Source organism: Actinoplanes sp. 13, from assembly GCF_056134165.1.
Window position 1 is genome coordinate 741471 of record NZ_JBVYOQ010000001.1, and the last position, 56255, is coordinate 797725.

54 protein-coding genes (2 of these 54 cut by a window edge) are annotated in these 56255 nt (G+C 71.5%); 26 read left to right on the forward strand and 28 right to left on the reverse strand.

Annotation, left to right across the window (positions count from 1 at the left end; translation table 11 throughout):
• Positions 1 to 573, reverse strand: the beginning of a protein-coding gene (locus AC0NH5_RS03315) for a capsular polysaccharide synthesis protein (protein ID WP_474399701.1). 1374 nt of this gene lie to the left of the window's left edge; 573 of the gene's 1947 nt are visible here — the first part of the coding sequence; it begins with the start codon at positions 571 to 573; the stop codon falls past the left edge of the window.
• Between the two features lie 65 nt (positions 574 to 638).
• Complete coding sequence (locus tag AC0NH5_RS03320; protein ID WP_474399704.1) at positions 639 to 2240, reverse strand: serine/threonine-protein kinase; 1602 nt, start codon at positions 2238 to 2240, stop codon at positions 639 to 641.
• 143 nt (positions 2241 to 2383) lie between these two features.
• On the opposite strand from AC0NH5_RS03320, the gene AC0NH5_RS03325 reads away from it, so the two are divergent.
• The gene (locus tag AC0NH5_RS03325; protein WP_474399707.1) at positions 2384 to 4009 is read left to right on the forward strand and encodes a CocE/NonD family hydrolase; all 1626 of its coding nucleotides are present in this window, start codon (positions 2384 to 2386) and stop codon (positions 4007 to 4009) included.
• A 9-nt stretch (positions 4010 to 4018) separates the two neighbouring features.
• Here the strand turns inward: AC0NH5_RS03325 and AC0NH5_RS03330 are convergent, their stop codons facing one another.
• Positions 4019 to 4378 (reverse strand): nuclear transport factor 2 family protein, encoded by a 360-nt coding sequence (locus AC0NH5_RS03330; protein ID WP_474399709.1) that lies wholly within the window; start codon positions 4376 to 4378, stop codon positions 4019 to 4021.
• 76 nt (positions 4379 to 4454) lie between these two features.
• Here AC0NH5_RS03330 and AC0NH5_RS03335 point away from each other — a divergent pair, with 76 nt between their 5' ends.
• From AC0NH5_RS03335 to AC0NH5_RS03345, 3 genes are all read left to right on the forward strand, one after another.
• Positions 4455 to 4913, forward strand: a complete 459-nt coding sequence (locus AC0NH5_RS03335; protein WP_474399712.1) for a hypothetical protein — start codon at positions 4455 to 4457, stop codon at positions 4911 to 4913.
• Positions 4914 to 5011: 98 nt separating this feature from the next.
• On the forward strand, positions 5012 to 5653 hold the full coding sequence (locus AC0NH5_RS03340) for an acyl-CoA-like ligand-binding transcription factor (protein ID WP_474399714.1): 642 nt from the start codon (positions 5012 to 5014) through the stop codon (positions 5651 to 5653).
• Positions 5650 to 7221, forward strand: coding sequence for an MDR family MFS transporter (locus AC0NH5_RS03345; RefSeq protein ID WP_474399717.1), 1572 nt, complete (start codon positions 5650 to 5652; stop codon positions 7219 to 7221). The genes AC0NH5_RS03340 and AC0NH5_RS03345 overlap by 4 nt, the downstream gene beginning before the upstream one ends.
• A gap of 194 nt (positions 7222 to 7415) precedes the next feature.
• On the opposite strand, the gene AC0NH5_RS03350 is transcribed toward AC0NH5_RS03345, so the two are convergent.
• On the reverse strand, positions 7416 to 7772 hold the full coding sequence (locus AC0NH5_RS03350) for an STAS domain-containing protein (protein ID WP_328461928.1): 357 nt from the start codon (positions 7770 to 7772) through the stop codon (positions 7416 to 7418).
• Positions 7773 to 8056: 284 nt separating this feature from the next.
• Between AC0NH5_RS03350 and AC0NH5_RS03355 the strand changes: the two genes are divergently transcribed.
• Positions 8057 to 9046, forward strand: a complete 990-nt coding sequence (locus tag AC0NH5_RS03355; RefSeq protein WP_474399719.1) for an AraC family transcriptional regulator — start codon at positions 8057 to 8059, stop codon at positions 9044 to 9046.
• A 100-nt stretch (positions 9047 to 9146) separates the two neighbouring features.
• Here AC0NH5_RS03355 and AC0NH5_RS03360 read toward each other — a convergent pair whose 3' ends face one another.
• Positions 9147 to 9488: a hypothetical protein gene (locus tag AC0NH5_RS03360; protein ID WP_474399722.1), complete on the reverse strand. Its 342-nt coding sequence runs from the start codon at positions 9486 to 9488 to the stop codon at positions 9147 to 9149.
• A gap of 359 nt (positions 9489 to 9847) precedes the next feature.
• Here AC0NH5_RS03360 and AC0NH5_RS03365 point away from each other — a divergent pair, with 359 nt between their 5' ends.
• Entirely contained in the window at positions 9848 to 10042 is a 195-nt protein-coding gene (locus tag AC0NH5_RS03365; RefSeq protein ID WP_474399723.1) for a hypothetical protein, read from the forward strand.
• 6 nt (positions 10043 to 10048) lie between these two features.
• Here the strand turns inward: AC0NH5_RS03365 and AC0NH5_RS03370 are convergent, their stop codons facing one another.
• Positions 10049 to 10948 (reverse strand): Gfo/Idh/MocA family protein, encoded by a 900-nt coding sequence (locus tag AC0NH5_RS03370; protein ID WP_474399724.1) that lies wholly within the window; start codon positions 10946 to 10948, stop codon positions 10049 to 10051.
• Positions 10949 to 11026: 78 nt separating this feature from the next.
• Between AC0NH5_RS03370 and AC0NH5_RS03375 the strand changes: the two genes are divergently transcribed.
• Both AC0NH5_RS03375 and AC0NH5_RS03380 read left to right on the forward strand, forming a co-directional pair.
• Positions 11027 to 11392, forward strand: coding sequence for a hypothetical protein (locus AC0NH5_RS03375; protein WP_474399726.1), 366 nt, complete (start codon positions 11027 to 11029; stop codon positions 11390 to 11392).
• Positions 11385 to 11825 (forward strand): hypothetical protein, encoded by a 441-nt coding sequence (locus tag AC0NH5_RS03380; protein ID WP_474399729.1) that lies wholly within the window; start codon positions 11385 to 11387, stop codon positions 11823 to 11825. Before AC0NH5_RS03375 ends, AC0NH5_RS03380 begins: the two co-directional genes overlap by 8 nt.
• A gap of 170 nt (positions 11826 to 11995) precedes the next feature.
• Here AC0NH5_RS03380 and AC0NH5_RS03385 read toward each other — a convergent pair whose 3' ends face one another.
• Genes AC0NH5_RS03385 through AC0NH5_RS03410 form a run of 6 tightly spaced genes read right to left on the reverse strand, consistent with a single transcriptional unit; the run spans position 11996 to position 17553 of the window.
• Complete coding sequence (locus AC0NH5_RS03385; RefSeq protein WP_474399731.1) at positions 11996 to 13459, reverse strand: glutathionylspermidine synthase family protein; 1464 nt, start codon at positions 13457 to 13459, stop codon at positions 11996 to 11998.
• 2 nt (positions 13460 to 13461) lie between these two features.
• On the reverse strand, positions 13462 to 13866 hold the full coding sequence (locus AC0NH5_RS03390) for a hypothetical protein (RefSeq protein ID WP_474399734.1): 405 nt from the start codon (positions 13864 to 13866) through the stop codon (positions 13462 to 13464).
• A 36-nt stretch (positions 13867 to 13902) separates the two neighbouring features.
• Complete coding sequence (fabG, locus tag AC0NH5_RS03395; RefSeq protein WP_474399737.1) at positions 13903 to 14667, reverse strand: 3-oxoacyl-ACP reductase FabG; 765 nt, start codon at positions 14665 to 14667, stop codon at positions 13903 to 13905.
• A gap of 45 nt (positions 14668 to 14712) precedes the next feature.
• Positions 14713 to 16359, reverse strand: coding sequence for an alpha-amylase family protein (locus tag AC0NH5_RS03400; protein WP_474399739.1), 1647 nt, complete (start codon positions 16357 to 16359; stop codon positions 14713 to 14715).
• Positions 16352 to 17212: a hypothetical protein gene (locus AC0NH5_RS03405; RefSeq protein WP_474399742.1), complete on the reverse strand. Its 861-nt coding sequence runs from the start codon at positions 17210 to 17212 to the stop codon at positions 16352 to 16354. Before AC0NH5_RS03405 ends, AC0NH5_RS03400 begins: the two co-directional genes overlap by 8 nt.
• A complete protein-coding gene (locus AC0NH5_RS03410) occupies positions 17209 to 17553 on the reverse strand; it encodes a PadR family transcriptional regulator (RefSeq protein WP_474399744.1) in 345 nt (114 codons plus the stop codon). The genes AC0NH5_RS03405 and AC0NH5_RS03410 overlap by 4 nt, the downstream gene beginning before the upstream one ends.
• Positions 17554 to 17653: 100 nt before the next feature.
• Here AC0NH5_RS03410 and AC0NH5_RS03415 point away from each other — a divergent pair, with 100 nt between their 5' ends.
• Positions 17654 to 18316 (forward strand): DedA family protein, encoded by a 663-nt coding sequence (locus AC0NH5_RS03415; protein WP_474399746.1) that lies wholly within the window; start codon positions 17654 to 17656, stop codon positions 18314 to 18316.
• Positions 18317 to 18319: 3 nt separating this feature from the next.
• On the opposite strand, the gene AC0NH5_RS03420 is transcribed toward AC0NH5_RS03415, so the two are convergent.
• The 3 genes from AC0NH5_RS03420 to AC0NH5_RS03430 all read right to left on the reverse strand — a co-directional run bounded on the left by AC0NH5_RS03420 (position 18320) and on the right by AC0NH5_RS03430 (position 22321).
• On the reverse strand, positions 18320 to 19516 hold the full coding sequence (locus tag AC0NH5_RS03420) for a chitinase (protein ID WP_474399747.1): 1197 nt from the start codon (positions 19514 to 19516) through the stop codon (positions 18320 to 18322).
• The gene (locus AC0NH5_RS03425; RefSeq protein WP_474399749.1) at positions 19513 to 20781 is read right to left on the reverse strand and encodes a chitinase; all 1269 of its coding nucleotides are present in this window, start codon (positions 20779 to 20781) and stop codon (positions 19513 to 19515) included. Before AC0NH5_RS03425 ends, AC0NH5_RS03420 begins: the two co-directional genes overlap by 4 nt.
• Positions 20782 to 20938: 157 nt before the next feature.
• Positions 20939 to 22321, reverse strand: a complete 1383-nt coding sequence (locus tag AC0NH5_RS03430) for a carbohydrate-binding protein (RefSeq protein ID WP_474399752.1) — start codon at positions 22319 to 22321, stop codon at positions 20939 to 20941.
• A gap of 160 nt (positions 22322 to 22481) precedes the next feature.
• Here AC0NH5_RS03430 and AC0NH5_RS03435 point away from each other — a divergent pair, with 160 nt between their 5' ends.
• Both AC0NH5_RS03435 and AC0NH5_RS03440 read left to right on the forward strand, forming a co-directional pair.
• A complete protein-coding gene (locus AC0NH5_RS03435; RefSeq protein ID WP_474399755.1) occupies positions 22482 to 23639 on the forward strand; it encodes a carboxylate-amine ligase in 1158 nt (385 codons plus the stop codon).
• Positions 23640 to 23891: 252 nt separating this feature from the next.
• On the forward strand, positions 23892 to 25346 hold the full coding sequence (locus AC0NH5_RS03440) for a polysaccharide deacetylase family protein (RefSeq protein WP_474399757.1): 1455 nt from the start codon (positions 23892 to 23894) through the stop codon (positions 25344 to 25346).
• On the opposite strand, the gene AC0NH5_RS03445 is transcribed toward AC0NH5_RS03440, so the two are convergent.
• Positions 25324 to 26199 (reverse strand): Fpg/Nei family DNA glycosylase, encoded by an 876-nt coding sequence (locus tag AC0NH5_RS03445; protein ID WP_474399760.1) that lies wholly within the window; start codon positions 26197 to 26199, stop codon positions 25324 to 25326. The two genes, AC0NH5_RS03440 and AC0NH5_RS03445, sit on opposite strands and share 23 nt — an antisense overlap.
• Before the next feature lie 203 nt (positions 26200 to 26402).
• Here AC0NH5_RS03445 and AC0NH5_RS03450 point away from each other — a divergent pair, with 203 nt between their 5' ends.
• From AC0NH5_RS03450 to rocD, 4 genes are all read left to right on the forward strand, one after another.
• Positions 26403 to 27008, forward strand: a complete 606-nt coding sequence (locus tag AC0NH5_RS03450; RefSeq protein WP_474399761.1) for an ATP-dependent Clp protease proteolytic subunit — start codon at positions 26403 to 26405, stop codon at positions 27006 to 27008.
• Positions 27009 to 27122: 114 nt separating this feature from the next.
• Entirely contained in the window at positions 27123 to 27716 is a 594-nt protein-coding gene (locus AC0NH5_RS03455; protein WP_474399762.1) for a hypothetical protein, read from the forward strand.
• Positions 27717 to 27976: 260 nt separating this feature from the next.
• Positions 27977 to 28783, forward strand: coding sequence for a dimethylargininase (gene ddaH / locus AC0NH5_RS03460; protein ID WP_474399764.1), 807 nt, complete (start codon positions 27977 to 27979; stop codon positions 28781 to 28783).
• A gap of 85 nt (positions 28784 to 28868) precedes the next feature.
• On the forward strand, positions 28869 to 30083 hold the full coding sequence (gene rocD, locus AC0NH5_RS03465) for an ornithine--oxo-acid transaminase (RefSeq protein WP_474399766.1): 1215 nt from the start codon (positions 28869 to 28871) through the stop codon (positions 30081 to 30083).
• A gap of 64 nt (positions 30084 to 30147) precedes the next feature.
• Here rocD and AC0NH5_RS03470 read toward each other — a convergent pair whose 3' ends face one another.
• Positions 30148 to 31296 carry an FHA domain-containing protein gene (locus AC0NH5_RS03470; protein WP_474399767.1) on the reverse strand — a complete coding sequence of 383 codons (1149 nt, stop codon included), beginning with the start codon at positions 31294 to 31296 and terminating at the stop codon, positions 30148 to 30150.
• Positions 31297 to 31462: 166 nt separating this feature from the next.
• On the opposite strand from AC0NH5_RS03470, the gene AC0NH5_RS03475 reads away from it, so the two are divergent.
• Entirely contained in the window at positions 31463 to 32260 is a 798-nt protein-coding gene (locus tag AC0NH5_RS03475; protein WP_474399769.1) for a hypothetical protein, read from the forward strand.
• Here the strand turns inward: AC0NH5_RS03475 and AC0NH5_RS03480 are convergent.
• Positions 32239 to 33294: a 1-acyl-sn-glycerol-3-phosphate acyltransferase gene (locus AC0NH5_RS03480; RefSeq protein WP_474399771.1), complete on the reverse strand. Its 1056-nt coding sequence runs from the start codon at positions 33292 to 33294 to the stop codon at positions 32239 to 32241. The genes AC0NH5_RS03475 and AC0NH5_RS03480 overlap by 22 nt on opposite strands.
• Positions 33294 to 34148 (reverse strand): patatin-like phospholipase family protein, encoded by an 855-nt coding sequence (locus AC0NH5_RS03485; protein ID WP_474399774.1) that lies wholly within the window; start codon positions 34146 to 34148, stop codon positions 33294 to 33296. The genes AC0NH5_RS03480 and AC0NH5_RS03485 overlap by 1 nt, the downstream gene beginning before the upstream one ends.
• Positions 34149 to 34275: 127 nt before the next feature.
• On the opposite strand from AC0NH5_RS03485, the gene AC0NH5_RS03490 reads away from it, so the two are divergent.
• Positions 34276 to 34656, forward strand: a complete 381-nt coding sequence (locus AC0NH5_RS03490; protein ID WP_474399776.1) for a MerR family transcriptional regulator — start codon at positions 34276 to 34278, stop codon at positions 34654 to 34656.
• Positions 34638 to 34994: a thioredoxin gene (gene trxA, locus AC0NH5_RS03495; RefSeq protein ID WP_474399779.1), complete on the forward strand. Its 357-nt coding sequence runs from the start codon at positions 34638 to 34640 to the stop codon at positions 34992 to 34994. The genes AC0NH5_RS03490 and trxA overlap by 19 nt, the downstream gene beginning before the upstream one ends.
• 356 nt (positions 34995 to 35350) lie before the next feature.
• Here the strand turns inward: trxA and AC0NH5_RS03500 are convergent, their stop codons facing one another.
• The 7 genes from AC0NH5_RS03500 to AC0NH5_RS03530 form a co-directional block, all read right to left on the reverse strand.
• Positions 35351 to 35566 carry a hypothetical protein gene (locus AC0NH5_RS03500; RefSeq protein ID WP_474399781.1) on the reverse strand — a complete coding sequence of 72 codons (216 nt, stop codon included), beginning with the start codon at positions 35564 to 35566 and terminating at the stop codon, positions 35351 to 35353.
• A gap of 31 nt (positions 35567 to 35597) precedes the next feature.
• The gene (locus AC0NH5_RS03505; RefSeq protein ID WP_474400344.1) at positions 35598 to 38777 is read right to left on the reverse strand and encodes a cyclic nucleotide-binding protein; all 3180 of its coding nucleotides are present in this window, start codon (positions 38775 to 38777) and stop codon (positions 35598 to 35600) included.
• A gap of 207 nt (positions 38778 to 38984) precedes the next feature.
• Positions 38985 to 40604 (reverse strand): S1C family serine protease, encoded by a 1620-nt coding sequence (locus tag AC0NH5_RS03510; protein WP_474399783.1) that lies wholly within the window; start codon positions 40602 to 40604, stop codon positions 38985 to 38987.
• 39 nt (positions 40605 to 40643) lie between these two features.
• Positions 40644 to 42230, reverse strand: coding sequence for a sensor histidine kinase (locus AC0NH5_RS03515; RefSeq protein ID WP_474399785.1), 1587 nt, complete (start codon positions 42228 to 42230; stop codon positions 40644 to 40646).
• 6 nt (positions 42231 to 42236) lie between these two features.
• On the reverse strand, positions 42237 to 42950 hold the full coding sequence (locus AC0NH5_RS03520; RefSeq protein ID WP_474399788.1) for a response regulator transcription factor: 714 nt from the start codon (positions 42948 to 42950) through the stop codon (positions 42237 to 42239).
• A gap of 65 nt (positions 42951 to 43015) precedes the next feature.
• Positions 43016 to 43654, reverse strand: coding sequence for a lysophospholipid acyltransferase family protein (locus AC0NH5_RS03525; protein ID WP_474399790.1), 639 nt, complete (start codon positions 43652 to 43654; stop codon positions 43016 to 43018).
• A 119-nt stretch (positions 43655 to 43773) separates the two neighbouring features.
• The gene (locus AC0NH5_RS03530) at positions 43774 to 44535 is read right to left on the reverse strand and encodes a GNAT family N-acetyltransferase (RefSeq protein WP_474399793.1); all 762 of its coding nucleotides are present in this window, start codon (positions 44533 to 44535) and stop codon (positions 43774 to 43776) included.
• A gap of 93 nt (positions 44536 to 44628) precedes the next feature.
• On the opposite strand from AC0NH5_RS03530, the gene AC0NH5_RS03535 reads away from it, so the two are divergent.
• From AC0NH5_RS03535 to AC0NH5_RS03565, 7 genes are all read left to right on the forward strand, one after another.
• A complete protein-coding gene (locus AC0NH5_RS03535) occupies positions 44629 to 45294 on the forward strand; it encodes a hypothetical protein (protein ID WP_474399795.1) in 666 nt (221 codons plus the stop codon).
• Positions 45295 to 45303: 9 nt separating this feature from the next.
• A complete protein-coding gene (locus AC0NH5_RS03540) occupies positions 45304 to 46200 on the forward strand; it encodes an ABC transporter ATP-binding protein (RefSeq protein ID WP_474399798.1) in 897 nt (298 codons plus the stop codon).
• Positions 46197 to 46967 carry an ABC transporter permease gene (locus AC0NH5_RS03545; protein WP_474399799.1) on the forward strand — a complete coding sequence of 257 codons (771 nt, stop codon included), beginning with the start codon at positions 46197 to 46199 and terminating at the stop codon, positions 46965 to 46967. Before AC0NH5_RS03540 ends, AC0NH5_RS03545 begins: the two co-directional genes overlap by 4 nt.
• Positions 46968 to 47108: 141 nt before the next feature.
• Positions 47109 to 50867 carry a multifunctional oxoglutarate decarboxylase/oxoglutarate dehydrogenase thiamine pyrophosphate-binding subunit/dihydrolipoyllysine-residue succinyltransferase subunit gene (locus tag AC0NH5_RS03550; protein ID WP_474399800.1) on the forward strand — a complete coding sequence of 1253 codons (3759 nt, stop codon included), beginning with the start codon at positions 47109 to 47111 and terminating at the stop codon, positions 50865 to 50867.
• Between the two features lie 60 nt (positions 50868 to 50927).
• Complete coding sequence (locus tag AC0NH5_RS03555; RefSeq protein WP_474399802.1) at positions 50928 to 51107, forward strand: DUF6104 family protein; 180 nt, start codon at positions 50928 to 50930, stop codon at positions 51105 to 51107.
• Between the two features lie 61 nt (positions 51108 to 51168).
• A complete protein-coding gene (pta, locus tag AC0NH5_RS03560) occupies positions 51169 to 53241 on the forward strand; it encodes a phosphate acetyltransferase (protein WP_474399804.1) in 2073 nt (690 codons plus the stop codon).
• Positions 53238 to 54344: an acetate/propionate family kinase gene (locus AC0NH5_RS03565; protein WP_474399807.1), complete on the forward strand. Its 1107-nt coding sequence runs from the start codon at positions 53238 to 53240 to the stop codon at positions 54342 to 54344. Before pta ends, AC0NH5_RS03565 begins: the two co-directional genes overlap by 4 nt.
• A 34-nt stretch (positions 54345 to 54378) precedes the next feature.
• Here the strand turns inward: AC0NH5_RS03565 and AC0NH5_RS03570 are convergent, their stop codons facing one another.
• Entirely contained in the window at positions 54379 to 54543 is a 165-nt protein-coding gene (locus AC0NH5_RS03570) for a hypothetical protein (RefSeq protein WP_474399809.1), read from the reverse strand.
• Between the two features lie 114 nt (positions 54544 to 54657).
• Between AC0NH5_RS03570 and AC0NH5_RS03575 the strand changes: the two genes are divergently transcribed.
• Complete coding sequence (locus AC0NH5_RS03575) at positions 54658 to 55497, forward strand: alpha/beta hydrolase family protein (RefSeq protein ID WP_474399811.1); 840 nt, start codon at positions 54658 to 54660, stop codon at positions 55495 to 55497.
• Here the strand turns inward: AC0NH5_RS03575 and AC0NH5_RS03580 are convergent.
• Positions 55494 to 56255: the 3' portion of a zinc-binding dehydrogenase gene (locus AC0NH5_RS03580; protein WP_474399814.1), read on the reverse strand. It continues 180 nt past the right edge of the window; 762 of the gene's 942 nt are visible here — the last part of the coding sequence; its start codon lies beyond the right edge, outside the window — the gene reads right to left on this strand; the stop codon is at positions 55494 to 55496. The two genes, AC0NH5_RS03575 and AC0NH5_RS03580, sit on opposite strands and share 4 nt — an antisense overlap.

Below are 56255 nucleotides of genomic sequence, written 5' to 3' on the forward strand. Positions count from 1 at the left end.
GGCGCCGCCGCCCTTGGCCATGCCGCTGTGCAGGCTGATCCAGGCGCTGGTGGTGTCGACCGGGACGGTGAACGTCACGCTGATCCGGTGGTGGCCGAACTCGTTGCGGGCCGGCGGCGACACGGTCAGCGCCCGGCGGGTGCCGCCGATCACGCAGCCGGGCACCAGGCGCAGGGCGGACGGGTGCAGCGCGCCGGTCAGCGGGGCGGACAGGAAGACCGAGACGCTCGCGGTGTAGGTGGCGCCCGCCCGCATCCCGAGACGCATCTCACCGGGCGCCTCGTGCCCGCCGGGCGAGACGAACGTGTCGTTGGTGCGGCCGACGGCCTCGACCCGCACGCCGGTCACGCCGGGGCGGCCGGGGATCTCGGTGAGCTCACCGGAGTTGTGCGCGTGCACGTGGACCCCGCCGGCCTCGAACGGCCGGTCCAGCGGCCCACGGAAACCCGGGTCGGGCACCAGGTTGACCACGGCGCGCGCGTTCGGGGCGGAGGGCGGCGGGACCTCGTCGTTCCGGGTCGCCGCGGCCCGGAGCCGGGCCAGTCGAGTCCGGATGCTGGTCGCCGTCGTCATCGAAATGTCCCTCTCCACCGCGTCGCCGATGCAGTCTAACGACGCAGCCGGCGGGTGGTGGCCGGCTACAGGGGCAGCACCACGGCGGACGGACGGGTGCCGACGCAGGTCACGGTCATGCGATAGCGCGACAGGTCCGTGCGGAAGACGGCCACCGGGGCCAGTGCCGGATCCCGGTCGATCCGCTCCACAGTGAACCCGTCGCGTGGCTCCGCGGCCAGCAGCTCCGCCTTGCCCTCGGCGCATCGGGCCAGCACCGAGCCGCCCGGCGACTCGAGGCGGGTGCCCGCCGGCGGCGCCGGGACGGACGGCGCACCGCTGGTGTCGCTGGGCCGGGGCGCCGGCTCCGGCGGGGACGACGGCGGCGACAGCGACGGGGCGGTGGCGGGCGCGGCGGAGGCGCTGCCGCCGGCGGCGGGCGAGCGGTCCGGGCGGACGGCGCCGGGCACGGGGCGGGTCGCGGCGGCGGGATTGCCGGCGGGGGCGGCGCGGGTCATCGAGGGGGACGCGGCGGGCGGCGCGGCCAGGCCGGACGAGGCGCCGCGCTCCTTCTCGGGGCCGGGCCAGAAGAACGGCAGGGCGACGAGCACGGCCACGATCCCGCCGCCGGCCAGGACTTTCCGACGTTTCCACCACGGGGGTACGCGCTGCGCGTGCCCCATCTCAACCGACGCCCGCCCGGCCCGGCCGGGTCGGGTCACCGCGGGCATCCGCACGGTGCGGTCCTGCAGTGCCGTGCCGCCGGCGGCGTCCTCGGCCGGTGACGGGTCCGTGGACCCGGAGAGCGGCGTCCCGGCGGAGTGCCGGCGATCGCGGTGCTCCGGCCGTACACCATCCGGGTCGTGCACGCTCGCGGCCTCCGCCGCGTCGCCCAGGATGCCCGCCACCTCGGCCGCGTCCGGACGGTGCGCCGGATCCTTGGCCAGGCAGCGCGCCACCAGATCGGCGATCTCGTCCGGCACGCCCGGCAGCGGCGGCAGCGGCGCCGGCTCCAGATAGACGTGCGCGTTGATCATCTGCGTGGTGGTCTCCACACTCCACGGCGACACCCCGGCGAGCAGCCGGTAGAGCAGCACACCGAGCGCGTAGACGTCGGAGGCCGGCTCGATCGCGTTGCCGGTGAGCCGTTCCGGCGCCAGGTAGGCCGGGGTACCGAGCAGCGCGTCCTCGGGTTTGGCCGGACCGGCCACCGCGGCGATGCCGAAGTCCACCACCTTGGCGCCGGCCGGGGTGACCATGACGTTGGCGAGTTTGATGTCGCGGTGCACCAGACCGTCCTCGTGCGCGACGGCGAGCGCGGACGCGATCTCCCCGCCGATCCGGAACACCCGGCGCGGCGGAATCCGGCCACGCGCCACGCGCTGCTGCAACGTGGGGCCATTGATCAATTCCATGACCACGTACGGAACCGGGCGACCGTTCTCCTCGGATTCGCCGAAGTCGTAGATCTGCGCGATGTTGGGATGCGAGAGGGTCGCCGCGGCCCGGGCCTCGTGCAGGATGCGGGCCCGGAAGCGTGCCTCACCGGCATAGCGGCCGGCCAGCACCTTCACCGCCACCGGCCGGTTCAGCACCTCGTCGAGGGCACGCCAGACCACGGCCATCCCGCCACGGCCCAGTTCGTTCTCCAGCCGGTACCGGCCGCCGAGCTTTCGGTCCTCGTCCACCCGTCGCAGTTTGCCGAAATGCTCGGGAAATCGCACATCCGAGAAACCTCGAATGGCATTCATCTTTCACATTCCACGGGTGCCGGATATCGTCGGGGATCTGCCATTCTCCGGGGGTTCCCGGGGCAAAGGGGGGCGAACACATGCCGATCTCCGGACCGCAACGGGTCGCCGACGCGATGCTGAGCCGAATCCTCGGGCAAGCTCCGGCATTGACCCCGTACTCGGTCGAATCGGTGCGAACCCTACTGCGGGACGGTGTCGAGCTGGCCGGCGACCATTTCATCCCGGAGAGCGACGAGCAGCGCGGCACCGTGCTGATCCGGACGCCGTACGGCCGCGGCTTCCCGACCTCGGCGATCAACGGCCGGCTGCTCGCCGCACGCGGTTATCACGTGCTGCTGCAGAGCGTGCGCGGCACCTTCGGCTCGGGCGGCCACTTCCGCCCGATGGCCCAGGAGACCGACGACGGCCTGGACACCGTCGCCTGGCTGCGGGACCAACCCTGGTTCGACGGACGGCTCGCCACCCTCGGCGCGTCCTACCTGGGCTGGGCACAGTGGACGCTGATGCAGGATCCACCGCCCGAGCTGCGCGCGGCGGTGATCTACGTGGGGCCGCACGACTTCCGCCGCGCGGTCTACGGCACCGGCGCGTTCACCCTCGGCGACTTCCTCGGCTGGTCCGACCAGATCGCCCACCAGGAGGACGGCGGCAGCGCACGCCGGCTGCTCAGCATGGCCACCGCGCAGCGCCGGATCCGGCCGGGGCTGAACGGGCTCCCGCTGCCCGCCGCCGCCGTGCCGGTGCTGCGCGGCCGCGCACCGTGGTACCGGGAGTGGCTGGCCCACCCGGACGGCGACGACCCCTGGTGGGAGCCGTACCGGGCCGGCGCCGCCCTGCAGCGCTCCACCGTGCCGACCCTGCTGATCAGCGGCTGGCAGGACCTCTTCCTGGACCAGACCCTCGAGCAGTACGCGGCGCTCAGCGACCGCGGCGTCGAGGTCGGGCTGACCGTCGGCCCATGGACCCACTTCGAGGTCGCCGGCAAGGCCGCCGGCCTGGTCGCCCGGGAGAGCGTCGCCTGGCTGGACCAGCACCTCGCCGGCGGCCCGTCGGCCCGCAAGGCCCCGGTCCGGGTGCACCGCACCGGCGAGGGCGCCTGGCACGAGATGCCGGCCTGGCCGCCACCGGCCGAGCCGGTCACCTTCCACCCGCGCTCCGACCGCACGCTGACCATCGCCGCGCCGGCCCGGCCGGAGGGGCACACCGCCTTCCGGTACGACCCCGCCGACCCGACACCGTCGGTGGGCGGCCGCACGCTGACCGGCTCGGCGGGCGTCCGCGACAACCGTCGCCTGGAGGCCCGCCCGGACGTGGTCACCTTCACCACCGACCCGCTGCCCACCGCGGTCGACGTGATCGGCGCGCCGGTCCTGGAGCTGGCGCTGGAGGTCGACAACCCGTACGCCGACGTCTTCGCCCGGCTCTGCGACGTCGACCCGCGGGGCCGGTCCCGCAACTTCACCGACCGGCATCTGCGGCTCGACCCCGCGGTCCCGGCCGGTCAGGTGCAGCGACTGACGATCACCCTGGACCAGTGCTTCCACCGGCTGCTCGCCGGGCACCGGCTGCGGTTGCAGATCTCCGGCGGGGCGTTCCCGCGGTTCGCCCGCAACCTGGGCACGCCGGGTGACCGCCATCTCGCCCCGTCGCTGCACACGCTGCACCTGAGCGGATCACGACTGGTGCTTCCGGGGGCGGACTAGGGTCTGTCCCTAGTCAGACGGTTGCTGCATGTACCACTCGGTGAACTGGCGGGCCTTTCCGGTGTGGTCGAGGCGGAGCACCCACAGGTTCCGGAAGACCCGGTCCGGATAGGTGGTGGTGGCCTCGATCACCGCGAGCTCGTCGGTGACGATCAGCGGATGCCAGCTGAAGGCGGTGGTGCCGGGCTCGTCGGGATCGGCCAGCCAGCCGGCCACGATGGCCTCCCGGCCGACCCAAGGCGTCGCGTACGGCTCGGTGAAATACGCGGCGTCGTCGGCGAAGAGGCGCCGGATGTCGTCGGGGGCGTTGGACTCCCAGGCTCTCCGGTAACCGTCCACCCACGCGGTGACCGCGTCCAGGTTCGTCATGACGTCAGCTCCTCTCCGCGCCCTGCGACAGCGCCCTCCGCACACCCTGCCAGCTCTGCGTCGTAGGGTCGCCCCTATGACGCAGAGCTGGCGGCACCTGCCTCCTCCGGCACGCCCGATCGCGGCCGCAACGGTCACCGCCGTCGAGGCGGTGCGGGCCGGTGACGAGTCCGCGCTCGACGACGCGACCGCCGTCCTGGCCGGGCTCGACGCGGCGCAGACCGGCCTGATCCTGGGCACCGCGGTGCGGCTGCTGCTGGAGGACGGCCATCCCGACGGCCTGACCGCCGACGACGTGCGGGCCGCGCTGGCCAGCTCCGTCCGTTCCTGGCCCGCCGCCGACCCGCAGGTGGTGCTCTGGCTGCTGGCCGGCGCGCTGGGCGTGCTCGACGAGGACGGCTCGCCGGCGCCGAAACCCGACGAACTGGCCCGGCACGCGGCGGTGCTGCTCGCCGACCTGTTAGCCGGGCGGCCGGTGGAGCCCTGGCTGACCGCCGCCCTCACCGAGATCGAGCAGTCGCAGCTCAACGACTGAGTCTCAAAACTTTGCAGTTTCTGCAATTTCGCGCGTAGCCTGCGCTGGTGCCCTCCTCTCCCGCGTCCAGTGATCACCTCTTGCCCGGCGATCGACCCTTGCCCGGCGATCGTCCGGCGCCCGGGCGCCGGGAGAGCAAGCGGCAGCAGACCCGCCTCGCGCTGATCACCGCCGCGCTGCGCCTGGTGGACGAGCGCGGCCTGGACCGGGTGACCGTCGACGAGATCAGCGCGGCGGCCGAGGTGTCACCGCGCACGTTCTTCAACTACTTCCCGACCAAGGAGGACGCCCTCGTCGCCGATCCGCTCGAGGGCCGCGCCGACGTGCGGGCGGGCCTGCTGGCCGTCACGCCCGGCACGCACCTGCTCGACGCCCTGCTGGAGGCGCTCGCCCCCGCCGTTCGCCACGTCCAGGAGGACCGGGCCCTCTGGCTGCTGCGGATGCGGGTGATCGAGGCGCACCCACAGCTGCTGACCCAGCTCGTCGCCGCGGCCGTCTGCGCCGAACAGGAGCTGACCGATGCCATCGCCGAGCGCACCGGGCTGCCCGCGGATCACCCGTACCCGCCGATCGCCGCCGCGGTCGTCAGCGCCGCCCTGCGGGTGGCGGTGATGCGCTGGGCCGCCGGCCCCGCCACCCGCCCGCTCTCCGACCACGCCCGGGAGGCCTTCGGCACGGTCGCCGCGGGCCTCGCCGCACCCACCACCCAAGTCACGCCCAGCGAGGAAGCCCACGGATGACCACAACGACCCCTGAAGACACGTCCGCCCAGGAATCCGGGCGGATGACGCAACGCGAGGTGATCCAGGCCCTTTCCGGCCTGATGCTCGGCATGTTCGTGAGCATCCTGGCGTCCACGATCGTGGCCAACGCCCTCCCCCGGATCATCGCCGACCTCGGCGGCAGCCAGTCCGTCTACACCTGGATCGTCACCGCCGAGCTGCTCGCGATGACCGTCACCGTCCCGCTCTGGGGCAAGATGGCCGACCTCTGGAGCAAGAAGCTGCTGATCCAGCTCTCGCTCGGCCTGTTCTTCGCCGGCTCGCTGATCGCCGGCGTCACCCCCAACGTCGAGGTGCTGCTGATCAGCCGGGTCGTCCAGGGCATCGGCGCGGGCGGCATGACCGCGCTCGCCCTGATCGTGATGGCCGCGATGATCCCGCCCCGCGAGCTGGGCCGGTACTCCGGCATCTTCGGCGCGATCTTCGGCGTCGCGACCATCGCCGGCCCGCTGATCGGCGGCGTCCTGGTCGACACGTCCTGGCTGGGCTGGCGCTGGTGCTTCCTGATCGGTGTGCCGTTCACGCTGATCGCCATCGTGCTGCTGCAGAGGACACTTCACCTGCCGGTGGTACGCCGCGAGGTGAGCATCGACTGGCTGGGCGCCGTGCTGATCACCGCCGGTGTCAGCACCCTGTTGATCTGGTCCACGCTGGCCGGCGAGCACTTCGACTGGGCTTCCTGGCAGACCGGGGCGATGGTGTCCGGCGGCCTGGTGCTGCTGGCGCTGGCGGTGCTGGTGGAGGGCAGGGCCAAGGAGCCGATCATCCCGCTCGGCATCTTCCGGCACCGCACCGTCACCCTGACGATCATCGCCAGCGTGCTGGTCGGCATCGCGATGTTCGGTGGCACGGTCTTCCTGTCCCAGTACTTCCAGGTGTCGCTCGGCAAGTCACCGACCGTGGCCGGCCTGATGGGCCTGCCGATGGTCTTCGGCCTGCTGATCTCCTCCACCGTCGCCGGCGCGCTCATCACGAAGTACGGCAGGTGGAAGGCGTACCTGGTCGCCGGGGCGGTCGTGATGACCGCCGGGATGCTGCTGCTGAGCACCATCGGCGCGGACACCGGCGTGCCGGAGCTCTCCGCCTACATGGCGGTGCTCGGCATCGGCGTCGGCCTGCTCATGCAGAACCTGGTGCTGGCCGCGCAGAACGACGTGCCGGCCGCGGAGCTGGGCGCCACCACCTCGGCGCTGACCTTCTTCCGCAGCATGGGCGGCTCGATCGGGGTGAGCGTCCTGGGCGCGGTCCTGGCCAACCGGGTCACCTCGCTCTTCAGCGAGCGGCTCGGCGCCGCGGCCGGCGACGGCCCGGCCCAGGTTCCCGACCTGGAGACGCTGCCGCCGGAGGCGCTGGCAGTGATCAAGGACGTGTACGGAACGGCCACCGCCGACCTGTTCCTGATCGGCGCGCCGATCGCGTTCCTGGCGATCCTGGCGGTGGTCTTCATCAAGGAGAAGCCGCTCTCCACCCTCACCGGCGACGAGCGCCTGGCCCGGGAAGAGGCGGCCGCCGCGGCGATGCACTGACGGCGTCGAGCTCGGCCCATCGGTCGGCCAAGGTGCCGGCCGATAGGCCGGCGGATGGGCCGGCCAAGGTGCCGAACATTCGGACGACTCTGGTGCCGGACGGTCGGAATCGGTCGTCCGGCACACCCCTGAAGCGTGAATTCGGCCCGGCAAGGCCAGCTCCACGAGCGCCGCGGGAGCGTTGCCGCGAGGCCTCAGGACGGCCGCAGCCCCACCGAGGTCCGCGGTGACGGGGGCTCGGCGCAGCCGAGGAGGCCGACCAGCCCGGACACCCAGAGCTGCCGGTAGACGGTGGCGCTGGGGTGGCTCACCACAAGCTTGACGCCGCTCGCCGCGGCGGTGTGGAAGCAGGCCACCAGGATGCCGATCCCGATGCTGTCGATCAGCATGACCCGTTGCAGGTCCAGGCAGATCTTGCTCGGCGTCATGCTGGTCAGGACGTCGTTCACGGCGTCCCGCATGACGTGAGCGTTGTCCAGATCGATCTCACCGCTGGGTGCGATCTCGACGGTGCCGTCGGCCAGCTGGCGGGTCGTGATCGGCAGATACACAGCTGCCCTCTTCCTGGCATCGAGCCGGGGCTGACGCCGACTTTCCGCGGGACACGAGCGCCGGCCGGAAGAGGCCGTGCGCGATGCGGCGTCCAACCGGACACCGACCGGAACCCGGGTTCCTACAACAATCCGCTGGTCTGCAAGTTACGCCACGTAGGCGCGGAACGCCAGAGTAGTTCATATGGCCGGAATGTGCTGGAACGGTCACTGCGTGGCGCCGACGTTGACTGTCCACTGACTTGGACCGAATACTCACCGTATGCGATGGAGCGCTGCCCGCAATGGTTGACGCCTTACCGCGCGCCGCACCGGCGCTCGGAACCGTCTACTTCGACAGCATCGATGCAGAACAGGCCCGAGACGCTCTGAATCGTTTTTACCACCCGGTCTCGCTCGGCGCACCGGACGGCGGCGCCCTCTCGGTGGACGTCGAGATGATCCAACTCGGACCGCTCACCGTCGGCCATCTCACGTTCGGCGCCCGGGCCACGCTCATCGCCCCGGAGGTGGACGCGTACCACGTGACCCTGCCGACGGCGGGGCGGGTGCGTGCCCGGCAGGACGGCCGGGAGGTCACCGCCACGCCCGACACCGCGCTCGCGTTCCGCCCCGGCGACCCGGTTCACCTGCGGCACGAGGCGAACACCACCGAGGTCGAGGTGCGCATCGAGCGGTGGGCGCTGGAGTCGGAACTGGCCGCGCTGCTGGGTCACCCGGTCGAGGGACCGATCGATCTGCCGGCCACCTTCGATCTCACCGAGGGCCCGGCGCAGAGCTGGAGCCGGCTGATCCGTCTGCTCCGCGACGAGCTCGATCACGAGAGCAGCCTGATCTACCAGCCGCTGATCGCCGAGCAGTTGTGCAGCAGTGTGCTGAGCGGCCTGCTGCTGAGCGTTCCGCACCGCTATCTGGAGGAGCTGACCGGCCCGGTCACGCCGGGGCCCCCACGGGCCATCCGGCGCGCGGTGGAAGTGATCAACGAGGAGCCGGAGCGCGCCTTCACCGTCGCTGACCTGGCGGTGGTCGCCGGGATGAGCGTCCGGTCGCTGCAGGAGGGATTCCGCCGGCATCTCGGGTCCGCACCGATGGCCTACCTCCAGCGGGTACGCCTGACGCGTGCCCGGGAGACTCTGCTCCGGGGTGATCCGGCCCGGATCACGGTCGCCACCGTGGCGCACCGGTGGGGGTTCGCGCACCTGGGCCGGTTCGCGTCGGCCTATCGGAAGCGCTTCGGGGAGTCGCCGTCGGAGACGCTGCGGACAACGTCCTGATCCGGCCGCGTTGATCCCGACTGCGACTGTTCACGGCGCCGGTGGATTGCGGCTTTCCCTGCCAACCACTGAAGTCCGACTTTTCGCCGCCGGCGGGCTCCTATTCGCCCGGATCGCATCGCCGGGGCTGGGGCACCTCGTTCGCCCGGCGGGGTGACGTGGCCGCACCGAACAGATGCCCCCGGGTCGGCACCCAGTCCCGCCACGGCGCCAGCCGCGGCGGCACCGACGCCAGCTCTCCGTCGCCGGCGCCGCGCTGGTCGCGCAGATGAGCGACGACACGCCGGGCCGCGAGCTCGCCGTTCTGCGCGAGGCTCAACAGCATCCGGTGATCGGAATCGTCGCCGGCCGGCTGGTTCGCCGCGCGCAGCAGTGCGGCCAGGCCGGCCAGGGCCTGCGCCGCCTCGTGCGCATCCCGCTCGGCTTCCCACGAGCCCGTCACGCCTGTGCTCCCCCGCGCGTGGTCCCGTATCGTCCTTGCGGCCCGAGATCCGCCGCGATGCAGTCGGTCATACGGTGCATCCCCTCACCCCCCACACCCACCCCCGGGGTTACGTCGCGAGGCTGCCGGGCCCCGCCCGGACGCCCGACCCGGTGTGCGTGACAAGCCGAAAATGTATTCGGCTCGCTACTTTGCGTCCATCCGTAACGCGCAGGTTCTGTCCAGTTAGCGCTCAGTTCGGACAACCGAGATCGGATCTTTCATCGAGCCGTGTCCTGCCGGACACCGATCGCGACGTCCTCGAACGCAGCGGTGGGGACCGGGCAACCGGGCGCAATGACTCCAGACATGGCAGGACCATGACCGACCAGAACGAGACGACTCCGTCCGGGGACGCCGCACCGCCGGTGTGGCGGACGGGCGCGGAACAGGCGTGGAATCAGGTGGACCCGGCCGCCGCCCGGAGCCAGGACCGGACACCCGAGAACATCGCCCGAACCCGCGCTGAGCTGGAACGGGACGGCGCCGCAGCGATCGAGCGGACGGTTCCCTGAGGGCCGTCAGCCGGCCAGGGAAACCGTCACACCGTCGCGTACGGCCCGGTCCGCGGCATCCAGGATCGCGGTCACCCGGGCACCGAAACGCACGTCCAGTTCCGGCCTGGCACCGCCCTCGGCGGCCGTGATCAACTGGTCCAGGGCACGGCCCAGGGCGACCTCCGGACGCCACTGCGCCCGGGGCGGGGAAAGCAGCCCGGCCTCGCCGGCGAAGACCGCCTCCTCACGGGCCGCAGCCGCCGGAGCGTCCACCGAAAGGGTGAGCCGGCTGACCGCGCCACCCTCGTGCCGGAGCAGCAGGTGCGTCATGTCCCGCTCGCCGGCCATCCCGGTCACCGCGGTGACCGGGCCGAGCACCGGCAGCACGAGCGCCAGCGCGTGCGGGCCGACGTCCCAGAGCCCGCCGCGCTCGCGGCGCCACGGCGAGGCGCCGAACGGGTTGCCGTCGGTGAAGATCGAGCCGAGGTGGTCGACCCGGGCCTCGGTCCAGCCGCCGGCGGCCACGGCCTCGGCCAGGAACGTCTCGGTCTCCGGCGTGAAGCGGCGGGTGAAGAACACCACCGAGGCCAGATCGCGGGACTCGACCGCGGCGGCGATCGCCTCGGCCTGCTCGGGACGCAGCGCGACCGGCTTGTCCAGGAGCAGGTGCCGGCCGGCCTCCGCCGCGCGCAGGGCGAGCGGCGCCTGCACGTCCGGCGGGAGCGCGATCGCGACCGCGTCCACCTCGGCGATCAACTCGTCGGCGTCGTCGTACGCCCGGACCTCGTACTGATCGGCGAGGGCCGCCGCCTTGGCGGGGTCACGGCCCCACACCCCGGCGAACTCCACTCCGGCGTGAGCCGACAGAGCCGGCGCGTGGGCGAGGTGCGCCCAGGGTCCCGTACCGAAAAGTCCGAAGCGCACTGTGCCAGCCCATCCGTTGTCATGAAGATCGCCAGGCCGGAAGTTACCAGCCCGCCGGCACATCAGTAACCTGGCCGGGTGAACGGTCCCCTGTCAGTGACGACGATCGTCGTCGCGCTCGTGCTGGCGGCGTGGTTCCTGCTGCGCGCGGCGCTCGACCGCGCCCCGAGCCGCTTCGACCTGCTGGCCGCCGGAGCGCTGAGCGCCCTGGTCCTGGTCCTGGTCGCGATCGCGGTGGTGGGTCTCTTCGACGGCGACCGGCCGGTGGACGTGGCCACCTTCGCCGGCTATCTGATCACCACGCTCGGCTTCGTGCCGACCGCGCTGGTCCTGGCCAAGATGGAGCCGACCCGCTGGGGCAGCGTGATCCTCGGGATCGGCTGTCTGATCCTGCCCGTCCTCGTGCTGCGGCTGCAGCAGATCGCGTCGGTGACCGGTGCCTGAGTCCTCGCCCACCACCGCCCGGCCCGCCGACGCCGCGCTCAACACCGGGATCGGCCGGGTCCTGCTGCTGGTCTACGGCATCTTCGCACTCTCCGCGAGCGCGCGGGCCCTGGTCCAGATCAGCACCCACTTCGCCGAGGCGCCGGTCGCCTATCTGCTCTCCGCGCTCGCCGGCCTGGTCTATCTCGCCGCAACCGTGGGCCTGGCCCGGGGCGGCCCCCGCGGGCGGATGATCGCGTTGGTCAGCTGCAGCGTCGAGCTCGCCGGCGTGCTGATCATCGGGACGCTCAGCGTCGTCGACGCGGTCGCCTTCCCGGACGACACCGTCTGGTCACGCTTCGGCAGCGGGTACGGCTACGTCCCGCTCGTCCTGCCCTTCATCGGCCTCTGGTGGATCTACCGCCACCGCCCCACCCCGAACCCCACCGTGTGAAGTTGCGGCGCGAATCCGACCCGGACTTCACACACAACCCGCCGCTGCAACCAGCGTGTGAAGTTACGGCGCGAATCCGACCCGGACTTCACACACAACCCGCCGCTGCAACCAGCGTGTGAAGTTGCGGCGCGGAACTGACCCGAACTTCACACGCGGGAGGGGGTGGGTCAGCGGGTGGCTTCGATCACGTGCGGGACGAAGTTACACGTGTTGCCGGTGACCAGGCCCTCGGTGCCGACGCCCTCGCGGATGCCCATCCCGGCCGGCTCCCCGTCGATCAGCCAGGATCCGATCACCGGGTGCAACGTGCCCTCCAGCCCTTCGAAGGACGGCAGCTCGCAGAGCTCCTGCACGACGTAGCGGCCGTCCGACCCGTACTCCGAGGGGTTGGTGGTGATCGGGACGCCGTCGCGGACGAGGGTGACCGACCCGCCTTCGCGGCCCCAGACCGGCTTCTTGGCGTACGACTTCAGGGTCGCCGCGCCGGAGGAGTCGGCGAAGTAGGCGGGCAGCAGGTATTTCCCGCGCTCCGGGTCGTCACCGAACAGCTTCCACAGCACCGGGAGCAGCGCCTTGTTGCCGAGCAGGGCGGCCTTGTACGGCGGCTCGATCCAGACGGTGCCGCGCTTCTCCGGGTCGGCCATGTTCCGGAAGAACGCCTTGCCGCCCTCCTCGTGCCAGAACCACTCCCACGGATAGAGCATGAAGATCACGTCGATCGGCTCGGCCTTGTGCTCCTGGCCGGGCGCCGGGACGAACACCACCCGGTCGCCGGCCACGTCCCAGCCGATCTGGCTCATCGCGATCAGCTCGACCGGGTACCCGGCCTCCTCCGCGGTGGCCATCAGGTACGCGACGTTCATCCGGTCCTCGCCCGAGGTCTCCGACGTCTCGTACGCGAAGAAGATCTTGGGCTTCTCCGGCAGCCAGGTCCGGGCCTCGCGCAGCTTGTTGATGTTGCGCCGCCACGCGCCCGGATCGCCCGGTTCGCCGGGTGTCGCCTCCCAGCCGACGAGCCGCTCGTGGATCGAGTTCCACTGCCGCCAGGGGTGCTGGGTTACGCCGGTCTGGTCCATCCAGTGCCACTGGATGACCGCGGCCTCGACCAGCGACGTCGGGGTCTGCGCGTTGAACTCCAGCAGGCGCGGGGTGCTGCCGGCGCCGTCGTACCACAGGTCGAAGCGGCCGTAGACGCTCGGCGAGTAGTCCGGCGTCTGCATCGGCAGCCGCATGTCCGGGTCCTTGTCGTAGTGCGTCCACGTCTCCGCGTCGCCGTCGAACCAGGTCCGGATGATCTGCTCGTGGGTGTACTCCGGGATGCCGATCCGGGCCAGGAAGCACGTCTCGTCGGTGCAGATCGACGAGAAGAAGCCCTGTTTACGACCTTCGACGGTACGCCGTGGGCACTGCTCGACCATCCAGTCGCCGGCTTCCAGGCACATCGCGTGCAGGGTCGCCGTGGCGGTCTCCAGCTCCTCGATCTCGGCCTGGGTGAAGTCGTAGTACGGCCCCTCCCGCCAGTACGACGTCATCGTGCCGTCCGGCAGCTCGGTGTCGTTGTACGTCAGGCCGAGGCTGAAGTTGGTGAGCTGCCAGCCGTCACGGACCGGCCCGTACGCCACACGCCGCATCGTCAGCCCCCGGACGAGCCGGACTTGCTGCCCGAGCCGCCGCCACCCTTGCCGACGACGCTGGTCTTCACGGTGCCGTTGCTGATCTTGCCGCTGGTCGGCAGGCCGAACCGGGAGCGGGCGGCCGCGTCGTTGTACGCGAACCTGCTCCCGCCGGCCGGCAGCCGGTAGCCCACCGGGTAACCGGACCGGTATCCCGACGAGTGCCAGATGAAGAAGCCGCCGACCCCACCGCCACCGTTGTCGTCGTCGCAGTAGTCCTCGTCGACGACGACGCCGTTCTCGTCGGCGCAGTAGAAGCCCTCGTCCACGTATTCATCGTTGTCACAGGCCGCCACACCACCCGCCGCCAGCAAGAGGAACGTGCTGGTGAGCGACACGCTGCGGGAACTCATGCGTCGGTTCATGATTTCTTTGTAACTCTTCTCAGCAAGTTGCCAGCCTCAGTCCCTGGGTCCGCCGGCGACGTAGACGACCTGTCCCGAGACGAAGCCCGCACCGTCACTGACCAGGAAGGATACGGTGTTCGCGACGTCTTCGGGACGGCCGGCCCGCCCGACCGGGATCTGGCTCACCGCGGCCTTGGAGAAATCGTCGAAATCCACCCCGACCCGGGCGGCCGTGGCACGTGTCATATCGGTCACGATGAAACCGGGCGCCACCGCGTTCGCGGTGATGCCGAACTTGCCCAGCTCGATCGCGAGGGTCTTGGTGAAGCCCTGGATGCCGGCCTTGGCCGCCGCGTAGTTGGCCTGCCCCCGGTTGCCCAGCGCCGACGTGCTGGACAGGCTCACGATGCGGCCGAAACCGGCGTCGACCATGTGTTTCTGCAGTGCCCGGGTGAACAGGAAGGCGCCGCGCAGGTGCACCGCCATCACGGTGTCCCAGTCGTCCTCGGTCATCCGGAACAGCAGGTTGTCCCGAAGCACACCGGCGTTGTTGACCAGCACCGTCGGCGGACCGAGTTCGGTCACGATCCGCTCGACGGCCGCGGTCACCTGAGCCGGGTCGGAGACGTCGGCGCCGATCGCGGCCGCCGTGCCACCGGCGTCGTGGATCGCGGTGACCGTGTTCGCGCAGGCGCCCTCGTCCAGGTCGACGACCGCGACGGCCATCCCGTCGGCGGCGAGCTTGAGGGCGATCGCCTCACCGATGCCGCGGGCGGCACCGGTTACGACGGCCACCCGGCTTGTTGCGGACTGCGACATCACGGCCTCCGGTGATCTCCGTTACTCCGGCGATGCTAGCTCCGACTATGCCCCTCTGCGCATCCGGATCCAGCGATAGCCGTATCCCTCGACCTTGATCGCGTCGAACTTGCCGGGTTCCGGGTACTTCTGGTCCGCCAGCACGTCGTTGGGGAAGTCGGCCTCGCCGGCCAGGCTGCTCAGGTCGACCACGCCCGCCTCGGGGCCCAGGTTGTGCACGAAGAGCATCGTGCCGGTGGTGTCGTCCGCCCGGTGGACCAGGATCGTGCGCGGCGCGGGCACGTCGACGTGGGTGCAGCTTCCGCTGCCGATCTCCGGCGCCTCCTTCAGCGTCCGGATCATCCGCTCGAACCAGGAGAGCAGCGAGTCCGGGTCGTGCCGCTGGAGGGTCGCGTTGATCGTCTCGTACCCGTACTCCCCGCCGGAGATCACCGGACGGCCCAGCGAGCCCGGTCGGGCGGCGGAGAAACCGCCGTTGGGCTGCAGCGACCACTGCATCGGCGTCCGGATCGCGTCCCGGCCCTTCAGCGAGAGGTCGTCGCCCATCCCGAGCTCCTCGCCGTACCGCAGCACGGGGGTACCGCGCAGGCTGAACTGCAGCGAGTACGCCAGCTCGATCCGCCGCCGGTCGTTGTCCAGCATGGGTGCCAGCCGGCGCCGGATGCCACGGCCGTAGAGCTGCATGTCCTCGTCCGGCCCGAACCGGTCGAAGACGTCCTTGCGCTGCTCCGCGGTGAGCCGGGAGAGGTCGATCTCGTCGTGGTTGCGCAGGAACGTGGCCCACTGGCCGCCGGAGGGCAGCTTCGGCGAGTCGCGCAGCGCGTCGATGATCGGCTCCGGATCCTCCCGGGCCAGGCCGAGGATCACCCGCGCGTTGAGCATGAAATCGAAGAGCATGTGGATGCGGTTGCTGGAACCGCCCTCGTCGCCGAAGAACTTGAGCAGTTCCTCGGGCTCCACATTGGCCTCGGCCAGCAGGACCGCGTCACCGCGACGCCACTGGACGTGCTGCCGCAGCTCGGTGAGGAAGTCGAGGTCCTTCGGCGAGTTCGGGTTGCCCGGCTCGGTCTGCTCGATGATGAACGGCACCGCGTCCATCCGGAAACCGGCGACGCCGAGCTGGAGCCAGAACGAGCAGATCTTCTTGATCTCCTCGCGGACCAGCGGATTGTTGATGTTGAGGTCCGGCTGGAACTTGTAGAACCGGTGGTAGTACCAGAGTTTCGCGGTCCGGTCGTACGTCCAGGTCTCCGCCTGCTCACCCGGGAAGACCATGCCCTGGTTGCGGTCGGCCGGTTCGGTTTCGCTCCAGACGAACCAGTCGCGGTACGGCGAGTCGGGTGACGACCTGGCGGACTGGAACCAGGGGTGCTGGTCGGAGGTGTGGTTGACCACCAGGTCGATGATCACCTTGATGCCCCGGTTGGACGCCTGGTGCAGCAGTTCGGCGAAGTCACCGAGATTGCCGAAGCGAGGGTCCACGTTGTAGAAGTCCGACACGTCGTAACCGTCGTCCCGGCCCGGCGACGGATGGATCGGGTTCAGCCACAGGCAGTTGACGCCGAGCCGGGACAGATAGTCCAGCCTTCCGATCAGTCCCTGGAGGTCCCCGACGCCGTCACCGTTCGAGTCGGCGAAGGAGTCGATGTCCAAGCAGTAGACGACCGCTTTCGAGTACCACCGGTCACTCATGCGCCCTTACATGTCCGCGCCCGCGAACGGCGAAACGTTCGCCCGTCTCCAGGGCCACCAGGGCGACGGCGAAGACCACGACCGGGGTCAGTACCAGGAGGAGCACCCGCTGCGCGACGATGCCGGCACTGAGGTGTACGGCCGAGGACAGGCCCGTCCATTCCCATGACTCGAGGAAGAGAACCGGAACGGCGAGCAGAGCCAGGGTCAGCGCGGCGGCCCGGCGGGCGATCGCCGGCCGGGCGCCCCGAGAACCGAGAATCGCGCGCGCCGGTCGGGCCGGCCGGGCCACCACCAGGACCGCGAGCACCAGCATTGCCAGGGTGGGCGCCCAGGCCAGGCGGAGGGACTGCCACGGGGCGAGGCCGGCCCACCAGGCCACCGCGCCGAGCTCGACGAGCACCCCGAACCCGGCCAGCCCGACGGCGGTGCGGCGCAGTCCGGCCAGGGCGGCGACGGAGACGAGGAGCCAGGCGAGCGTCCGGATCGCCGGGTCGAGCAGCAGGGCGCCGTCCAGACCGTAGGCATGCATCGGGTCGTCGTCGACGGTGAACATCCGGAGGCCGGTGGCTAGCCGTCCGGCGGTGACGCCGGCCATGGCAAGAGCGACGAGCAGACCGGTCACCGCGGCGGCGTCGCGCCAGCCCGTACCCCGCTGGGCCTGCCGAGATCGACCAAGACGGGCCGTGAGGCCCGCACGCAGCAGGTCCAGCACGTCGGCCGGGGCCGGGAACCGCCGGCCGGGCTCGGCATCCGCCATCAGCACGCCGATCATCTCCTCCTCGTAGGCGTCGCGGTGGCCGGCCGGATAGACCCGCAACAGCCGGCGATAGCGCATCTCCAGCGCGGTCATGTGGTCGCTCCTCCCAGCCGGGTGCGCGCCCGCAGGCGACGCTCGGCGATGGTGGCCTGCTGACGCAGGCGGGCGGTCTCGGCGGCCAGGCTCCGCTCGCCGGCGCCGGTGAGGCGGTAGTAGCGGCGCAGCCGGGACTGGACGATCTCCTCGCGGTCGACCTCGATCAGGCCCTCGGCGCGCAGCCGGTCGAGCGCGGCGTAAAGCGTGCCGGCCCGCAGCCGGACACGTCCCCCGGTCATGGTGGCCACGTCCTCGATCACGGCATAGCCGTGCCGCGGCTCCTCGGCCAGCGCGGTCAGCACGAGGAAGGTCGGCTCCCGCATCGGTACGTCGGTCATGTCCGCAGCATATGCCGATCAGCGGTATATACGCACACCGGTTCAAGCGGTCCTGCCCGGGTAAGGGACTTCATCACCGAGCTTTCGAGGAGGAACGCTCATGGCTGAAGGCGATCTCAGCAACGTCGGCGGGCTCACCGGCTGGGTCGCCTCGGTGATCGAGTCGATGGGCGAGATCGGCGTCGGCCTGCTGGTCGCGCTGGAGAACATCGTCCCACCGATCCCGAGCGAGATCGTCCTCTCGATGGCCGGATATCTGGCCAGTCAGGGCCGGGTCAACCTGGTGCTGGTCTGGCTCGCGGCGACCCTGGGCGCCCTCGGCGGTGCGCTGCTGCTCTACTGGCTGGGCCGCGGGCTCGGTGAGGAGCGGCTGCGCCGCTGGCTGGACAATATTCCGCTGGTCGACCTGGACGACCTCGACAAGGCCGACCGGTGGTTCGAGAAACACGCGAAGAGCGCGGTGCTGTTCGGGCGGTGCATGCCGGTGGTGCGCAGCCTGGTCTCCGTCCCGGCCGGCGCCAACCGCATGCCGCTGGGCCTGTTCGTGCTCTTCACGACCCTCGGCAGTGGAGTGTGGAACGCGATCTTCGTGGGTGGTGGCTATGCGCTCGGGTCCCGCTGGCAGGACCTGGAGAAGTACAGCCAGTGGTTCGACTACGCGATCTGGGCCTTCTTCGCCGTCATGATCGCCTCCTGGGTGGTCAAGAAGGCCCGCAAACGGCGGCGCGCGGCCGCCCGGGAGGACGACCGCGCGCAGCGGTGACTTCTAGAAGCCGGCGCTCACCCTGGTGAACTCCCAGTCGGCCTGCGCGATGCCGGAGCAGTTGCTGACCACACCGCCGCCGGCGCAGCCGCGGTCGCGGTTGACCGCCCAGAACGAGAACCGGGCCAGGTTCTTGCTCCTGGCGTAGTCCCGGATCCGGGTCCAGGTCTCCACCGAGGTCAGCTCCTGCTGGTCGGAGAGGCCGTTCATCCCGGAGATGCCGATCCGCGAGTACGCCTGCGCGTCGGTGTAGCCGAACACGCTCTTCAGCTGGTTCTTCAGGCCCTCGGTGGCGCCCACGGTGGCCGCGTACATGTCGGCGTGGCCGCTGAAGTCGAACGGCATCTGCGTGAAGATGTCGATGTTCGCGTTCTTGGCCCTGGCCTGCTGGATCAGCCGGACACCGTGCGCGTTCGGGCCGTTCGGCGTGGTGCCGAAGGTGAGGATCGTCTTCACGCCCGGGTTGCGCTGCTTGACGATCCGCAGCGCGTCGACGATCCGGTCCGCCACCACGTAGTTCTCGAACTCGTCGGTGTTCTCGATGTCGATGTCGATCGCCTTGAGCTGGAAGGTGTCGATCACCTTCTGGTACGCGCCGGCGAGCGCCTCGGGCGTCGAGCAGTTCGGGCCGAGCTTGTTGCCGCTCCAGCCACCGATCGACGGCACCACGTCGGCGCCGGCCGCCCGGATCGCCGCGATGGTGCCGGCGTGCGCGCCTCCGGTCAGTCCGGGTGAGCCGTCCCAGGCCGGGTTGCAGCCGTTGCTCGCCAGCACGAACGCGACGGTGAAGGCCTTGATCCCGGTCGCGCCGACCACAGTCGACGGTGCGGGCGGGTTGCCCCAGCCGGGGTAGATGTACGGCGCGGCCGCCATCTTGGTCCCGGTCGGCGGCGGGGTCGGGCCGGTGGTGGGCGGTGCCGTGGGCGGCGTGGTGGGCGTCATGGTGCCACAGGTGCCGTTGTCCGCCCAGACGGCCCACTGGCTGCTGTTGGTGGCCGGCGACTCGTTCTGCGTCCACCACCTGGCGGTGTAGTTGCGGCCGTTCTGCGAGGCCACGTTGTCCTTGACGTAGACGGCCGACGCGCTCCAGGCGGGCGCGCAGGCCACGGCCGCGTTCGAGGTGGCCATCGGCAGGACCGCGGCCGCGGTGGCGGCCGTCGCGACCGCCGCTACCAGGGCGAGCTTCCTGATCGGCTTCACGGGAGGGTCGCCAGGTGCGGGTCGACCGTGTTGGCCCACTGGTTGCCGTTCGTCACGTCCCAGTTGATCGACCAGGTCATCGCGCCGCGGATGCCGGGGTACGTGGCCGGCGGCTTGAAGGTGCCGCAGTTGGTGCCCTTGGCCAGGCAGTCGAGCGCGGCGTTGACCACCGACGGCGCGACGTAACCGCCACCGGCCGCGCGGGTGCTCGACGGCAGGCCGAGGGCGACCTGGTCGGGGCGCAGTCCGGCCTGCAGCGGGATGCACGCGAGCGCGGTCAGGAAGTTGATGCTGCCCTGGCCGTACGCGGCGTTGTTGTCGCAGCCCAGCATCGCGCCGGAGTTGTAGTACTGGGTGAAGACGACGGTCAGGATGTCCTTGATGTCGAGCGCGAGCTTGAAGTACGAGGACTGCGGGTTCTGCATGTCGATGGTCTGCGGGGCCATCGTGATGATCAGGCTGCTGCCGACCTTGGCCCGCAGGCTGCGCAGCGCGCTCGCCATGTACGTCGGGTTGAGCCCGTTCTCCAGGTCGATGTCGACGCCGTCGAAGCCGTAGGTCTGGATCAGCCGGTGGACCGAGTCGGCGAAGGCGGTGGCGGCGGCCGTGCTGTTGACGGCGACCGTGCCCTTCTCGCCGCCGACCGAGATGATCACCTTCTTGCCGCGCGAGTGCAGCGTGGCGATGTCCGCCTTGAACTGCGCGTCGGTATATCCGCCGACCGCGGTGGCCAGGCCCGGGTCGAGGTTGAAGGTGACCGCGCCGGGGGTCGCCGTGGCGTCCGCGAAGGCGACCGCGATCAGGTCGTAAGTGGCCGGCACCTGGGCGAGCTTGAGCGCGGCGGCGCCGTTGTCGAAGTTCTGCCAGTACCCGGTGAGGAAGTGCTTCGGCAGCTGCCCGTTGCTGGGCGGCGTCGTCGGCGGAGTCGTCGGCGGAGTCGTCGGCGGGGTCGTCGGCGGCGTGGTCGGCGGGGTCGTCGGCGGCGTGGTGGGCGGGGTGGTCGGCCCGCTGCCACAGACGCCGTTGTCGGCCCACACGTCCCACTGTCCGCTGCGGACGGCCGGCGACTCGTTCTGCGTCCACCACTTGGCGGTGTAGTTGCGGCCGTTCTGCGAGGCCACGTTGTCCTTGACGTAGACGGCCGACGCGCTCCACGCGGGGGCGCAGGCCACCGCCGCCGACGCGTTCCCCGCGAAGTACGTCGCCGCGCCACCGGCGACCAGCGCCGTGACCGTTGCGAGGATGACTGATCTGGAGCGCTTCATCGCCGTCCCTCCATGCACACCCAGTGAGATGCCTTAATCTTTAGGACTGTTAACAGAAGATGTAAAGAGGGTTGACCTTAAACTTCCTTAAATTGGCTGATGGGCCGCAGCCGCTGGTCAGCGGCCACGACCCATCACCATCGGTCGATAAAAATTGTTACCGGCGGAACTGGATCCAGTTCACGTTGGCGAAGTCGGACGGCTGGCCACTGGTGAACGTCAGATAGACGGTGTGCCGGCCGGTGACCCCGGAGACGTTGCCGGGGATCGACCGCCAGGTCTGCCAGCCACCGGTGCCGCCAAGGGCGAAGCTGCCGATCGGCGGGTTGCTCCGACTGTCCAGACGCACCTCGACCAGACCACTGACACCACCGCCCGCCCCGGACGCGACCCGGGCCACGAAGTCCCGCACCCCGCCGTTGCCGAAGTCCACATCGGAGAACTGGAGCCAGTCGCCGTTGCCGATCCAGCCGACATTCTGACCACCCTCGGCGCACGCCTCGACCTGCACCGCGGAGGCGGCGTTGTACGACTCCGCCTCGATCCGCGCGAACGCGTCCCGGCCGGTGCCGCCGGTCGGCGGGGGCGTGGTGGGGCTGCCACCGCCGGACGACTGCCAGACGGCCACGTAATCGATCAGCATCGGGACGCCCGGCTGGGTCTGCGCGGTCGGCCCGCCGCCGAACGCGGCCGGGAAGCCGCCGCCGATCGCCACGTTGAGGATCATGAACATCCCGTGGTGGGTGGCGTTGTTCCAGGTCGTCGCGTCAACCACGGTGGAGTTCAGCGTGAAGTAGTTGACGCCGTCGAGGTACCAGCGCATCTGCTCGGGGGAGGTGCTGCGGTCGTACTCCACGGCATAGGTGTGGAAGCTGCTGAGACAACCGTTGCACGGGCGCTCGCCACTGCCCAGGCCGGTCGACTCGTTGCACGGGCCACCCGGGTTGCTGCCGCAGTGCAGCGCGGCGAAGACGCTGGGGCGCCCGTTGATGTTCTCCAGGATGTCCCACTCGCCGATGCTCGGCCAGTTCGTCGCGCCGACCGGGCGGGCCGCCGCGCCGAGCGCCCAGAAGGCGGGCCAGTAACCCGCGGCCGCCGCCCCGGTGACGTTGGGCTGCTGGATCCGGGCCTCCATCCGCACCTTGCCGCCGACCGGTGCGGCGAAGTCGGTGCGCTGGGTCTCGATCCGGCCGGAGGTCCAGCGGCCGGCGGAGTCACGCAGCGGCCGGATCGCCAGGTTGCCGCCGCCGTCGTGATAGACGTTCGCGGTCGAGTCGGTCATCGTCTCGATCTCGCCGGTGCCCCAGTTCGGCGCCCCGCCGGGATAGCCGGTGCCGGTGGAGTAGAGCCAGTTCGCGCGGTTCACCCCGGTGCCCGCCGCACCGGTGAAGTCGTCGCTGAACACCAGGGTCATGCCGGACGGCGGCGGCGGGACGGCCGCGTCGGCGGTGGCCACGAACGTCATGGACGCGCCGGCCGTGAGCATCGCGGCGGCGACGGTGATCAGCCGTCGCCGCACTCGTCGGGAGAGCTTCGTCATGGGGATCGCCTTTCCTGGGGGAGGGAGGCACGAGCGGCAGACATCCGTGAGAGCGCTCTCACAAAGTTTCCCGCTTGTTTCGTAAACCTGTCAATATGGACGGCCGCCGATAAGTTCGGCGCCGGTTTCCGCGGAAAACTCCTCGGGTACTTCGGCGCCCATGGAGACCGCGATCGAGGGTGCCGAACTTCCCGACGACATCGCCGCCGAGGCCGAGCGAAAAGATCTGCTGACCCTCGGCATCGAGGAGGAATACCTGCTCGTCGACGCGGTCGAGCCGCGTGCCGTCGAGGCCGTCGAGGAGGTGTTCGCCGAGATCCCCGACGAGCTGCGGGCGAGCGTGCAGCACGAGTACTACCGCAGCCAGATCGAGGTGGCCAGCCCACCCCGGCTGCACCTGGGAGACCTGCGGGACGCGATGTCCCAGCTGCGCTCCGGACTGGCGGCGGCCACCGGACGAGCCGGCGCCCGGCTGGTCGCGGTCGGCACCGGGCCGGCGCCCGGCCCCAACATGCGGGTCGTCGACAAGCCTCGGTACCACCAGATGCGGGAGCACTTCGGCGACCTCTCCCCCGGCCAGGGCATGTGCGGCACCCACGTGCACGTCAGCGTCCCGGACCCGGAGACCGGCGTGCGCGTTCTCAACCACCTGCGGCCGTGGCTGCCGGTGCTGCAGGCGGCGACCGCCAACTCGCCGCTGTTCTCCGGCCGGGAGACCGGATATGCCAGCTGGCGCTCGATGATGTGGGAGCGCTGGCCGACGGTCGGCCCCACGCCGTACCTGCACTCGTACGAGCACTACCTGCAGCTCATCTCCGACCTGGAGGCGAGCGGCGCGATGCTCGACGAGGGGATGCTCTACTGGTACGCCCGGCTCTCCGCCCGGTACCCCACGGTCGAGATCCGGATGGGCGACGTCACGCCGACCCTGGACGACGCGATGCTGCTCGCCGCGCTGACCCGGGCGCTGGTCGCCACGATCCTGCGCGACGTCCGGGACGGGGCCGAGGGGCCCGACGTCCCGCACCCGCTGCTGATGGCCGCACACTGGCGGGCGGCCCACGACGGGCTCGAAGGCCTCAACATCGACATGGCCACCCGGGAGCCGCGCCCGGCCTGGCGCCTGATGCGGCAGCTCTTCGACTACGCGCGGCCCGAGCTGGAACGGCACGGCGATCTGGAGACGGCCACGGTCCTGATGGGGCGGCTGCGGTCCCGGGGCACCGGCGCGGCTCGCCAGCGCGCGATCCTGGCCGCCGGCGGGTCGGTCGCGGAGGTCGTCGACTGGCTGGCCCGGACCACCCGCGGCGAGGAATGAGCGGCGACCGCGACCCTTGAAAGCGAGTCCCACGGCCGGCGGAACCTTCCGTTCGGCCGTGGGAGCGATTCCAGAACGCGCTATCGTTCAGCGCCCACAGACGCATGTCAATGCCTCTCATAATTCGGTAGGCGGAATCACAGAAAGCACTCAGCTTTCTCACCCGTAGTGAGCAGCGAACATATCTCTCAGTGATATTCCGGTGACCAATCCGGTATCGCGCTCGATCTTGCAACACGGTACTCATGACGGATGCCGCCGCAGACCACCAGCAGCACAGCGCCGACCTCCGGCGCGCAGACGACGGCGGCCGGGCGGCACCGGCGGCCGGAGTCACTGGCCGACACGGTGCGGGAACAGCCCCTCACCCCCCGTCAGTACCGGCCTCGGGTGGCCTTCACCGACGTCACGGCGGGCCGGCACCACGCGACCCCGGAGTCGCCCGGCTCCGCTCGGCACCGCGCCGGGGCGTACCAGACGGTCAGCTCTTCCCGGACGACCTCGCGCGCGGCGGGCGGCCGCCGGGCCAGGCACTCCCGGCAGCCGGCCGGCCGGTCCGCGAAGGACCGCGTCACCACCGGCGCACATCGCGCGCCCGGCACCCTCCCCCTGGAAACCTGGCTGGACGCCGCGAAGAACCGGCCCCAGATCCTGCTGGGCACGCTGGTCGCCGCCGGGCTGCTGCTGACCGCGGTGCCGATCCCCCAGTCCGGCGGCGAGAACACCAGCGTGATGACCGCCGCGGCCGAGGCCGTCGCCTCCCGGATCAGCAGCAGCACCACCGAGCAGGCCCCGGTGAAGAAGAAGGAGAAGCCGGTCGAGGAGGCGCCGCCGGTCACGGCGCGCCCGGCAGGCAGGCCGACCCTGAAGCCACCCGCGCCGGAGGCCACCCGGCCGGCGGAGAAGGACGGCGGCGAGGTCGAGCAGGTGCGGGTGCCGAAGGGCGACGGCCCGTTCAACTCGCTGCGCACCACCGGCTCCCGGGCGGTGGCACTGACCTTCGACGACGGCCCGGACCCGGTGCAGACCCCGCGAATCCTGGACCTCCTCGACAAATACCAGGTGAAGGCCGTCTTCTGCCTGGTCGGCACGCAGGCGCAGGCGCACCCGGACCTGGTCCGCCGGATCGTCGACTCCGGGCACGCGCTCTGCAACCACACGTGGAGCCACGACCTGGCCATCGGCAAGAAGAAGGCCAACCAGATTCGGGATGATCTGGACCGGACAGATGCGGCGATCCGGGCGGCTGTCCCGGACGCCCCGATCCCCTATTTCCGGGCACCCGGCGGCAACTTCACCGACCGGCTGGTGCGGGTGGCCTACGCGGAGCAGATGAGCTCGCTCTACTGGGAGGTCGACCCGCGCGACTGGGAGCACGCCGAGGACGAGACCCCGGCGCAGCACGTCCAGCGGATCATCGCGGACGTCCGGAAGCAGACCCGGCCGGGCGCGATCGTGCTCTCGCACGACTTCAACCAGCCCACCACGATCGAGGCGTACGAGAAGTTGCTGCCCTGGCTGGTGGAGAACTTCACGATCGGCCTCCCCGGCGAGCCGGCACCCGAAGCGCCGACGCCCACGAAGCCCGCGCCGTCGCCGAGCACCACGCCGACGACGCCGGCACCGGACCCGTCGGCCACGCCGGACGACGACGCCGCCGCCGCCGGCGTGCCGGCACCGGGCGTCACGCCTCCCGCGGCTCCCTGAGCTTCGGCCTCCGGGCGGCCGGCCGCTTGACCTGCGGCCGGCCGGTGGGCGGCTGACAGGTCGGGCACCAGTACAGGTTGCGCCCGGCCATCGGCCCCCGGGCGATCTCCGTGCCGCAGATCAGGCACGGCTGCCCGGGACGGCGATAGACGTAGACCTCGCCCCCGTGCCGGTCCACCCGCGGCGCACGCCGCATCGCCTCGGGCGTGTGCTCGGTGTGCACGGTGTCGATCCGGCCGCGCGCGACACCCTCCTTCATCAGCGCCCGCAGGTCGTCCCAGATCGCCGTCCAGCGGGCCGGGTCGACGGTGCTGCCCGGTGTCTCCGGCGACAGGCCGGCCCGGAACAGCACCTCGTTGGCGTAGATCAGGCCGCAGCCGGCCACCACGGACTGGTCCAGCAGCAACGCGAAGAGCGGCTTGGTGCTGGCGCGGACCCGGGCGTACGCGCCGGCCGGATCCGCGTCGTCGCGGAGCGGGTCGGCGCCGAGCCGGGACCGCAGCAGGTCCACCCGGGCGGGATCCAGCACCTCGCACGCGGTCGGCCCGCGCAGGTCCAGCCAGTGACCAGAACCGGTCATGCGCATCCGGATCTGCCCCACTGGCGCGGGCACCGGCAGCCTCCCGTCGGTGAACTTGCCGTACAGCCCGAGATGGACGTGCACGACCCGGTCGTCCTCGTAGTGGTGCAGCAGATGCTTGCCGTACGCCTCGGTGTCGCGCAGCACCCGCCCGTCGATCAGCGCGGCCCCGGCGGTGAAGCGGCCCTGCGGACTGCTCGCCTCGACGGGGCCCCCGGCGAAAAGCTCGCGGTGGCGGATCGCGAGGCGGTGAATCGTATGTCCCTCCGGCACGCGACCAACGTATCCGCCGTGAACCGGTGCTCCGTCCCGGGCGTGAGCGATGCCACTGACGCGGTCCGAACCTGCATCTCGCGACCTCGGCAGACGCTCATTCTGCCGACAGCGGATTCGCCCTGAGGGGAATCACTGGGATCGGACGGCATGGCTGGGAGAGGGTGTGAGACGTAGAAGAGCGGATGCGAGAAGGTGAGCACATGAGCATTGACACGACCATGCGCGGTGGCGGCGGATCCTTCGACGACCAGGTGTTCGAGCGGCTGCTCCGGGAACGGATCATCTTCCTCGGCAGCGAGGTCAACGACGAGGTGACGAACCGGATCTGCGCGCAGATGCTGCTGCTCGCCTCCGAGGACTCCGAGCGGGACATCGCTCTGTACATCAACTCGCCGGGCGGCTCGATCAGCGCCGGCATGGCGGTCTACGACACCATGCAGTACATCAAGAACGACGTGGCCACGATCGCGATGGGCATGGCCGCCTCGATGGGCCAGTTCCTGCTCTGCGCCGGCACCCCCGGCAAGCGGTACGCGCTGCCCCACGCCCGGGTCATGATGCACCAGCTCTCCGGCGGCATCGGCGGCACCGCCGCGGACATCGCCATCCAGGCCGAGAGCATGCTGCACATCAAGCAGGTGATGAACGAGCGGATCGCGTTCCACTCCGGGCACACCCCCGAGGAGATCGAGCGCGACTCGGACCGGGACCGCTGGTTCACCGCCGAGCAGGCCAAGGAGTACGGCCTGGTCGACCACGTGATCCGGCAGGCGGCCGACGTGCACACCGGAGCGCCGCTGCGCTGATCACGGTGCACCCGGGACCACCGGAGGAGTACGCGTTCGCGTGCTCCTCCGTGTCGTTTCCGGACAGTACGGGTATAGAGCCGTCAACCCCGTATCTGTCAAGGAGGTGCTGACGTGAGGATCCCGACGTTCTCCCGCCAGACCACGGTCGATAACACTGCTGACGACCGCACCACCACGACGGTGGCGTCCCGCCGGGACGAACGGCCGCCGATCAGCACGCGCCGCGACGACACGACCGCGACGCTTCCTCGTGCCGAGACCGCGCGTACCGACTTCCCGCGGACCGAGACCGAGCGCGCCGCCGCGGTGACCGCCGACCGGCCGGTCATGGAGCGGCACGGCGGCCGCGCCGCTGTGCCCGAGCCCACCGTCACCGGCCCGAAGGCAAGGACCAGCTTCATCGCCACCCTCGGCCTGATCCTCGGCGTGACCGGCGCCCTGCTGGTGCTCTCCGGTCCCCTGCTGGGTTACGGCATGGGCGTCGCCGGGCTGGCGCTGATCCTCTCCCTGGCCGGGGTGTTCGCCACCCGCAAGCGCCACGTCGCCGGCAAGGCCCACGCGCTGATCGGCCTGGCCCTGTCGATCGCCGCCCTGGTCGTCGGCGTGCTGGCGCTGACCGGGCAGCTCAGCTGGCTCGGCACCGACATGCAGCCGGTGACCAATCTGCGGGAGTGGCTCGACGCACAGTTTACGACCCGCTTCTGACGGGTATCTGACATCTACCGAAGGCGATGCGCCGACGGTCCTACCCCTCGGAACCGGGACGACACGGTGGTCGGCCCGCCCCGAATGACACCGGCGGTTCGCCGGTACTCGCAGCAGCGGCGCGGAAGTGGCGGTTCGCCTCTCCCGCGCCGCTGCTGCAATGAATCGCCGCGAGGCCTGAGGATCACGCAACGATCCGTCGCGGGACGCATGGATGATCCAGGGCGTGCGAAGGCCGATGCCGCCTAGCGTTTTCTTCCATGACGTCCACCGCAACGCCGCGCCGATACCTCATGTGCCGGCCCACCCATTTCGCCGTCACGTACCGGATCAACCCGTGGATGGATCCCACGGCGCCGTACGACAACGCGCTCGCGATCAGCCAATGGGAGAACCTGCGGCAGACGTTCCTGGGCCTGGGTCACACGGTCGAGCTGATCGACCCGCTGCCCGGGCTGCCCGACATGGTCTTCGCCGCCAACGGCGGGACAGTGGTCGACGGCCGGGCGCTCGGTGTGCAGTTCCGCGACGCGGAACGGGCCGACGAGGCGCCGGCATACGCGGCCTGGTTCCGTGAGCACGGCTTCGACGTGCACGAGCCCAAGCACACCAACGAGGGCGAGGGCGACATCCTGCTGGCCGGCGACATCCTGCTGGCCGGCACCGGGTTCCGCACCGCGCACGCGTCACACGCCGAGACCCAGGAGTTCCTGCGCCGCCCGGTGATCACGCTGCAGCTGGTGGACCCGGCGTACTACCACCTGGACACCGCGCTGTGCGTGCTGGACGACGTCAACATCGCGTACCTGCCGCAGGCGTTCTCGCCGGGTTCGCAATCCGTGCTCCGGCAGCTCTTCCCGAATGCGATCATCGCAACGCCGGAGGATGCGGCCGTGCTCGGCCTCAACGCGGTCAGCGACGGGCGGACCGTGGTTCTCCCGGAGCAGGCCGTCCAGCTGGCCGCCGCCCTGCGGACGGCCGGTTACCAGACCGTCGGCGTCGACCTGTCCGAGCTGCGCAAGGCCGGCGGCGGACCGAAGTGCTGCACGTTGGAGGTACGGCCATGATCGCCTGCACCGAGCGGCACCCGGTCGCACCGGACAACGGCCTCGCAGGCGAGGGCCGGAAGAGCATGGCAATGGAGGCTCAGTCATGACGACTGTTGAGTTCCGCACGCCGGGGGCGCTGGCCGAGGCCGAGCGCTGGACCGCGCACAACTACCACCCGCTGCCGGTGGTCGTGGCCGAGGCCGACGGCGCCTGGGTCACCGACGTCGACGGCCGGCGCTACCTGGATTTCCTGGCCGGATATTCCGCCCTCAACTTCGGGCACCGGCACCCCGGCCTCATCGCCGCGGCGCACGCCCAGCTGGACCGCGTCACGCTGACCAGCCGCGCGTTCGTGCACGACCAGTTCGCCACGTTCTGCCGGGGCCTGGCCGAGCTGTGCGGCAAGGACCTGGTGCTGCCGATGAACACCGGCGCGGAGGCGGTGGAGACCGCGATCAAGGTGGCCCGCAAGTGGGGTTACCGGGTCAAGGGCGTCGCCGACGAGCAGGCCGAGATCATCGTGGCGGACGGCAACTTCCACGGGCGTACGACCACGATCGTCAGCTTCTCCACCGACCTGGAGGCGCGGGCCGACTTCGGGCCGTACACGCCGGGCTTCGTGGTGGTGCCCTACGGCGACCTGGACGCGGTGGCCGCCGCCGTCACCCCGAACACGGTGGCGGTGCTGATGGAGCCGATCCAGGGCGAGGCGGGCGTGCTGGTCCCGCCCGCCGGGTTCCTCGCCGGCGTCCGCGAGCTCTGCTCGGCGAACAACGTGCTGATGATCGCCGACGAGATCCAGTCCGGGCTGGGCCGGACCGGGAAGACGTTCGCCATCGAGCACGAGGGCGTCGTCCCCGACATGTACGTGCTGGGCAAGGCGCTCGGCGGCGGCATCGTCCCGGTCTCGGCGGTCGCCGCGAACTCCGACGTGCTCGGCGTGCTGCGGCCCGGCGAGCACGGCTCCACGTTCGGCGGCAACCCGCTGGCCTGCGCGGTCGGCGCCGAGGTGGTGCGGCTGCTGGCCACCGGCGAGTTCCAGGAACGCTCGGCTCGGCTCGGCGCCCGGCTGCACGCGGGCCTGGAGGCGCTGATCGGCAAGGGCGTGGTGGCGGTACGCGGTCGCGGGCTCTGGGCCGGGGTGGACATCGACCCGGCGCTGATGACCGGACGGCAGGCGTGCGAGCGCCTCGCCGAACGGGGTGTGCTGGCGAAGGACACCCACGGCTCGACGATCCGCCTGGCCCCGCCGCTGGTCGTCACCGAGGCGGACCTGGATCACGCGCTTGAGCAGCTCGCCCGGGTGCTGGCCGGCTGACGTGACGAGAGCGCCGCCGCCAGGATCGGCGGCGGCGCTTCACACGTACCAGATGAAGGTGTTCTTATCGGCCGACCGGCCGGAAGGCCATCGTCGGAGCCTCACCCATCACCGACTCCGGCTGCACCACCCCGCCGCTCGCCCACAGCGACGACCGGCCGACCAGCACTCCGCCGTAAAGCTCCACCACGTCGTCCGGCCCGAGTCGCCGGCTCTCCTGCCGATTCAGCGGCATCCGCGCGTCGTCGTCGAGCGAACCGCCGGGACGGATGCCGCTGCCGTTCGTGCTGATGTCCTGAACGGTCACCTCGTCGCCACGCAGCGACAGCTGCACGTGGCCGCGGCTGATCCACTTGCGGGCGTCGTCGGTGAGCCACTGCCCGAGCATGATCCCCGAACCACCCTCCGGCGCCCGGCCGATCACCACCGGCTTCTCCTCGGAGACCACGAACCGCTGGCGGACCACACCGTCGATGCGCACCGAGAAGACCTCGGCCGCCGGGCGCGCACCCACGTCCCGCAGACGTTCCCCGTGCCGCGGGCAGGTCGGCGCGCCGGCACGCAGCATGGGCGGCGGCTGAGCGACCGGGCTGGTGTAGACCCGCATGTCGGCGAACGGGCTGTCCGCGTCGCCACCGCTGCCGTAACTGGTGCAGTTCGGTGCGGGACAACTCCACACCCGGGCGAGCAACCGCTCACCGAGCGGTGACCGGGCAGCCGGCGGGGTCGCCTCGCCACGGCCCACCCGGGGCACCAGCGCCGGGCCGCCCTGGTTCGACACCAGGGCGAGCAGGCGTCCCGGCTCGGCCACCCACGGACGGCGATCCCGGAAGCGGTCCTCCCGGTCCCGGGTGAGCACCGGCAGGCCGAGCAGCTCGGCCACCTCCAGCACCCGGTCGTCGAGCTGCGGCACCACCTCGATCTTGCCGTCGTCGGCCCAGCGCCGGACCACCATGCGCTCGTTCGAGGTGAGATCGGTGTCCGAGATGAGGCCGCGCGGAGCGACCGCGTAGACCGGGACGTTCTCCTCCGCCAGGTACCGGCAGAGCGCGTCCACCAGCAGTCCGAGCCGGACGAGGCTGGCCGGACGGCCGCCGTCGAGGTCGGCGTAACGAACGACCTCGGAAAGATCAACCACGCCCCGGGCCAGAGCCGGGTCGGTGGTGAGCCGGGCCTCGATGGCGTCGAGGACCTTGCTGACCTCGAATCTCACGGGTCCTCCCCTTCAGCTGCGCGTCCACTAATCATGCCCCGGCCATGATCCGCGGAAAAAGCCGGGCTCGTTTGCCGCGCGCCGCCACCGGGAAATCGGGCATGGACCGGCGTCGAACGACATCGGCGTCGAAACGCCGGAAGCCGGCACAAAGGGAGGCACTGACATGCGCACACGACGGCTGGCCGGGCTCGGACTCGCGGCCGCCACCGCCGCCCTCGCGGTGACGGGCTGCGCCGACAACGGCGCCCCGGAACCCTCGGCGAGCGCACCCACCGCCTCGGCGTGGCCGAGCACACCCGTGCCGTCGGGTGCCGCCGCCGACCCGGCCGCGGCCGCCGAACTGGCCGACGCCACGGCCGCGCTCGGCACGACGAGCTTCAAGATGACCGTCTCCGGCGGCACCGGCTTCACCATGACCGCGCAGATCGACGCGCCGAACAGCAAGGGCACCGCCGAGCTGACCGCCAGCGGCCCGAACACCGAGCTCACGGTGAGGTCCCTGCTGCTGGGTGAGGACCTCTACGCCCAGATCCCGGGCATCACCAAGGCCGGCACGTGGACGCACCTGGACATGAGCCGGCTGCCGGACGGCGCGAACGTCGGCCTGCGACCCGGCCGGATCGACCCGGTCGGCACCGCGCAGCTGATCTCCTCGACCACCGACGTGCGGTCCACCGGCGCCCGCAGTTACGCCGGGACGGTCGACCTGACCAAGGCCACCGGCATCGCCGGTCTCGACCAGGTGACCATCGAAGGCTACGGCGCGGCGGCGCAGCGGGTGCCGTTCACCGCCGGCCTGGACGAGCAGGGCCGCCTCTCGGTGCTCACGCTGCAGCTGCCACAGGCCGCGACGCTCGAGGCGCTCTACACCGATTACGGCGCCACCGTGACCGCCGAGCAGCCGCCGGCCGCTCAGGTCATCGAGGCCCCGGAGGACGTCTACCGCGCGCTGGGCGGCTGACGCCGCGACGTCCACAGTGGTTGCGGCGCCGGCTGGTGCTCGTCGATCCAGGCGTCGATGCGGGCCCACCACTCGTAGAGCCAGTCGATCCGCTCCTGCTCGCCGGCCGGTACCTCCTCCGGAGGCACACTCCAGAACCGCATCACCAGCCGCTTGTCCATCGGCAGCTCGCGCCAGACGTCGGAGACGGTCACCATCCGGTCCAGACCGGTGTGCGCCACGAAGATCACTCCGGCGTCCGGCGCGGCGTCGATCGCGGCGAGCAACCCGCCCGGCTTCGGCGGCAGCAGATTACGCAGACCCTCGGCACGAAGCGCCATGTCGTGCAGGCCGCGCGCCCGCAGCCGGGCGATGGCGCTGGTCCGCCGGCGCGGCGTGAAGTTGCCACCCTCCGGGAAGATCACAAAGGCGTCGTTGTGGTCCAGCCCGGTGGCCAGCTGGCCGATCTGCTCCTCCAGCGTCGCCGTCCGGGTCCGCCCCGGCGAGATGAACCGGTTGGGCAGCCGGTTGAGCAGCACGTCCACCGCGGGGTCCCACTGCAGGGCAGCCTTCAGCACGATGCGCGGCTCCCGGGCGAACCAGTTGACCAGACCGTGGATCAACGTGAACGAGTCGCCGGGCCCGGCGTGCCGGCTGACCACGATCTCCGGACGGCCCGGCTGCGCGGTGTCCGGGTCGGTGCCGACCACGTCGATCTCCAGATGGAGCGACCAGCGCGCGAACCAGAACAGGACGCTCAGCATCCGCCCCGTCATCACGTAGTGCGCCCGCTGGAACCACGGCCCGCGGATCCGCCATCCGAACCCGGACGCCACCCACATGGCGGCCAGGCCGACCAGCGCGACGGCGTCCCAGACCAGATAGACGATCAGCAGGAAGACCACCCGCGGCACCCGCAGCCGGCCCGGCACCAGCGGCGAGACCGCGAGCGCCAGCAACAGCCAGATCGGCAGGGTGGTGAGCAGCACGAACGCGAGCACGACGACAGTGGGGGCGATCACCAGGCGGCGGACCCAGATCGGCGGCAACGCCATCAACGGCCACCCGGGCCCGGCAACGGATTGACGTTGGCCGCCAGGTAACGGCGGGAGACGGTGTAGGCCCGGCTGATCCGGCGGCCCACCGCCGCCATGTCACGGTAGGCCCAGGGCGAGTCGTCCCGGCCCTCGCCGCCGCCACTCGGAAGCACATGCACCCGTACATCGTCGGGCAGCGAGGCAAGCTCCCGGGCGAACCGGTGCCGCCGGGCGATCTCGAAAGCCACCTGCGCCACCTCCCACGGGCGCCGGGGCACACTCAACTGGCGCTCCACCCGGCCCACCTGCAGCACGAAGATGAGCTTCGCGCCGACCCGGACCGCCTCGCCGATCGGGATCGAGTTGACGATCCCACCGTCCACGTAATGCTCGCCGTCGATCTCGATCGGCGGCAGCAGACCGGGCACGGCCGACGAGGCGAGCACCGCCTGGACCAGCGGTCCACTGTCGAACCAGTGCTCGGCGGCACGCTCGATGCTGGCCGCACAGCACCGGAACGGCACCCGCAGGCCGGCGAACGACGCGCCCTCACCCAGCTCGCTCTCCAGCAGCCGGCGCAGCGGGCGCGGAGAATGCAGATGGGTGCGGGCGGCGAACCGGCGCATCTGCCGGCCGAGCGAGTCACCGTAGACCGCCGCCGCCTCCGGCGACGTCCAGAGCCGGACGAGCCGATCGGTCACCGCCTCCGACGGGTCCGAGGCGACCAGGGCGCCGTTCACCGCGCCGATCGAGGTGCCGACGACCACGTCCGGGCGGAATCCGGCCCGGAACAGCGCCCGCAGCATGCCGACCTCGACGGCGCCGAGGACGCCGCCGCCACCCAGCACGAACGCCACCGGACCGTCGACCATCGGCCCATCCTCCCACGATCTTGACGGGCGGCGCCTGCGTCCCGCCGCCACCCGCACCCGCGTTGCGCCTGCGTTCCGGCTCACCTGCTCTTGCCCTGACGCCGGTGTCAAGGCCTACCGTCGGCTCATGCTTATCGGAGAGCTGGCCGAGCGGGCCGGCACCAGCCCGCGCACGCTGCGCTACTACGAGGAGCACGGGCTGATCCGCCCGCGCCGCGACGCGAACGGCTACCGCCAGTACGACGACGCCGAGCTGCGCGTCGTCCACGAGATCCGCGCGCTGCTGGCCGACGGATTCGGCGTCGACGACATCAAACCGTTCGTCGACTGCCTGCGCGCCGGCAACAGCGCCGGCCACGTCTGCCCCGACTCGGTCGCGGTGCTGCGCCGCCGACTGGCCGAGGTGGACGGTTACCTCACCCAGCTCACCGACGTCCGGCACCGGCTGCAGGAGCAGCTGAGCCAGGCGATCGAACACCGGGAGATCCGATGCCTGCTGAACCCCTGACCTCCCTCGTCACCGTCACCGACGACGACTTCGCCGAGGTCGTGCTCGCCGCCCGCACCCCCGTGCTCGTCGACTTCTGGGCCGAGTGGTGCCCGCCGTGCCGCCCGATGGCCCGGGTCCTGGCCGAACTCGCCGACGAGTTCCACGGCCGGATCCTGATCGCCTCGCTCGACGTGGACGCCAACCCGGAGACCACCCGCGCCTACCGCGTGGTCTCGATGCCCACGCTGCTGTTCTTCTCCGGTGGCCAGGTGACCACGTCCCTGGTCGGCGCCCGCCCGAAGTCGCTGCTCCGGCAGGCTCTCACCAACGCGCTGACGCCTTACGCCAACGTCTGACCCGCGCCGGCCCGCACGTCCGGCCGGCATCCAGGCAGCCAAGACGGCCAAGGATCATGCGCCACCGCCGGCCCGCACGGCCCGGCTGGCAACCACGCAGCCAAACGGCCAAGGATCATGCGCCATTGCCACCCGGCAGAGACCGGCCGGGCCTGCGCCGCCGGGCGGCGGGTCAGCGGTCGGCGAGTCCGCGGGCGACCAGACCGCCGTTCGACGGGCGGTGAGCTGCGGGCGATGACGGGGCGCCGAGTGGCGACGTGGGCGCGGGTGGCGACGTGGACACGGCGGGCGCCGGGTGGCGACGCGAGCCGCGGGCGGCGCCAGGCGACGGCGTGAGCCGCGGGCGGGCGGCGGGGTCAGTCGAGTTCGGGCATGGCCACGGGTTGTGGTCGGGGACGGCAGGTGCCGCACTGCACCGCGTCCTCCACCACCAGCGCCTCGCTGCGGTCACGCTGGACCGACCGGGTGACCTCGAGCAGGTACGGCCCGAAGCGGGCATGCTCCGGGCACACCCCGCGGCCGCAGAACCGGCACGTGGCGCGTGCCCCCTCGGCACAGAACCAGCACAACATAGCGGCCTCCCTCGGTGGCAGGCGGCGGCCGCTAGCCGGCGGACGAGGGCTCGCCCGGTCGGGCCGCGCTGGCGGTCGACGCCGTCGGATCTTCGGTGGGTTCGGTCGTCGGCGGGTTCGTGGTCCCGGTCGGGTCCGGGTCCTGCGTGGGCGTGGTGGTCGTCGGCACGGTGCTCGGCCGGGTGCTGGTGCGGGTGGGCCGGATGGATGGCACCGTGATGGTGGGCGCCGGGGAGGTCGGCCGGGTGGTGGTCGGCGCCGTCGTGGGCGTCGGGTCGTCGTCGGGCTCGGTGGTCGGCGCGGTGGTGGCCGGCGTCTCCGTCGGCTGGGTGGTCGGCACCTCGGAGGGCTCGGTGGTGGCCGACTCGGCCGGCCAGGACTCCTCGGCGGCCCCGTCCGGGTCCTCGCTCGGGCCGGCCGGCGGGGTGACCGTGACGCCGTCGCCGCAGCTCAGGCCGGCGCCGGTGGCCGGGCTGGGCGCGCCGCCGGCGGTGACCCGGCCGGCGGAGACGGTGACCGTGGCCGCGTCGACGGCGAACCAGGCGTTGCCGGAGCTGGTGACCTCGCCCTGGGCGCGCAGGACGGTCAGGCCGAGCGGCGAGAACGCGCCGCTGGAGCTGGTCGTGGCGGCGAGCAGGCGGCCGTTCTCCAGGGTGAGCCGGGCGGCCGGTGCGGATTTCCGCCCGCTCCGCACGCCGACCTGATCGATCGCGGTCCGCGAGCCGGGGCAGAGCACCACACTCGCGCCGCCGGGGAAGGTCAGCCGGGCCTGGGCGCTGCCGGGCACCTCGACGCGCGCGCCGGCACTCAGATAGCGCTTCGCGTCGGCGGCCAGCTGCTCGGAGCCGGTGCCGACGGTCGTGGTGGCCGGTCCGCGCTGCACACTGAGCAGCACCCGTTCGGCGGGCATCTCCGCCCAGGCCGGGCCGGGGCGCACGTTGAGGCCGACGCTGACCAGGGCGACCACCAGCAGCAGGCTGGCGAACATCCACATCCGGCGCTCGAAGTGACCGTCCACGTCGTACTCGCCGGTGCTGTCGGGCGGGCCGGGCGGCACCGCGAGCGGCGGGTGCGCGGCGCCCGGCCGGACAGCGACCGGCGCGCTGGGCCGCACCGACGGCATCTCGGAGCCGGGGCCGTAACCGCCCACGAGCGGCGGCAGGTCCGAGGCGTCCGGGATGATCCAGAGCCGGACCGGGGTCCGGGACTGCGCCACCATGCCGGGGCTGCCGTCGCCGACCGGGCCGACCAGGGTCCCGCGGCGCAGCTCGGTGCCGTCGGCCATGGCGATGACCCCGGACTCGACGACGACCGCGTGGGTCGGGCCGTGCAGCATCACCGGGTCGCCCGGGTCGAGGTCGACGGGGTGGGCGGCGGCGATCAGGGCGAGGCGCTGGTCCTCCTCCAGCCCGGCCAGCGCCGGGGTGTCGGCGAACAGCGCCTCGGCCTCGTCGCGTTCCTGCGGCGGCGGGCCGGGCATCGGGCCGATCACGGTGGCCACGGTCGAGGTCGGCAGGGCCAGCAGCGTGGTGCCGGCGGTGTGCCAGTCGAGCTGGGAGCTGCGCCCGGTCAGCGCGTTGGCGAGTCCGACCACGCCGCCGGGGCCGACGTGGTGCCGGATGGTGCCGCCCGGGTCGCCGGGGCGGCGGCCGTGCAGGGCGCCCTCGACCACCACGTAAACGGCGGTCTGGTGCTCGCCGGCGAGGACGATCTGGCGGCCGGTCGGCGGGTGCAGCCAGCGCGCCCGGGCGGCCAGGCCCTCCAGCGCCGGGTCGGGCAGGCCGCCCAGCTCGGAGGCGTGCAGCGCGGCCATCCGGCGGGGCAGGTCGGCGTCGCGGTCACGCTCGGCGGCACGCTGCCGGAAGCGGCGCCAGCCCTTGCCGAGGCGGCCGACCAAAAAGTAGAGCGGTGGCGCGACGATGCCGAGCACGATCACCACGAGCAGCAGCTGCCCGAGCACGCCGTCGTGCCAGAGGCCGACGGCGAGGCCCCGGACCCGGTCGGTCCACAGCCGGTATCCCAGGCCGAGCGCGATGACCGCCCAGAGGACGGCGAGCAGCCCGTAGAGGGCGACCAGCCGGCCTTCCCGGTCGAGCGCGGACCAGCCCGGGCCGCGCCGGCGCAGCCGCCCGCCGATCCAGGCCAGGCCGCGGGCCCGCACGTCGGGGATCTCCAGCCAGTCCATCAGCAGGTAGTGCCCGTCGAGCGGGAGCAGCGGGCTGAGGTTGAAGAAGGCGTGCAGATAGAAGAGGAACGCCAGCTTGAAGGCGATCCCGCCGGTGGCCGGCACGGCGAGGCCGATCACCTGGGCCACGCCGGCCAGGCCGAGCGCGGTGGCCGGGCCGGCCGCGGTGACGGCCATCCGGGCCCGCCGGCCGGCCATCCAGACGTCGCTGGTGTCGACGAAGACCGAGGGGATGCCGAAGTACAGCACCAGGCCGGCCGCCGGGACCTCCCGGCCGACACGTTTGGCGGCGAGCCCGTGACCGCATTCGTGCGCCGCCTGGGCGAGCACGTTCAGTGACAGCAGAGCGATCGCACCGAGTAGGTAGGAGTCACCGGCGAGGAACAGGGAGCTGCTCCCCCGCTGCCAGGTGAGCGCGAAGAGCACCAGCCCGGCCAGCGCGAAGAGCGCGCCGACCCAGACCGCGGGCCGGGTGAACAGGAACCGGCCGGCCGTCCGGTAAAGCGTGGTGACCAGGCCGTCGACGCCGAAGGAGAGCACCTGACGGCCGCGGGCGGCCGCCTTGAGCGTCTCGCCGACCCGTTTGGGCAACGGCTCGCGGACCATCTCCCGCAGCGGGCGGAAGGCGTCCGTCGGCAGTTCCTCCAGCATCCGGTTGGCGGCCAGGTCGGCGACCACCCGGCGGACCTGGTCGGGCGCGAGCCGGCCGGCGATCCGGGCGAACTCGGCGACCAGCCGGGCCACCGTGCTGACGCCGTCCATCATCAGGGCGAGCTGGTACTCCTCCGGGGCGAGCCGCAGGTAACTGCTGCGGCCGCCCTCGTCCGGCGAGCGGAGCATGACGTAACGCCCGCCGCGGACCGAGGTGCGGTGCCGGACCTCGATCCCGGCGCGCAGGACGGGACGGGCGCTGGCCGGGTTGAGCCGCTCGGCGACCGTGTGCCAGAGCCCGGCGTCGGCCTGGCCGGAGGGAGCTCCGGGGGCCCGGCCGGACAGGGCTTCCCAGACGCTGGTCCGGGTCTCCACGTACGTCAACTCAGGGGGCCTCTCACTCCGCATCAACGCCCGACGGCGAATGGAGATTAGGCGGTCGCCTGGGCAAACGCGAGTCCCTGGTGGCGATAGCTGCCTGTTGGTCGCGAAGGTCCTGAATCACGGCATAGATAGGAATACGGCGGGTGACGCGCCCACCCCCTGGTCGCGTCACCCGCCGTAGGCGGAGGGGTGCCCGGGTTACTGGGCTTCCTGCAGCGTGACCGTTACGGTCCGCTCGTCACCGTTGCGGGTGAAGGTGAGCGTCATCTGCTGGCCGACCGTGCCCGCCTGGACGGCCGCCACCAGATCGTCCGAGTCCTCGATCGCCTTGCCGTCGACCTTGGTCACCACGTCGCCCTGCTGGAGTTCGGCCTTGGCGGCCGCGCTGTTCCCCGTCACGTTGCTGACCAGCGCCCCGCCGTTCTCCGCGTCGGTGACGCTGACGCCGAGCGCCGGGTGGCTGACCTTCTTGCCCTGCATCAGGGCGTTGGCCACCTGCTGGGCCTTGTTGCTGGGGATGGCGAAGCCGAGGCCGATGTTGCCGGAGCCCTGCCCGTTGGTGGCGATCGCCGAGTTGATCCCGATCAGCTCGCCGTTCGTGTTGACCAGCGCGCCGCCGGAGTTGCCCGGGTTGATCGGGGCGTCGGTCTGGAGCAGGCCGGTCATCGTGGTGGCGGACTGCTGCTGCTGGCCGCCGAACGGGTTCTGCTCCTCGTTGCCGCCGCCGGACTGGATGGTCCGGTCCTTGGCGCTGATGATGCCGGCGGTCACCGAGCCCTCCAGGCCGAGCGGGCTGCCCAGCGCGAGCACGGTGTCGCCGACCTGGGTCTGCGCGCTGTCGCCGAAGGTCGCGGCCTTCAGGCCGGAGACGCCGTCGGCCTTGACCACGGCCAGGTCGGTACGCGGGTCCGTGCCCACGACCTTCGCGGTGGCCTTGGTGCCGTCCGCGAAGATGATGTTCACGGCACCGCCCTGCGCGGCGGTGGAGACCACGTGGTTGTTGGTCACGATGTAGCCGTCCGCACTGATCACCACGCCGGAGCCCTCGCCGGAGCCGGTGGTGATCGAGACGACACTGTCCTGCACGGCGGCCGCGATCTGGGCCAGCGAGGAGCGGTCCACCACCCGGGTGACCGAGGAGTTGCCGGTCTGCACGCTCTGCGCGGCACCGTCGTCGGAGAGGGCCAGCGCGGTGGCGGCGCCGACCCCGCCCGCGCCGAGCGCGAGCACCACGGCGGCCGCACCGGCCACGAAGATCTTCCGGCCGCGGCCGGAAGGCCGCTGGTCGACGCCGACCGGGCGGGCCCAGGGAGCGCCGTCGGTGCCGGGCTGGCCCTGCGCGGCGTGCCAGGCGGCGTACGCGGCGTGCGGGTCCTGCGGGTAGCCGCCCGGCTGCTGGTAACCGGCCTGGCCGTACCCCTGCGCCGGCTGGTAGCCCTGATGCCCGTAGGGCACCGCGGTCACCGGCTGTTCGGGCGAGCCGGGCTGGCCGTAGGGCTGGCCGTACGCCGGCTGCGCCGAGGTCGGCTGCTGCTGACCGGCCGGCTGCTGCCAGGCCTGCGGGGACCAGGGGTTGTGCGGTGGCTGTGGGCCGGCCGGCGCCGCTCCGTAGGCGCTCTGGCCGCCGGCCTGGCTCCCCCCGGTCTCGCCCGTGGAGGCTGCGGTGGCGGAGGAGGGAGGTGCCGCGGACTGGGGAGCACCGGACTGCGGGGCAACCGGCGGCTGCACATGCGTCGGCTGCTCAGACTCCACCCGCTCCGTGCTGTTGGTGTCAGCGGCGGCGTCCGCGGGCCGCGGGTTGGACTCGTTCTCGTTCATGTCGCTAACTCTGCCCCGTCGTACTCGTACCCAACTGTGTTACTCCTGGACATTTTCTGTGAACCCTTTGTCCGGATTTATGGTCGGCAACGACACTCGGAACGTGGCACCCTTGCCCGGTTCGGTGTCCACCTCGACGGAACCTTGGTGCGCTCGCACGATCGCGGCCACGATCGCGAGCCCCAGTCCGGTCCCGGTCGCCTCCCGGTCGGTGTTGCGGGTCCGCGCACCGTCGGCCCGGTAGAACCGCTCGAAGACCCGTTCCGTCTGTTCCGGACCGAGCCCCGGCCCGGTGTCGGCGACCTCCACCACGGCCCGGTCGCCGGCCTCCGCATAGAGCCGCAGCGTGACGGAGGCGCCCGGCGGGGTGTGCACGACGGCATTGGTCATCAGGTTGCCGATCACCTGACGCAGCCGGGCGTCGTCCCCGTTCGCCACCAGCCGCTCCGGCTCGTCGCGCACCTCCAGGGTGATGTCCCGGTCCGGCGCGATGGCCTGCGCGGCCTGCACCGCGTCCATGGCCAGCACCGGCAGCTCGACCGGCGCCAGGGTCAGTGGCCGCTCCCGGTCGAGCCGGGCGAGCAGGAGCAGATCCTCGACGAGCAGGCCCATCCGGGCGGCCTCGTCCTCGATCCGCCGGACCAGCCGGGCCACCGCGTCCGGGTCGGAGACGGCGCCCTGCCGGTAGAGCTCGGCGAACCCGCGGATGGTGGTCAACGGGGTGCGCAGCTCGTGCGAGGCGTCCGCGACGAACTGCCGCATCTTCTCCTCGGACTGCAGCGCACGGGCCTCGGAGCGCTGCGCCGCGTCGGCCGCCTCCCGGGCGACCTGCTCGGCGGCCCGCGCGGCCTGCTCGGACTGCGCCCGGGCGATGAAGGCGGACTCGATCTGGGTCAGCATCGAGTTCAGCGCGATGGAGAGCCGGCCCAGCTCGGTGGTCGCCTCACCGCCGTCCTCCTCCGGGTCCGGCACCCGCTGGGTGAGGTCACCGGCGGCGATCCGGGCCGCGGTCCGCTCGATCTGGATCAGCGGGATCAGGCTCTGTCGCACCAGCGCGGCGCCCACTGTGGCGAGGGCGATCAGCACGCCGACGCCGACCAGCAGATCCACCCAGACCAGCCGGGCGATGACCGCGTCCACGCCGGTCATCATCTGGGCGACGTGCAGCACCGAGTCGTTCTCCAGCCGGACCACGACCATGCGCCACACGTACCGGCCGTTCTCGGAGTGGACCGTGAACGGGTCGGCGAGGTGCGCGTCGATATCCTCGACACCGGTGAAGAGGCCGGGCAGTTCCTCCTCGCCGAGACGCGACTCGTCGTACCACAGGCGGCCGGCGCCGCTGACCGCGGTCACGGCCATGTAGTAGTCGGGCGGCAGGAAGATGCCGACCGCGAGGCCACCCCGTCCGTTGAGGACCACGGCGGCGTTCGTCGCGTACGACTTCAGCTGCGAGTCGAGCCGCTTGACCATGAAGGTGTGCAGGGCGTACGTGCTCGCCGCACTGATCAGGGTGAGAGCCGCGAAGACCAGCGCCAGCACCGACGCGACCAGCTTGGTCCGCAGTGAGATCTTGCGCAGGGGCTGGCGCGGGATCGATCCCCGAACCCGTTCGGCGAGACTCATCGCCGCCTACACAGCTGGCTTGCGCAGCACGTAACCGACGCCCCGGAGGGTGTGGATCAGCCGGGGCTGAACGTTGTCCACCTTCCGGCGCAGGTACGAGATGTACGACTCGACGATGTTGTCGTCACCACGGAAGTCGTATTTCCAGACGTGATCGAGGATCTGTGCCTTGGAGAGCACCCGGTTGGCGTTGAGCATCAGGTAGCGCAGGAGCTTGAACTCCGTCGGCGAGAGCTGCACCCGGCTGCCGGCCCGGTAGACCTCGTGCGTCTCCTCGTCGAGCTCGAGGTCGGCGAAGACGAGCCGGGAGGGCTGGTCGTCGCCGGCGTTGGTGCGCCGCAGCACCGCCCGGATCCGGGCGGTCAGCTCCTCCAGGCTGAACGGCTTGGTGACGTAGTCGTCGCCGCCCAGGGTGAGCCCGCGGATCTTGTCGTCGGTGCCGTCCCGGGCGGTCAGGAAGACCACCGGGGTGCGCTGCCCGCCCTCGCGCATCAGGCGGATCACCTCGAAGCCGTCGAGGTCGGGCAGCATCACGTCGAGGACGACGAGGTCGGGGGTGGAGCTGCGGGCCGCGCTGACGGCCGCGCTGCCGCTGGTGGCGGTGGTGACGTCGAACCCGGCGAAGCGCAGGCTGGCGGAGAGCAACTCCAGGATGTTGGCGTCGTCCTCGACGACGAGGAGTTTCGCCTCGCTCTGCTTGGGCTGGGTCTGGGCGGCCATGGCGCCCATTCTGGTCCGGGCCGCTGCGCCGCGCCTGCACACTCGCTGAAAATTATCTGTGAGCTTCATGCCGCCAGGTGATAGCCGCCACCCCCCAGGCTGGCCTGCGCCGCCCGGGCCAGCGCCCGGCGGTCGGCGCCCGCGGCCGGCCGCAGCGCCGGAGCGGTCACCAGCGTGACGGTGAGCCGGCGGACCCGGGCCACCCGCCGCACCGACTCCCACAGCGTGTCGCCGCCGATGAAGGCCGCCTCGGTGGAGTCGTACCCGATCGAGATCGGCACCACCGGCGCGCCCGCGTCGATCGCCGCCTGGAAGAGCGCCGGCCGGAACCGGCCGTACTCGGTACCGCAGAACGTGGTGCCCTCCGGGAAGACCGCGACCGAACGGCCGCGGCGGAGCTGATCGGCCACCTCACCGACGGTGTGCGGCAGGGTCCTTGGCCGGCCCCGGTCGATGAAGATCGAGCCGGCCCGGCCGGCCGTCGCGCCGATGCCCGGCCAGGCCCGCACCTCGCTCTTGGCCACCAGCCGCACCGGCAGGACCGACGCCAGCGCGACGATGTCCAGCCAGGAGACGTGGTTCGCGACCAGCAGGCTGCCCGGGCGCGGCGCCGGACCACGCAGGACCAGACGGACACCGAGGGCCGCCAGGATCGCGCGGGCCAGGCTCCGCAGCGCGGCGCCACCGAGGAGAGCCGCCGGCATCAGACCGCCCAGGAGTACGACCAGAAGCGCACCGACACGCCGGAATGCCACTCCGCGAGCCGCCGCGGTCGCCTCCCCGTCCCGGCACCGATCCCCGCATCCCGAGGCCGGCTGCCAGATCATCGCGACGCGCCCAGGAAGTGCCGGCGGTACCGCGGGTCCAGCCGGTCCATCGAGAAGAGCACGTAGAAGTCGGCGCAGTCGAAGTCCGCGTCGTACGCCGGCTCGCCGCACACCCAGCTGCCCAGTCGCAGGTAGCCGCGCAGCAACGGGGGCACCGCGGTCTTCGGGTCGGCGACCAGGTCGGCGCCCGGCACCCAGGGCGTACGCGGGCGCACCCGCAGAGCCGGCGGGGAGAGGTGCTTGGCGTTGACCCGGGCCCGGACCCCGGCCGCCGTGTGCCCGCCGTCGCCCAGCGGCACCGAGGCGCAGCCGCCCAGCCAGCGCAGGTTGTTGAGGTGCAGATAGCGGGCGATGCCGGCCCACATCAGGTTGACCACCGCGCCGGAGCGGTGGTCCGGGTGCACGCAGGAGCGGCCGATCTCGACCAGGTGGTCGCGCAGCGGCCGGAGCGCGCTGAGGTCGAACTCGGTGTCGGCGTACCGGCGGCCGGCCAGCTCGGCGGCGCGCGGCGGCAGCATGCGGTAGGTGCCCACCACGGCGCCGGTGGCGTCGTCGCGGACGATCAGGTGGTCGCAGTACTGGTCGAACTCGTCGGTGTCACGCCCGTCCACCGCCCTGGTGAGACTTGCGCCGAGTTCACCGGCGAAGACGTCGTGGCGCAGTCGCTGCGCGGCCTCGACGTGGCTCGCGTCGTCCGCGAGCAGGAGGGTGTAGCCGCTGGTCCCGGTGGGTGCGGCGGCGGTCATCAGAACTGCCATGAGATCTGTGTAAGGGCGACGTCTGCCGATGGCGTGTCGGCATTGGTGGCGATGCGTGGCCGGTAAATGAACGGCGTGTGCGAGGGTCGGTGGATGGTGATCCCGGAACGCTTCAACGGACCACCCGGCACCGGCAACGGCGGCTGGTGCGCGGGTGTCTTCGCGGTCGCCGCGGGCGCCCGGGCCGGCGGGCCCGCGCACCAGGTCACGCTGCGGGTGCCGCCGCCGCTCGGCGTCGAGCTGGAGCTGCGGGACGGCTCGGTCCTCGCCGGCGACACCCTGGTCGCCGAGGTCACCGTCGCGGACAGCCCCGCCGCCGGGGTGCCGGCCGTGCCGGCGGAGACCGCGATCGAGGTGTCGAGGTCGTACCCGGGCTTCACCGCCCATCCGTTCCCCACCTGTTTCGTCTGCGGTCCGCACCGGCCGGAGCGCGACGGGCTGGGCATCTTCCCCGGCGTGCTGCCGGACGGGCGCACCGCGGCGCCGTGGACGGTCCCGGACGAGGTGACCGTGCCGGCGCTGTGGGCGGCGCTGGACTGCCCGGGCGGATGGGCGGCGATCGCCCGCGGCCAGGCGTACGTGCTGGGCCGGATCACCGTGGCGGTGGACGCGCTGCCGGACCCGGGTGCGGTGTGCGTGGTGATGGGCGCCGCGGTGGAGATCGCCGGGCGCAAGGCGACGGTGGACTCGACCGTCTACGGGCCCGGCGGCCGCCGTCTGGCCGGCGCACGGGCCACCTGGATTGCGGTGATCAAGTAGGTTGCTGCCGTGATCGCCGTGGAGCACCTCACCAAGGTCTACAAGAGGCTGCGTGCCGTCGACGACCTGTCGTTCACCGTGCGCTCCGGCCGGGTGACGGGTTTCCTCGGGCCGAACGGGGCCGGCAAGACCACCACCCTGCGGATGCTTCTCGGCCTGGTCACGCCGACCGCCGGCGAGGCGACCATCGGCGGCCGGCGGTACGCGGATCTGACCGACCCGATCCGGCATGTGGGCGCGATCCTGGAGGCGTCCAGCGCGCACCGGGGCCGTACCGGCAAAGATCATTTAAGGGTGATCTGCCGGGCCGCCGGGCTGCCGCTCAGCCGGGCCGACGAGGTGCTCGAGCTGGTCGGGCTGCAGCCGGCGGCGGACCGCAAGTTCAAGGGTTACTCGCTGGGCATGCGGCAGCGGCTCGGCATCGCCTCGGCGATGCTCGGCGACCCGGCCGTGCTGATCCTGGACGAGCCGGCCAACGGCCTCGACCCGGAGGGCATCCGGTGGATGCGCGACCTGCTCAAGGGGCTGGCCGCCGAGGGACGCACGATCCTGGTCTCCAGTCATCTGCTGGCCGAGATGCAGCACCTCGCCGACGACGTGGTGATCGTGGCGGCCGGCCGGCTCGTGCAGCAGGGCCCGGTCGCCGACGTGCTGGACGGCGGCGCCTCCGCCCAGGTGCGGGTGCGCACCCCGGAACCGGACCGGCTGGTGGCCGCGCTGGATCCGCTCGGCCTGGCGGTCCGGGCCGAGGCCGACGGGGCGCTGCTGGTGATCGGCGCCGAGCCGGCCCAGGTCGGCAACGCCGCCTTCCGGGCCGGCGTCGAGCTGCACGAGCTGACCGGTGAGCGGATGGATCTCGAGCAGGTGTTCCTCGATCTGACGGCCGGGAAGGCGGAGATCCGGTGAACCTCGTCCGCGCCGAATTGCTGAAGGTTCGCACCACGTCGCTCTGGTGGGGTTTCGGCTTCCTGCTGCTGCCCCTCTGGGCCATCGCCCTGGCGTTCAACTGGGCCAACTCGACCAGTCAGCCGCCCGGCCAGGATCTCGGCGTGACTGTCGAGCTGGTGACCAACGGACAGTTCTTCGGCATCCTGATCGTGCTGCTGATCGGGGCGATCATGGTGACCAACGAGTTCCATCACCTGACCGCGACGACCACGTTCCTGGTCACCCCGCGCCGGGAACGCGTGATCCTGGCGAAGTTCGCGGCGGCGATCCTGATCAGCCTGGTCGTCTGGGCGATGGTCACCGTGGCGAACCTGATCGTCACCCCGGTGGTGACGGCCGACCTGGACATGTCCGCCCGGTTCGGCGCGGTCGAGGTGTGGAAGGCGATCGGGCTCAACGCCGTCGCATTCGCGCTCTGGGCGATCCTCGGGGTGGGCTGCGGTGTGCTGATCCGCAGTCAGCTCGCCGCGACCCTGATCCTGTCGGTCCTGTACGTGCTCGGCCCGGTGGCGGTCACCACGATCTTCTTCCTGCTCGGCGACTACATTCCCGGCTTCGAGAAACTGGACTTTCTGGTACCGACCGTGGCCTCCGATCTGATGATCTCCGGGCAGGAGCTGCCGGACGGTCCCGGGCGCCTCACCGGCGCCGCGGTTCTGGTCGCTTATGCCCTGGTCACCGGGGCGTTGGGCACCTTGATCGTGCGGCGGCGGGACATCGCCTGACGACCGGGCGCACCGGTGCCGCGTGCGGGCCGGATCGGACCCTGAGTCGGTCATAGGCGGACGTCCGAGCGGAGGACGCCGACGCACGGCGTAGCCTTGACTCCGATTCCTACCCGTCCCGCGTGACGGATCCGTCACGTGATGACAAACACGGTGAAAGAGGCGAACGCGGCAGTGTCGACGCAGCAGACTTCGCAAGACAATCCACTCGCGGACTTCGGTCCCAACGAGTGGATCGTCGATGAGATGTACCAGCGATACCTGTCCGACCCGACCAGTGTCGACCCTGCCTGGCACGATTTCTTCGCCGACTACAAGCCGGCGATGGCCACGGGCTCGATCGTGACGCCGGACGAGGCGAAAGCGGCGACCGCGACCGCCACCGCCGCCAAGGCCGGCACGGACGCCCCCGCCGCGGCCACGGTCGCCTCGCCGAAGCCGGTGACCCCGCCCGCTCCCGCCGCGAAGCCGGCGGCAGCGGCGAAGCCCGCCCCGGCGGAGAAGGCCGTGCCCAAGCCGGCCACCAACGGCCAGGCCGCGCCGGCCGGCGCGAAGACCACCACGCTGCGCGGCGTGGCGGCCAGGATCGTCCAGAACATGGAGTCCTCGCTCGAGGTGCCCACCGCCACGTCGGTGCGTGCGGTCCCGGCGAAGCTCATGGTGGACAACCGCATCGTCATCAACAACCACCTGCTGCGCGGCCGCGGTGGCAAGGTCAGCTTCACCCACCTGATCGGGTGGGCGCTGGTCCGGGCGGTCGTCGAGCACCCCGAGATGAACAACTCGTTCGCCGAGGTGGACGGCAAGCCGGTGCTGGTCGCGCCGGAGCACATCAACCTCGGCATCGCCATCGACCTCGCCAAGAAGGACGGCTCCCGCACGCTGGTCGTGCCGTCCATCAAGAACTGCGAGAAGATGGATTTCCGGCAGTTCTGGCAGGCGTACGAGGACGTGGTCCGGCGCGCCCGCCGCAACGAGCTGACCATGGACGACTACTCCGGCACCACGATCTCGCTGACCAACCCCGGCGGCATCGGCACGGTGCACTCGATCCCGCGCCTGATGAACGGGCAGAGCGCGATCATCGGCGTCGGCGCCATGGAATACCCCGCCCCCTACGCCGGGATGAGCGACGAGACCCTGTCCGAGCACGGCGTGAGCAAGGTCACCACGCTGACGAGCACCTACGACCACCGGGTCATCCAGGGCGCGCAGTCCGGCGAGTTCCTGAAGGTCATGCACGAGCTGCTGCTCGGCCAGCACGGGTTCTACGACGAGATCTTCACCTCGCTGCGGATCCCGTACGAGCCGGTGCGCTGGGTCCGGGACGTGCAGCGCACCTCCGAGGGCCAGATCGACAAGGCCGCCCGGGTGGTGGAGCTCATCCACGCGTACCGGGTGCGCGGTCACCTGATGGCCGACACCGACCCGCTCGAGTTCACCATCCGCAAGCACCCCGACCTGGACGTGCTCCAGCACGGCCTGACCCTGTGGGACCTGGACCGCTCCTTCCCGGTCGGCGGCTTCGCCGGCAAGCAGAAGATGAAGCTGCGCGACGTCCTCGGTGTGCTGCGGGACAGTTACTGCCGCCGGGTCGGCATCGAGTACATGCACATCCAGGACCCGGAAGAGCGTCGCTGGATCCAGGAGCGGGTCGAGGTCAAGTACACCAAGCCGGACGCCGAGGAGCAGAAGCACATCCTGCACCGGCTCAACGCGGCCGAGGCGTTCGAGACCTTCCTGCAGACGAAGTACGTCGGCCAGAAGCGGTTCTCGCTGGAGGGCGGCGAGTCGCTGATCCCGCTGCTCGACACGGTGCTCCAGTCGTCGGCCGAGGCCGGTCTCGACGAGATGGTGATCGGCATGGCCCACCGCGGCCGGCTCAACGTGCTCACCAACATCGTCGGCAAGCCGTACGAGAAGATCTTCACCGAGTTCGAGGGCTGGATGGACCCGAAGTCCGCCCACGGCTCCGGTGACGTCAAGTACCACCTCGGCCAGACCGGGAAGTACACGACGCCGGACGGCGAGCACTCCACCACGGTCAGCGTGGTGGCGAACCCGTCGCACCTGGAGGCCGTGGACCCGGTGCTGGAGGGCATCGTCCGGGCCAAGCAGGACCGCCTGGACCTGGGCCTGCACGGCTACACGGTGCTGCCGCTGCTGGTGCACGGCGATGCCGCGTTCGCCGGCCAGGGCGTGGTCGCCGAGACGCTGAACCTGTCCCAGCTGCGCGGGTACCGCACCGGTGGCACGGTGCACGTCATCGTCAACAACCAGGTCGGCTTCACCACCGCCCCGGAGTACAGCCGCTCGTCGATGTACTCCACCGACGTGGCCCGGATGGTCGAGGCGCCGATCTTCCACGTGAACGGCGACGACCCCGAGGCCGTGGTCCGGGTCGCGAAGCTGGCGTTCGAGTACCGGCAGTCCTTCAACAAGGACGTCGTGATCGACATGATCTGCTACCGCCGCCGCGGTCACAACGAGGGCGACGACCCGTCGATGACCAACCCGCGGATGTACCAGATCATCGACACCAAGCGCAGCGTGCGCAAGCTCTACACCGAGGAGCTGATCGGCCGCGGCGACATCACCGTGCAGGAGGCGGAGGAGCAGCTGCGCGACTTCCAGGGCCGGCTCGAGGAGGTCTTCAAGGCCACCCGGGACGGAGCCGGCTCGCCGCCCCGGCCGCACATCATCGCCGAGGAGCCGGAGCCCGGGGCACAGACCGCCGTGGACGCGAGCGTGGTCCGCTCCATCGGCCAGGCGCACATCGAGCTGCCCGAGGGCTTCACCCCGCACAAGCGGGTCCAGCAGTTGCTCGACCGGCGGGCCAAGATGTCCACCGACGGCGGCATCGACTGGGGCTTCGGCGAGCTGATCGCGTTCGGCTCGCTGCTCAACCAGGGCGTCACGGTCCGGCTCGCCGGCCAGGACTCGCGCCGTGGCACGTTCACCTCGCGGCACGCCGCGATCGTGGACTCCAGGACCGGCAAGGACTTCCTGCCGCTCTCCTCGCTGGCCACCGGCAACGCCCGGTTCTTCGTGCACGACTCGCTGCTCAGCGAGTACGCGGCGATGGGCTTCGAGTACGGCTACTCGGTGGAGAACCCGGACGCCCTGGTGCTCTGGGAGGCCCAGTTCGGTGACTTCGTCAACGGCGCCCAGACGGTCGTGGACGAGTTCCTCTCCTCCGGCGAGGTGAAGTGGGGCCAGCAGTCGTCACTGGTGCTGCTGCTGCCGCACGGCATGGAGGGCCAGGGCCCGGACCACTCGTCCGGCCGGCCCGAGCGGTTCCTGCAGCTCTGCGCGCAGGACAACATGCGGGTGGCGAACCCGACCACCCCGGCGAACTACTTCCACCTGCTGCGCCGCCAGGGTCTCTCGGCCAAGCGCAAGCCGCTGGTGGTCTTCTCGCCGAAGTCGCTGCTGCGGCACAAGCTCGCGGTGTCGTCGGTCAACGACTTCACCCAGGGCACGTTCCAGCCGGTGATGGGTGACGACGGGGTCAACGGCAAGCCGCTGGACGCCGGCTCGGTGAAGCGGGTGCTGTTCTGCTCCGGCAAGGTCTACTACGACCTGTTCCAGGCGCGGGCCGACCGCGGCAACAACGACACCGCGATCATCCGGATGGAGCAGATCTACCCGCTGCCCGTCGAGGAGCTGAAGGCGGTCCTGGCGCAGTACCCGAACGCCGAGGACTTCGCCTGGGTGCAGGAGGAGCCGGCAAACCAGGGCGCCTGGTCGTTCGTGGCGCTCAACCTGCTCGAGCATCTCGAGGGCGTGCGCCTGCGGCGGATCTCCCGCCCGGCGGCGGCCGCCCCGGCGGTCGGCTCGGCCAAGATGCACGAGGCTGAGCAGGCCGCCCTGATCGAGGCGTCACTGCCCCGCTCATGACCGCGTGAAGTCTGTGGGGGCGCTCCGCTCAGGCGGGGCGCCCCCGCTTACTATCCGGTCATGTACTTCACCGATCGTGGCATCGAGGAGCTGGTCGAGCGGCGCGGCGAGGAGACCGTGACCCTGGAGTGGCTCGGCACGCAGTTGCGCACCTTCGTCGACCTGAACCCGGAGTTCGAGACCCCGATCGAGCGCCTGGCCACGTGGCTGGCCCGCGACGACGAGGATGAGGACGAGTGACCCTCGCGGGTTGAGGTCTTTCGGCCCGGCCGGGTGCGGCGCGGGCCGGTAGGTTGAGGGCGTGGCACGCAGCGTGTATGTAGCGGGTTTGGGCCCGTCCGTCGGCAAGGGCACCGTGGCTCTCGGCATCGTCGAGCTGCTCTCCCGGCAGGTCGCCCGGGTGGGCGTGTTCCGCCCGCTGGTCGCCGGCAACGGGCCCGACCCCCTGCTCACCGTCCTCCGCGAGCGCTATCCCGGCCCGGTCGCCGACGCGGACTCCTTCGGCGTCACCATGGCCGAGGCGACCACGCTGGTCGCCGACGGGCGGCGTGAGGAGCTGATCGGCCGCATCGTCGAGCGCTATCGCGAGGTCGAGCGGCAGTGCAGCTCGGTCGTGATCATCGGTAGCGACTTCACCGACAAGCCCGCGGAGGGCCGCGAGGAACTGCCCCGGGAACTGGCCTTCAACGCGCGGCTGGCGACCGAGTTCGGCAGCGTCGTGGTGCCGGTGGTCAGCGGCGAGGGCCGGTCTCCGGAGTCGCTAGTGGCGGCCGCGCGCAGTGCGTACCACTCGATGGCCGATCTGGGAGCGACCGTCGTCGCGGTGATCGCCAACCGCGTGCCCGCCGATCGGCCCGCGCCGCCGCCGGAAGGTCTCCCCGTCCCGTTCTGGGCCGTCCCCGAGGTTCCGGCGCTCGCCGCACCCACCGTGGGCGAGGTGGCCGCCGCGCTCGACGCCACGATCTTCGCCGGGCCGCCCGGCGCGCTGCAACGCGACGTCCTGGACTATGTGGTGGGCGCCGCCCAGGTGCCGACCGTGCTGGAGCACCTGACCGAGGGCTCCCTGCTGATCACCCCGGGCGACCGGGCCGACCTGCTGGTGGCCGCCAGCGCCGCGCACGCGGCCGGGACGGTCACGCTGGCCGGCCTGGTGCTGACGCTGGGCGAGCCGCCGGACCCGCAGGCCGTCCGGGTCATCGAGCGCCTCAACACCGGGCTCGCGATCCTGATCGCCAAGACCGACAGCTACCACACGATTGCTGCGGCCGGCCGCATCCAGGCCCAGCTCAGCACCCCGCGCAAGGTCGAGGCGGCGCTCGGCGCGTTCGAGGAGAACGTGGACACCGGCGCGCTCTCCGGCCTGCTCGACGTGGCCCGTTCCAGCCGGGTCACGCCGCTGATGTTCGAGAACGACCTGATCGACCGGGCCCGCGCCGACCGGCGCCACCTGGTGCTGCCGGAAGGCACCGAGGAGCGCATCCTGCGGGCCACCGAGACCCTGCTCCGGCGCGGCGTCGCCGACCTGACGCTGCTCGGCGATCCGGACGAGATCGCCCGCCGGGCCCGCGAGTTCGGCGTGGAGATCGGCGGGGCACGGCTCGTCGACCCGGCGCACAGCCCCTGGCGCGACGACTTCGCCGAACAGTACGAGGAGCTGCGCAAACATCGCGGGGTCACCCTCGACCTGGCGTTCGACGTGGTCCGGGACGTCAACTACTTCGGCACCATGATGGTCGCCGCCGGCCTGGCGGACGGGATGGTCTCCGGCGCCACCCACACCACCGCCGCGACCATCCGGCCCGCCTTCGAGATCATCAAGACGGTGCCCGGGGTGTCGGTGGCCTCCAGCGTGTTCTTCATGCTGCTCGCCGACCGGGTGCTGGTCTACGGCGACTGCGCCGTCAACCCCGACCCGGACGCCGGCCAGCTCGCCGACATCGCGCTCTCCTCGGCGCAGACCGCGGCCGCCTTCGGCATCGAGCCGCGGGTCGCCATGCTCTCGTACTCGACCGGCAGCTCCGGCTCCGGCGCGGACGTGGACAAGGTGGCCGCGGCCACCGCGCTGGTCCGGGAGCGGCGCGGTGACCTGCCGGTCGAGGGCCCGATCCAGTACGACGCGGCGATCGATCCCGCGGTGGCGGCCGCCAAGCTGCCCGGCAGCGAGGTCGCCGGCAAGGCCACCGTCTTCGTGTTCCCGGACCTGAACACGGGCAACAACACCTACAAGGCCGTGCAGCGGTCGGCGAACGCGGTCGCGGTCGGCCCGGTGATGCAGGGCCTGCGCCGGCCGGTCAACGACCTGTCCCGCGGCGCGACGGTCAAGGACATCGTCAACACGGTCGCCATCACGGCGATCCAGGCGGGAGCGAGATGACCCGGGTACTGGTGCTGAACTGCGGCTCGTCGTCGCTGCGGTACCGGCTCTTCGACGGATCGCGGGTGCTGGCCAAAGGTCTGGTCCAGCGGATCGGCGAGGAAGGCGGGGACGCGGCCGACCACCGGGAGGCGCTGCGCACCCTGATGGACACCCTCGACCTGACCGGCCTCGTCGCGGTCGGCCACCGGGTGGTGCACGGCGGCGACAGGTTCACCGCCTCGACCGTGGTGACCGACGACGTCGCCGCCGCGATCGAGGAGCTGATCCCGCTCGCCCCGCTGCACAACCCGGCCGCGCTCACCGGGCTCGAGGTCGCCCGCAAACTGCTGCCGGACGTGCCGCAGGTGGCGGTCTTCGACACCGCGTTCCACTCGACGATCCCGCCGGAGGGTGTGCGCTGGGCGATCGACCGGGAGGTGGCCGGGCGGTGGGGCATCCGGCGGTACGGCTTCCACGGGACCTCGCACGCGTACGTGTCCCGCGAGACCGCCCGGATGCTGGGCCGGCCGGTCGACGAGACCAACGTGATCACGCTGCACCTGGGGAACGGGTCGAGCGCGACGGCTGTCCGCGCCGGCCGCAGCGTGGCCACCTCGATGGGGCTGTCCCCGCTCAGCGGCCTGGTGATGGGCACCCGATCGGGTGACATCGACCCGAGCGTGGTCTTCCACCTGCACCGGGAGGCCGGGATGCCGCTCGACGAGATCGAGGCGCTGCTCACCCGCCGGTCCGGTCTGCAGGGGCTCACCGGGGACAACGACATGCGGACGGTCCTCACCCGCCGCGCCGCCGGCGACCCGGAGGCGGCGCTCGCGTTCGACGTTTACTGCCGCCGGCTGCGGGAGTACGTCGGCGCCTACCTCGCCGTGCTCGGGCGGGTGGACGCGATCACCTTCACCGCGGGGGTCGGCGAGAACGCCCCACAGGTGCGGCACGGGGCGCTGGACGGGCTGGAGGCGCTGGGTATAGCGGTCGACCCGGAGCGCAACGCGCGCAACGACCGGGTCATCTCGCCGGACGGCTCGCCGGTGACGGTCTGCGTGGTGCCGACCGAGGAGGAACTGGAGATCGCCGAGGAGGCCCGCCGGGCGATCGGCTGAGCGGGCACACCACCGCGGGCCCGCCGGGTTCGGCTCAGCCGAGGGCGAGCCAGGCGACCAGGGCGATCAGCACCACGGCGACCGCCGCTCCGGCGATCACCAACGGCGCCTTGGACGACTTCTCCGCCTCCGGCGTCGTCCGGGTGAAGGCCCGGAACGCCTCGGTGTTGCCGCTCGGGTCGACGCTGTTGTCAGGCATGCGGCCGACCCTAGCGAAACTCGTCAAGGATGGCGAAGCACGGCACCTGTTCGGCGGACCCGGTGTGATTCCCGCGACGCGCCATATGATCATCTAGCAGGCACAATGGGTCGGGTGCTTCGTCGTTCCGTACTCGCCCTGGCCCTGTCCTCCGCCGCCGCGCTGACCGGCTGCGGCTCCTCTCCGGCAGAGCCGCCCGGCCCGGAGGTCCCGGCGCCGAGCGGGGCGACCGGGGTGCAGACCCGGGAGATCGAGTTCGCCCGCGGCAGCGACCGGCCGCTGCCGACGAAGGTCTGGCTGCCCGCCGGCGACGGCCCCGCCCCGCTGATCTACTTCAGTCACGGCTTGACCTCCCAGCCGGACGACTACGCCGAGCTGCTGACCGCCTGGGCCGAGGCCGGCTTCGTGGTGGCCGCGCCGAAGTACCCGCGCACCTGGAACCAGGCCGCCGACTTCGACGCCGACGACGTGGTGAACCAGCCCGCCGACGCGCAGCACGTGATCACTCAGCTGCTCGCCGAGCTGTCCGGGCGGATCGACCCGGCGCGGATCGCCGCGGCCGGGCACTCGGCCGGCGCCATCACCACGATCGGCCTGTTCAGCGGCAGCCGCGACGAACGGCTCAAGGCCGGACTGCTCATCTCCGGACGGCAGATGCCGCAGCCCGCACCGTTCTCCGGGGCTCCGGCGCCACTGCTGTTCGTGCAGGGCAAGCTCGACGAGACCGTCACCTACGAGCAGGCGTTCGGCGCGTACAACGAGGTGACCTGGCCGAAGGCTTTCCTGGAGCTGCCGCAGGGCACCCACCTGCCGCACCGCGACCAGCCGGCCGTGGTCGCCACGACCACCACGGACTTCTGGCGCTGGGCGCTGAACGGCGACGAGGCGGCCAAGGCGCGGATGCCGCAGGACGCCTCGTCGACCGGAGCCGCGGGACTGACCGGCACCCTCTAGAACTCGACGACCACCTTGCCGAACACCTCGCCCGACTCGAGGCGGGCGAACGCGTCCTCGACCGCGGCGAACCCGAACGTGGAGTCGATCACCGGCCGCACCTGGCCGGCGGCCACCAGGCCGAGCAGTTCGGTCAGCTCAGCCGGGGTGCCCATGCTGCTGCCGAGGATCTCCAGCTGCATCGCGAACACCCGGCGCAGGTCCACCCGCGCCTGATGCCCGGCGGTGGCGCCGCACACCACGATCCGCGCGCCCGGCGCCGCGCACTTCATCGAATGCTCGAAGGTGGGGGCGCCGACCGACTCGATCACCACGTCGACCCGCTCGGGGAGCCGGGCGCCGGGTTCCACCGCGGTCGCACCCAGCTCGGCGATCCGCTCGCGCTTCCACGGTTCGCGGCTCGTCGCGTACACCCGCTTGCCCAGCGCCACGCCGAGCGCGACGGCCGCGGTGGCCACGCCCCCGCCGGCGCCCTGGACCAGCACCGCCCCGGCCTCGGCGACGCGGCCCCGGGTGACCAGCATGTGATAGGCCGTGAGCCAGGCCGTCGGCAGACAGGCGGCCTCGGCGAACGAGACCCCGGCGGGCTTGGGGATCAGGTTCTCCCGGGGCGCCGCCAGCTGCTCCGCGAGCGTGCCCGGGTGGCGCTCGGAGAAGATCGAGTAACCCCGCGGGTCGGCCTTGTCCGGCACCACCGGGAAGACCACGACCTCGGCGCCGTCCGGATCGACCCCGGCGGCGTCACAGCCCAGGACCAT

Coding starts and splice junctions, on each gene's coding strand:
- AC0NH5_RS03415 (WP_474399746.1), top strand. CDS start 17,654: ATGGCTGAAGGCGATCTCAGCAACGTCGGCGGGCTCACCGGCTGGGTC.
- AC0NH5_RS03410 (WP_474399744.1), bottom strand. CDS start 17,553: ATGACCGACGTACCGATGCGGGAGCCGACCTTCCTCGTGCTGACCGCG.
- AC0NH5_RS03385 (WP_474399731.1), bottom strand. CDS start 13,459: ATGCGGCGTGTGGCGTACGGGCCGGTCCGTGACGGCTGGCAGCTCACC.
- AC0NH5_RS03530 (WP_474399793.1), bottom strand. CDS start 44,535: ATGGCAGTTCTGATGACCGCCGCCGCACCCACCGGGACCAGCGGCTAC.
- AC0NH5_RS03480 (WP_474399771.1), bottom strand. CDS start 33,294: ATGGCGTTGCCGCCGATCTGGGTCCGCCGCCTGGTGATCGCCCCCACT.
- AC0NH5_RS03475 (WP_474399769.1), top strand. CDS start 31,463: ATGCGCACACGACGGCTGGCCGGGCTCGGACTCGCGGCCGCCACCGCC.
- AC0NH5_RS03425 (WP_474399749.1), bottom strand. CDS start 20,781: ATGAAGCGCTCCAGATCAGTCATCCTCGCAACGGTCACGGCGCTGGTC.
- AC0NH5_RS03365 (WP_474399723.1), top strand. CDS start 9,848: ATGACCGACCAGAACGAGACGACTCCGTCCGGGGACGCCGCACCGCCG.
- AC0NH5_RS03500 (WP_474399781.1), bottom strand. CDS start 35,566: ATGTTGTGCTGGTTCTGTGCCGAGGGGGCACGCGCCACGTGCCGGTTC.
- AC0NH5_RS03565 (WP_474399807.1), top strand. CDS start 53,238: ATGACCCGGGTACTGGTGCTGAACTGCGGCTCGTCGTCGCTGCGGTAC.
- ddaH (WP_474399764.1), top strand. CDS start 27,977: ATGACGTCCACCGCAACGCCGCGCCGATACCTCATGTGCCGGCCCACC.
- AC0NH5_RS03440 (WP_474399757.1), top strand. CDS start 23,892: ATGCCGCCGCAGACCACCAGCAGCACAGCGCCGACCTCCGGCGCGCAG.
- AC0NH5_RS03550 (WP_474399800.1), top strand. CDS start 47,109: ATGACAAACACGGTGAAAGAGGCGAACGCGGCAGTGTCGACGCAGCAG.
- AC0NH5_RS03390 (WP_474399734.1), bottom strand. CDS start 13,866: ATGAACCGACGCATGAGTTCCCGCAGCGTGTCGCTCACCAGCACGTTC.
- fabG (WP_474399737.1), bottom strand. CDS start 14,667: ATGTCGCAGTCCGCAACAAGCCGGGTGGCCGTCGTAACCGGTGCCGCC.
- AC0NH5_RS03400 (WP_474399739.1), bottom strand. CDS start 16,359: ATGAGTGACCGGTGGTACTCGAAAGCGGTCGTCTACTGCTTGGACATC.
- AC0NH5_RS03325 (WP_474399707.1), top strand. CDS start 2,384: ATGCCGATCTCCGGACCGCAACGGGTCGCCGACGCGATGCTGAGCCGA.
- trxA (WP_474399779.1), top strand. CDS start 34,638: ATGCCTGCTGAACCCCTGACCTCCCTCGTCACCGTCACCGACGACGAC.
- AC0NH5_RS03355 (WP_474399719.1), top strand. CDS start 8,057: ATGGTTGACGCCTTACCGCGCGCCGCACCGGCGCTCGGAACCGTCTAC.
- AC0NH5_RS03490 (WP_474399776.1), top strand. CDS start 34,276: ATGCTTATCGGAGAGCTGGCCGAGCGGGCCGGCACCAGCCCGCGCACG.
- AC0NH5_RS03485 (WP_474399774.1), bottom strand. CDS start 34,148: ATGGTCGACGGTCCGGTGGCGTTCGTGCTGGGTGGCGGCGGCGTCCTC.
- AC0NH5_RS03345 (WP_474399717.1), top strand. CDS start 5,650: ATGACCACAACGACCCCTGAAGACACGTCCGCCCAGGAATCCGGGCGG.
- AC0NH5_RS03555 (WP_474399802.1), top strand. CDS start 50,928: ATGTACTTCACCGATCGTGGCATCGAGGAGCTGGTCGAGCGGCGCGGC.
- AC0NH5_RS03570 (WP_474399809.1), bottom strand. CDS start 54,543: ATGCCTGACAACAGCGTCGACCCGAGCGGCAACACCGAGGCGTTCCGG.
- AC0NH5_RS03335 (WP_474399712.1), top strand. CDS start 4,455: ATGACGCAGAGCTGGCGGCACCTGCCTCCTCCGGCACGCCCGATCGCG.
- AC0NH5_RS03330 (WP_474399709.1), bottom strand. CDS start 4,378: ATGACGAACCTGGACGCGGTCACCGCGTGGGTGGACGGTTACCGGAGA.
- rocD (WP_474399766.1), top strand. CDS start 28,869: ATGACGACTGTTGAGTTCCGCACGCCGGGGGCGCTGGCCGAGGCCGAG.
- AC0NH5_RS03525 (WP_474399790.1), bottom strand. CDS start 43,654: ATGCCGGCGGCTCTCCTCGGTGGCGCCGCGCTGCGGAGCCTGGCCCGC.
- AC0NH5_RS03450 (WP_474399761.1), top strand. CDS start 26,403: ATGAGCATTGACACGACCATGCGCGGTGGCGGCGGATCCTTCGACGAC.
- AC0NH5_RS03535 (WP_474399795.1), top strand. CDS start 44,629: ATGGTGATCCCGGAACGCTTCAACGGACCACCCGGCACCGGCAACGGC.
- AC0NH5_RS03510 (WP_474399783.1), bottom strand. CDS start 40,604: ATGAACGAGAACGAGTCCAACCCGCGGCCCGCGGACGCCGCCGCTGAC.
- AC0NH5_RS03405 (WP_474399742.1), bottom strand. CDS start 17,212: ATGACCGCGCTGGAGATGCGCTATCGCCGGCTGTTGCGGGTCTATCCG.
- AC0NH5_RS03520 (WP_474399788.1), bottom strand. CDS start 42,950: ATGGCCGCCCAGACCCAGCCCAAGCAGAGCGAGGCGAAACTCCTCGTC.
- AC0NH5_RS03430 (WP_474399752.1), bottom strand. CDS start 22,321: ATGACGAAGCTCTCCCGACGAGTGCGGCGACGGCTGATCACCGTCGCC.
- AC0NH5_RS03515 (WP_474399785.1), bottom strand. CDS start 42,230: ATGAGTCTCGCCGAACGGGTTCGGGGATCGATCCCGCGCCAGCCCCTG.
- AC0NH5_RS03435 (WP_474399755.1), top strand. CDS start 22,482: ATGGAGACCGCGATCGAGGGTGCCGAACTTCCCGACGACATCGCCGCC.